This is a genomic window from Pseudomonas sp. GW821-FHT09E04, assembly GCF_059416185.1.
Genome location: NZ_JBWKOR010000004.1, coordinates 568,549 through 626,219 on the forward strand (window position 1 = coordinate 568,549; position 57,671 = coordinate 626,219).

Below are 57,671 nucleotides of genomic sequence, written 5' to 3' on the forward strand. Positions count from 1 at the left end.
GGGCAAATGCGTCCAGCGCATCGCGGACCATGTTGCGCACCTGGTCGCCGATGTGACGCACTTCGACGTAACCGCGCGGCGCTTCACCTTCTTCGCACAGCTGGATCGCACGACGGGCGATCTTGGTCGCTTCGTCGCCGATGCGTTCCAGGTCGATCACCGACTTGGAGATGCTGATGATCAGACGCAGGTCGGACGCCGCCGGTTGACGACGGGCCAGAATGCGCAGGCATTCTTCGTCGATGTTGCGTTCCATCTGGTTGATCTGGTCGTCGATCTCGCGCACTTGCTGGGCCAGACCCGAGTCGGCCTCGATCAGCGCGGTGACCGCGTCGTTGACCTGCTTCTCGACCAGCCCGCCCATGGCCAGGAGGTGGCTGCGCACTTCTTCCAGTTCGGCGTTGAACTGCGCGGAAATGTGGTGGGTAAGGCCTTCTTTACTAATCATGTTGGCGTCCTTGGAGCGTCCGGTAAGGTGCGGCGGGCCGCAGCGTCAATTCAGTGAGCGACAACCAGTGTCTGCTAGCCGTAACGACCGGTGATGTAGTCTTCGGTCTGCTTCTTGGCCGGATTGGTGAACAGGGTATCGGTGTCGCCGAATTCCACCAGTTTGCCCATGTACATGAACGCCGTGTAGTCGGACACCCGCGCCGCCTGCTGCATGTTGTGGGTCACGATGACGATGGTGAACTTGGACTTGAGCTCGTAGATCAGCTCTTCGACTTTCAGGGTCGAGATCGGGTCGAGGGCCGAGCACGGTTCGTCGAGCAGCAGCACTTCCGGCTCCACGGCGATGGTACGGGCGATCACCAGACGTTGCTGCTGACCACCGGACAGGCCGAGTGCCGAGTCATGCAGACGGTCTTTCACTTCGTCCCACAGGGCCGCGCCTTTCAACGCCCACTCGACAGCTTCGTCGAGGATGCGTTTCTTGTTGATGCCCTGGATGCGCAGGCCGTAGACCACGTTCTCGTAGATGGTCTTCGGGAACGGGTTAGGCTTCTGGAACACCATGCCGACCCGGCGACGCAGCTCGGCCACGTCCTCGCCCTTGCGGTAGATGTTGTTGCCGTAGAGGTTGATCGCGCCTTCGACACGGCAGCCATCCACCAGGTCGTTCATGCGGTTGAAGGTACGCAGCAGCGTGGACTTGCCGCAGCCGGACGGGCCGATGAAGGCGGTCACGCGCTGTTTCGGAATGTTCATGCTGACGTCGTACAGCGCTTGTTTCTCGCCGTAGAACAGGCTCAGGCCCGGCACTTCGATGGCCACGGTTTCCTGTTCGAGGTTCAGGCTCTGCTTGTCGCGGCCCAGGGCAGACATGTTGATGCCGTGGGTATGTGTTTCGTGCTGCATGGGAGGCTCCCTGTGCTAACAAATTCGGTTCGGTTGGCTGCCGGGATTCAGGCCGGCAGCCCTTCAATTCTTGTAACGGCGATCAGCTGTCCAACGCCTTGTACTTCTCGCGCAGGTGGTTACGAATCCACACCGCCGACAGGTTGAGCACGGCAATCACCAGCACCAGCAGCAACGCGGTGGCGTACACCAGCGGTCGTGCGGCTTCGACGTTCGGGCTCTGGAAGCCGACGTCATAAATATGGAAGCCCAGGTGCATGATCTTCTGGTCCAGGTGCAGGTACGGGTAGTTGCCATCCACCGGCAGCGACGGCGCCAGCTTCACCACACCCACCAGCATCAGCGGCGCCACTTCACCGGCGGCGCGGGCCACGGCGAGGATCATGCCGGTCATCATGGCCGGGCTGGCCATCGGGATCACGATCTTCCACAGGGTTTCAGCCTTGGTCGCGCCCAGGGCCAGCGAGCCCTCACGCACGGTGCGAGGAATCCGCGCCAGTCCTTCTTCGGTGGCCACGATCACCACCGGCACCGCCAGCAGCGCCAGGGTCAACGAAGCCCACAGCAGACCCGGCGTACCGAAGGTCGGTGCCGGCAGTGCTTCAGGGAAGAACAAGCGGTCGACCGAACCACCCAGCACGTAGACAAAGAAGCCCAGACCGAACACGCCGTAAACGATCGCCGGAACACCCGCGAGGTTGTTCACCGCGATCCGGATGATCCGGGTCAGGGCGTTCTGCTTGGCGTATTCACGCAGGTACACCGCCGCCAGCACGCCGAACGGGGTCACGATCATCGCCATGATCAGGGTCATCATCACGGTGCCGAAGATGGCCGGGAAGATCCCGCCTTCGGTGTTCGCTTCACGCGGATCGTCGGACAGGAATTCCCAGATCTTGCTGAAGTAGAAACCGACCTTGGTGAAGGTGCTCATGGCGTTCGGCTGGTAGGCGTGAACCACCTTGCCCAGACCGATTTCGATTTCCTTGCCGTTGGCATCACGAGCGGTCAAAGCGTCACGGTTGAACTGCGCGTGCAGGTCGGCCAGACGGGCTTCAACGTCTTGATAGCGGGCGTTCAGCTCGGCACGTTCGGCGTCCATGTCCGCTTGCGCGGTGGCGTCGAGTTTGCCTTCCAGCTCCAGTTTGCGACCGTGCAGACGGATGCGCTCGAGACCGGCGTTGATCGCGCCGATGTCGGTTTTTTCCAGCGACTTCAGCTGCGCGGCCAGGCCGTTCACACGGTTGATCCGCGCTTGCAGTTCAGGCCAGGCCGCTTCGCCTTCGGCGATGACCTTGCCGTCCTGTTTGACGTTGACCAGGTAGCCGTAGAAGTTGCCCCACTCGCGACGCTCGATCGCCATCAGCTCTGGCGGCGTAGTCTGGTTGGTCAGCCACTCGCCGACGATCCAGGTGAAGTCGTTGCCGTTCAAGTCACGGTTGCCGACCTTGATCAGCTCGCGAGTCATGAATTCCGGGCCGGCGTCCGGCACCGGCAGACCGGCGCTCTTCAGACGTGCACGCGGCACTTCTTCCTTCTGCACCACTTCGCCGATGACCAGGTGATTGCCCTGGCCCGGGACGTCGTAGCTGGCGTGGATCAGATCCGCCGGCCAGAAGTGACCCAGACCGCGCACGGCAATCACCGCCAGCAGGCCAATGGTCATGATGACCGCGATGGACACCGCGCCACCGCTGATCCAGACGCCCGGGGCGCCGCTCTTGAACCATCCATTCAGGGAGTTCTGTTTCACAGACTTCTACCTTTCTTAAAGCGACGAGTATTTCTTGCGCAGACGCTGACGAATCAGTTCCGCGAGGGTGTTCATGACGAAGGTGAACAACAGCAGCACCAGCGCCGAGAGGAACAGCACGCGGTAGTGGCTGCCGCCGACTTCCGACTCTGGCATTTCCACCGCGACGTTGGCGGCCAGGGTGCGCAGGCCTTCGAACAGGTTCATTTCCATGACCGGGGTGTTGCCAGTGGCCATCAGCACGATCATGGTTTCACCGACCGCACGGCCCATACCGATCATCAGCGCCGAGAAAATGCCCGGGCTGGCGGTCAGGATCACCACGCGAGTCATGGTCTGCCACGGCGTGGCACCGAGGGCCAGCGAGCCCAGGGTCAGGCCGCGCGGCACGCTGAACACGGCGTCTTCGGCGATCGAGTAGATGTTCGGGATCACCGCAAAACCCATGGCCAGACCGACCACCAGTGCGTTGCGCTGGTCGTAGGTGATGCCAAGGTCGTGGGAGATCCACATGCGCATGTCACCGCCGAAGAACCAGTTCTCCATGAACGGGCTCATGTACAGCGACAGCCAGCCCACGAACAGGATTACCGGGATCAGCAGCGCACTTTCCCAGCCATCCGGGACTTTCAGGCGGATCGACTCAGGCAGGCGGCTGAAAGTGAAACCGGCGACCAGGATGCCGATCGGCAGCAGCATCAGCAGGCTGAAAATGCCCGGCAGATGCCCTTCCACATACGGCGCGAGGAACAGGCCGGCGAAGAAGCCGAGGATCACCGTCGGCATCGCTTCCATCAGCTCGATCACCGGTTTGACCTTGCGGCGCATGCCCGGGGCCATGAAGTACGCGGTGTAGATCGCAGCGGCAACGGCCAGCGGCGCGGCCAGCAGCATCGCGTAGAACGCGGCTTTCAGGGTGCCGAAGGTCAGCGGCGACAGGCTCAGTTTCGGTTCGAAATCGGTGTTGGCAGCGGTCGATTGCCAGACGTATTTAGGCTCGTCGTAGTTCTCGTACCAGACCTTGCTCCACAGCGCGCTCCACGAGACTTCCGGATGCGGGTTGTCGAGCAGCAGCGGTTGCAGCTTGCCGCCGGCCTCGACGATCACACGGTTGGCACGCGGCGACAGACCGAACAGGCCCTCGCCTTCGACCACCTGATCGACCAGCAAGGTGCGGTGCGCGGTGCTGTGGAACACGCCGAGCTTGCCGCTGGCATCCAGGGCCAGGAAGCCCTTGCGACGTTCTTCAGCGGTGATTTCAACGATTGGCGTCTTGCCCATCTGGAAGGTACGGATCTGCTTCAGGCGCAGTTCGCCATCGGTGTCGCGGGCCATGAACCACTGGGCCAGGCCACCGGTGGAGTCACCGACGATCAGCGAGATACCGCCCACCAGCTGGGTGGAAGCGGTAACTTGCGCGTCGGCGTTTTCCAGCAGTTTGTAGCGACCGTTGAGGCTCTTGTCGCGCAGGCTGAACACGTCGGCCTGGGCACGGCCGTTGATCACGTAGAGCCATTGCTGACGCGGATCGACGAAGATGTTCTTCACCGGCTCAGTCATCTGCGGCAGATCGATACGTTTCTGCTCGTTGGTGACTTCGCCGGTCATCATGTTTTCTTCGCTGGTCAGCGACAGCACATTGAGTTGCGAACCGGTGGAGCCGACCAGCATCAGCGTCGAGTCGGTGGCGTTGAGGCTGACGTGCTCCAGCGCACCGCCGCTCTCGTTCAGCGCAATCGGCGTCTCGCCGTACGGGAACTCGACCGCCGGGGTGATGGTTTTCTTGCCATCCGGGTAGCTGACTTTATAGGTGTGACGGAACACCAGCGCCTGACCGTTGGACAGGCCCACGGCCACCAGCGGATGACCCGGCTGGTCTTCGCCGATGGAGGTCACACTGGCGCCTGCCGGCAAAGGCAGATCGACGCGCTTCAATTCAGCGCCACTGTCGATGTCGAAGAACAGCGCCTGGCCCTTGTCGGAAACGCGCATGGCCACCTGATTCTGCTCTTCGAGCGAAATCATCAGCGGCTTGCCGGCGTCCTGCATCCAGGCCGGGGTGATTGCATCTTTCGCGGTCAGGTCAGCGCCCTTGAACAGTGGCGCGACGACGTAAGCGAGGAAGAAGAAGATCAGGGTGATGGCTGCCAGCACCGCCAGACCGCCGACGAGGACGTACCAGCGGGTGAAGCGATCCTTGAGCGCGCGAATGCGGCGCTTGCGTTGCAACTCAGGCGTATTGAAGTCAATGCGCTTGGGAGGGTTCGTAGTCATTTTGGAATTGGCCAGATCATTCATGCGCACACCCTAGCGATCCTGTATGACAGAAAGATGACAATGCAGTGACGCACCAAATCCGCCGCCAGCAGGGCACTGGCAGTGGATAAAAGAATTCGGGGAGTGTGGGAGCCGGGCCGCTTGCGGGCCGGGCCCCACACGTGAGTCAGGCGGGGTTCACCCCTGACTCAGTTTGTTACTTTTTTGCGACTTCAGCGCCGCCTTCCTGCAGGCCCAGGTCAGCCAGTGCTTTTGCAGCAACCTTGGCCGGCAGTGGGATGTAGCCGTCTTTCACTACCACTTCCTGGCCCTGTTTCGACAGAACCAGTTTCACGAACTCGGCTTCCAGCGGGGCCAGAGGCTTGTTCGGGGCTTTGTTGACGTATACGTACAGGAAACGGGACAGCGGGTACTTGCCGTTCAGGGCGTTTTCTTCGGTGTCTTCGATGAAATCGGTGCTGCCTTTCTTCGACAGAGCAACGGTTTTCACGCTGGCGGTCTTGTAGCCGATGCCCGAGTAACCGATGCCGTTCAGCGAGGAGCTGATCGACTGCACGACCGAAGCCGAGCCTGGTTGTTCGTTGACGTTAGGCTTGTAGTCGCCTTTGCACAGGGCTTCTTCCTTGAAGTAGCCGTAGGTGCCGGATACCGAGTTACGACCGAACAGTTGAACCGGCTTGTTGGCCAGGTCACCGGTCACGCCCAGGTCACCCCAGGTTTTCACTTCGGCTTTGGCGCCGCACAGACGGGTGGACGAGAAGATCGCGTCAACCTGTTCCATGGTCAGGTGCTGGATCGGGTTGTCCTTGTGCACGAATACAGCCAGGGCGTCCACGGCAACCGGGATAGCGGTTGGCTTGTAGCCGTACTTCTGTTCGAAGGCCGCCAGTTCGGTGTCCTTCATCTTGCGGCTCATCGGGCCCAGGTTGGAGGTGCCTTCGGTCAGCGCAGGTGGCGCGGTGGCGGAGCCAGCGGCCTGAATCTGGATGTTTACGTTCGGGTATTCTTTTTTGTAGTTCTCGGCCCACAAGGTCATGAGGTTGGCCAGGGTATCGGAGCCGACGCTGGACAGGTTGCCCGACACACCAGTGGTCTTGGTGTAGCTCGGGATCGACGGGTCAACAGCGGCGAACGCGTTGGCGGTCGCAACGCCAGCAGCGACAAAAGTCATTGCCGCCATCAAACGCTTCAGTTTCATGCCTTACTCCTAGCAGATAGGGGGTGTTAAGTCGGGGCCAAGTATCAGCAGGCCGTGTGAACACTCTATGGCTGAAATATGACAATTGGATGAAAGGCCAGCATCCCCTGTCGGAAGGCTGGCCTTTCAGTTGTAACCGAACGTGTGAGGCTGATTCAGCGGCGTGAATTACCGGCCCTTGCTCCACAGCCAGGCGCCGACCAGGATCCCCATCCCGCACAGCACCGCCACGTAATAGGCAGGCCCCATCGCACTTTCTTTAAGCAGCAGGCTGACCACCATCGGGGTCAGGCCGCCGAAGATGGCGTAAGCGACGTTATAAGAGAAGGACAGACCGCTGAAGCGCACCACCGGCGGGAACGCCTTGACCATCACGTACGGCACCGCGCCGATGGTGCCGACCAGGAAACCGGTCAGCGCATACAGCGGAAACAGCCAGTTCGGGTGATCGGCGAGGCTGTGATAGAAGGTCCAGGAGCTGATCAACAACCCCAGGCAACCGAACACGAACACGCGACCGGCACCAAAGCGATCGGCCAATGCACCGGAAATGATGCAGCCCAGGCTCAGGAATACGATCGCCAGGCTGTTGGATTGCAGCGCGGTGGTCGGCGAGAAGTGATAGACCGTCTGCAGCACGGTCGGGGTCATCAGGATCACCACGACGATGCCGGCGGACAGCAGCCAGGTCAGCAGCATCGAAATGGCGATCGCACCGCGATGGTCACGCAGCACCGCGCGCAGCGGCACTTCTTCGGCCAGGGCCTTGCGCTGTTGCAGCTCGGCGAACACCGGGGTCTCGTGCAGCCAACGGCGCAGGTAGACCGAGAACAGGCCGAACACGCCACCGAGCAGGAACGGGATCCGCCAGGCGTAATCCGAGACTTCCACTGGCGTATAGATGCTGTTGATCGCGGTGGCGACCAGCGAGCCCAGCAGGATGCCGGCGGTCAGGCCGCTGGTCAGGGTCCCGCAGGCGTAACCAATGTGCTTCCCGGGTACGTGTTCGGAAACGAAGACCCACGCCCCCGGCACTTCGCCGCCAATCGCCGCGCCCTGGATGACGCGCATCAACAGCAGCAGGATCGGCGCCCACATGCCGATCTGTGCATAAGTCGGTAGCAGGCCCATGATCAGGGTCGGCACTGCCATCATGAAAATGCTCAGGGTGAACATCTTCTTGCGCCCCAGCAGGTCGCCGAAGTGCGCCATGACGATCCCGCCCAACGGCCGCGCGAGGTAACCGGCAGCGAAAATGCCGAAGGTCTGCATCAGGCGCAGCCACTCGGGCATGTCGGCCGGGAAGAACAACTTGCCGACCACGGTGGCAAAGAACACGAAAATGATGAAATCGTAAAACTCCAGCGCGCCCCCCAGGGCCGATAGCGACAGAGTCTTGTAGTCATTGCGGGTCAACGGTCGTGCGGGTTGGTCGGGCTGCGCGAGGCTCGAAGGCGCTGTGGTCATGGCAAGGTCTTCTCTTATAGTCGGATCTGCCGCCACAACAACGCTGGCTGTGGCTCGGGCAGGTTCGGCACCATAGCAAATTGTTCGAAAAAGCACATAGAGGCGCGTTTTTGACGGTCGAAATGAGAACCGGACGGTCGTCGCGGAGTCTACCGACCGATATACTCGCAATCTTGCTCCCGCTTGTAGGGGGTTGCTGTGCGAAAACGTCGTTGGTCGCCTTGGCGCGTGGATCCAGCCGGTTTCGCAGAGTTTCCCCTTTAGACGCCTTATGGAAAACGTGACGAACGTAGTATGTTCGGTGCTGAATCGTTTTTCCTGAAGACGGCTACCACCAGCAATACCCAACGAAGAGTCACGGGTCAGAGGCACCCCCGGCATGATAGAGCTCGAACAAGAAGATCCGATCCCGCAAGGCGACCTGGCCCTGCAAATCACCGCGCTTCCTCGCGAAACCAACGGCTTTGGCGATATTTTCGGCGGCTGGCTGGTGGCGCAGATGGACCTGGCCGGCACTGCAATGGCCAGCCGCGTCGCCGGTGGCCGTGTCGCGACCGTTGCCATCGATCGCATGGCGTTTCTGGTGCCGGTGGCTGTCGGCGCGCAATTGTCCTTTTATACCCAGACCCTGGAAATCGGCCGCAGCTCGATCCAGATGATGGTCGAGGTGTGGAGCGACGATCCGCTGTCCAGCGAGTGGCGTAAAGTGACCGAAGCGGTGTTCGTGTTCGTTGCCATCGATGGCAGCGGTCGCACTCGCTCCGTTCCGCCACGCGCACGTTAAACCTCGCGGCCGTTTGAAGGTCGATAGTCGTCCCAAGTTGCTGATTCGAGAGTTGTCCCATGAACACGCCCAACGTTGAAGCCGTGAAACTGGATGAACTGAACTGCTGGCGCATCCGCCACGGTCAGGCCGAAGTGCTGGTCGCCCAGCAAGGCGCGCACATCCTCAGTTATCAGGTGGACGGCCAGCCGCCGTTGATCTGGCTGAACGACAAGGCCGTGTTCAAGACCGGCAAGAGCATCCGCGCCGGCGTGCCGGTGTGCTGGCCGTGGTTCGGCGTCTTTGCCCGCAACCCGCAGAGCGTGCAGGCGATGCGCGTCAGCGAAGAACCGGCCGCCGCCCACGGGTTTGTCCGGGCGATGGATTGGGAACTGGGCGGTATCGAAACCGAGGGCGAAAGCCTGAAAGTGGAGTTCAAGCTGCCCTACCCGGAAGGTGGTTTCCCGGGTTGGCCGCATCAGGTCGATCTGACCCTGACCCTGCGCCTCGACGATCAACTGCACATCAGCCTGACCAGCCACAACCGTGGCGCCGACACCGTCAGCATCAGCCAGGCGCTGCACAGTTACTTCGCCGTCAGCGATGTGCGCAACGTGCGCGTCGAAGGCGTGGACGGCCTGGATTACATCGAGACCCTGGATGACTGGAAGACGCACAACCAGCACGGTGACTTGCGCTTTGCCGGGGAAACCGACCGCATCTACCTCAATGCTCCGCCGCAACTGAGCATCGTCGATCCAGCCTGGGAACGACGCATCGTGCTGACCGCTACCGGTTCACGCACGGCGGTGATCTGGAACCCGTGGATCGACCGCGCCGCCGCGTTCAGCGACATGGACAACGATGGCTGGCAGCGCATGCTGTGCATCGAGACGGCGAACGTGATGGACGATGTGGTGACCCTGGCACCGGAGGCCAGCCACACCATGGGTGTCAGCGTCGGCAGCCAGCCACTCTGAAAACAAAAATCGCAGCCCAAGGGCTGCGATTTTTTTTGCCGCTCGGAATTACAGATCCTTTTCCTGCACCACCCGCACCTTGTCCGCCTCCAGCGCATACGCCGCATCGGCCAGGTCATTGCTGACCTTTTCGATCTTCAGCGTGCCGGTCACCCACAGCGGTGTATAGATGTCGTCCAGCTTCAAACCCTTTGGATAACGCACCAGCACCAGTTGGTTCGGCGGCGGTGGCGGCACGTGGATGCACGCGCCCGGGTACGGCACCAGGAAAAACAACGTGCTGCGGCCCTTGGCGTCGGACTCCAGCGGCACCGGATAACCGCCGATGCGGATGTGTTTGTCGTTCATCGACGCCACGGTCTTGGTCGAGTACATCACCGCCGGCAAACCTTTGGCCTGCTTCATCCCGCCCTTCTCGGTGAAGGTGCCGGTGGCTTCCGGGGAGTTGTGGTCGATTTCAGGCATGGCCTCGAGGGCTTTCTGATCCGACTTGGGCATCAGTTCCAGCCAGTCGGTTTCCGGCAGATCGCCGGCGTGGGCCAGACCGCTGCCCAGCAAAAGGAGAGTCAACAGAAGACGGCGCATGAAGATGCTCGCAGGAAGGAGGAAACAGTCAATCGCCGAGCATTCTAGCCCTCTCCACCGGTTTGGCAGAGAGGGCTTTGTCGCTTTGGATCAGTTCTTTTTGATCAGGCCGTAGATCACCAGCAGGATGATCGCGCCCACCAGCGCACCGATAAAGCCTGCGCCCTGGCCCGCGTGATAAATGCCCAGGGCCTGACCGCCGTAAGTGGCTGCCAGCGAACCGCCGATGCCCAGCAGGATGGTCATGATCCAGCCCATGCTGTCATCGCCCGGTTTCAGGAACCGTGCCAGCAGGCCAACGATCAGGCCGATAAAAATGGTTCCGATAATTCCCATGGCATTTCCCTCTGATTGATTGGCTATAGCCTAGCCAGACTTTGGCATCCTGCCATCAGAGAACGGCGGCCCCTAATGGTTCCGCCGCTGCCACATGAAACTGTTGTTACTCGGCGATCAGCGCTTCGACCTTGAGGATCTGCTGCTCGAGCGTCGCCTTGTCCTTGCAGCGCAGGTTGGCGTGACCGACCTTGCGCCCGGCCTTGAAAGCCTTGCCGTAGTGATGCAGGTGGCAATCGTCGATGGCGATGACTTTTTCAACCGGCGGAACGACACCGATGAAGTTGAGCATCGCGCTCTCGCCGACCTTGGCGGTCGAACCCAGCGGCAGACCGGCTACGGCCCGCAGGTGGTTTTCGAACTGGCTGCACTCGGCGCCTTCGGTGGTCCAGTGCCCGGAGTTGTGCACGCGCGGGGCGATTTCGTTGGCCTTGAGGCCACCGTCGACTTCAAAGAACTCGAACGCCATCACGCCAACGTAGTCCAGCTGCTTGAGGACACGGCTGGAGTAGTCTTCGGCCAGGGCCTGCAACGGGTGATCGGTACTGGCGATCGACAGCTTGAGAATGCCGCTGTCGTGGGTGTTGTGCACCAATGGATAGAACTTCGTCTCGCCATCACGGGCGCGCACGGCGATCAGCGACACTTCGCCGGTGAACGGCACGAAGCCTTCCAGCAGGCAGGCCACGCTGCCCAGCTCGGCGAATGTGCCGACCACGTCTTCAGGCTTGCGCAGGACTTTCTGGCCCTTGCCGTCGTAACCCAGGGTGCGGGTTTTCAGCACGGCAGGCAGGCCGATCGAAGCGACGGCGGCGTCCAGATCGGCTTGCGACTGGATGTCGGCGAACGCCGGGGTCGGGATCCCCAGGTCCTTGAACATGCTCTTCTCGAACCAGCGGTCGCGAGCGATGCGCAGGGCTTCGGCGCTCGGGTAAACCGGCACGAATTGCGAAAGGAACGCCACGGTTTCAGCCGGGACGCTTTCGAACTCGAAGGTCACCAGATCGACTTCATCGGCCAGCTGACGCAGGTGATCCTGATCGCCGTAATCGGCCCGCAGGTGTTCGCCCAGTGCAGCGGCGCAAGCGTCCGGCGCAGGGTCGAGGAAAGCGAAGTTCATGCCCAGCGGGGTGCCCGCCAGGGCCAACATGCGACCCAACTGGCCGCCACCGATTACACCGATCTTCATCTCAACAACCTCAGGCAATACGTGGGTCTGGATTGTCCAGGACGCTGTCTGTCTGCTCGGCACGGAAGGTCTTCAGTACCGCGTGGAATTGTGGATGCTTGGCGCCCAGGATGCTCGCAGACAGCAAAGCTGCGTTGATCGCGCCCGCCTTGCCGATGGCCAGGGTGGCAACCGGGATGCCGGCCGGCATCTGCACGATCGACAGCAGCGAATCGACGCCCGAGAGCATCGCCGACTGCACCGGTACGCCCAGCACCGGCAGGTGGGTCTTGGCCGCACACATGCCTGGCAGGTGGGCTGCGCCACCGGCACCGGCGATGATCACCTCGATGCCGCGGCCTTCAGCCTCTTCGGCGTACTGGAACAGCAGATCCGGGGTGCGGTGGGCAGAAACCACCTTGACCTCGTACGGGATGCCGAGCTTTTCCAGCATATCGGCGGTGTGGCTAAGGGTGGACCAATCGGACTTGGAGCCCATGATCACGCCAACCAGTGCACTCATCGTCGCGCCTCTTCTCTCTGGGCGCCCGCAGGCGCGTCAAAAACAACAAGCCACGCAGAATGCGTGGCTTGTTGTAGGAAAAATGGCCGGACGAACCGGCCGAAGGCCGCGCAGTATACCGCAAAGAAAGCAATAAACAGCCCCCGATGCGACCATCTGTCAAATGAGCCAAAGCCCCGGTTTTATTGACTCAAAGGTCAGCACCAGCGCATTCAGGAAGATTGTGCCGCACCGCCTTCAAGCTTGCGCCACAGCAACCGTACATTGGCCTTGCGCACCAGCGCGCAGCGGTACAGGCGAATTTCCAGCGGCACGTGCCATTGCGGGCCGCCGCAAACCACCAGTTCGCCACGGGCGAGCTCGTTGCGCACGCTCAGTTGCGGCACCCAGGCAATGCCGAGGCCTTCGAGGGCCATGCTTTTCAGGCTGTCGGCCATGGCGGTTTCATAAATAGTGGTGAAGCGCAGCGCACGCTGGCGCAACAAGCCGTTCACCGAGCGCCCGAGAAACGCCCCGGCGCTGTAGGCCAGCAACGGCACACTGGCCTCGCCTTCAAGATCGAACAGCGGTTTGCCATTGGCATCCGCCGCGCACACCGGAAGCATTTCGGTCTGCCCCAGGTGCAGCGACGGGAAAATTTCCGGGTCCATCTGCATCGCTGCGTCCGGGTCGTAGAACGCCAGCATCAGATCGCAGCCACCTTCACGCAACGCGTGCACCGCGTCGCCAACGTTGGTCGCCACCAGCCGCGTGGCGATGTTCAGGCCTTCGTTGCGCAGTTGCGCGATCCAGCGCGGGAAGAAACCGAGCGCCAGCGAGTGCGCCGCCGCCACTTGAATCACTTCGCCCTGCCCGCCTTCCAGATGATGGAGGTGGCGCAGCACTTCGCCGAGCTGTTCGACCACCGTGCGCGCGGTCACCAGAAACAGTTGCCCCGCCGCCGTCAGTTCGACCGGCGTGCGCGAACGGTTGACCAGCGTCAGCCCGAGCGCCGCTTCCAGGCTGCGGATCCGCCGACTGAAGGCCGGCTGGGTCACGAAGCGCCGTTCGGCCGCCTGCGAGAAGCTGCGGGTGGCGGCCAGAGCACTGAAGTCCTCGAGCCATTTGCTTTCCAGATTCATCACGTCCTCCCGGACACGCACCAAAACAGGTCACACGTCTGCCGCGCACGCGGCGTCACACGGGCATTATGCCGAATGTGCATAGGGCAGTGTTTAACAGCATTGGCCCAAAATTTCCCACAAGCCTAGCATTCGCAGCGTTCCGGCACAGACCGGGTCCATATCGAGATGATTTCTATCATGTCCTCCGCTGCATCATTCCGCACAGAAAACGACCTGCTTGGCGCCCTCGAAGTCCCTGCTCAAGCGTATTACGGCATCCAGACCCTGCGAGCGGTGAACAACTTCCGTCTCTCGGGCGTTCCGATTTCGCACTACCCGAAGCTGGTTGTCGGTCTGGCAATGGTCAAACAGGCCGCCGCTGACGCCAACCGTGAGCTGGGTCACCTGAGCGAAGCCAAGCACGCTGCCATCAGCGAAGCCTGTGCACGTCTGATCCGCGGTGATTTCCACGAAGAGTTCGTGGTCGACATGATTCAAGGTGGCGCCGGTACCTCCACCAACATGAACGCCAACGAAGTGATCGCCAACATTGCTCTGGAAGCGATGGGTCACCAGAAAGGCGAGTACCAGTACCTGCACCCGAACGACGACGTGAACATGGCGCAGTCGACCAACGACGCCTACCCGACCGCGATCCGCCTGGGTCTGCTGCTGGGTCACGACGCGCTGCTGGCCAGCCTCGACAGCCTGATTCAGGCATTCGCGGCCAAGGGTCAAGAATTCAACCACGTCCTGAAGATGGGTCGTACCCAGCTGCAAGACGCCGTGCCGATGACCCTGGGTCAAGAGTTCCGCGCTTTCGCCACCACCATGGGCGAAGACCTGGCCCGTCTGAAGACGCTGGCCCCGGAACTGCTGACTGAAGTGAACCTGGGCGGCACTGCGATCGGCACCGGCATCAACGCCGACCCGCGCTATCAGGCCCTGGCCGTACAGCGTCTGGCACTGATCAGCGGTCAACCGCTGGTTCCAGCCGCCGACCTGATCGAAGCCACCTCCGACATGGGCGCCTTCGTGCTGTTCTCCGGCATGCTCAAGCGCACCGCGGTCAAGCTGTCGAAGATCTGCAACGACCTGCGCCTGCTGTCCAGCGGCCCACGTACCGGCATCAACGAAATCAACCTGCCAGCGCGTCAGCCAGGCAGCTCGATCATGCCAGGCAAGGTCAACCCGGTTATTCCGGAAGCCGTAAACCAGGTGGCATTCCAGGTCATCGGTAACGATCTGGCGCTGACCATGGCAGCCGAAGGCGGCCAACTGCAATTGAACGTGATGGAGCCGCTGATCGCCTTCAAGATCCTCGACTCGATCCGCCTGCTGCAACGCGCCATGGACATGCTGCGCGAGCACTGCATCGTCGGCATCACCGCCAACGAAGCGCGCTGCCGTGAACTGGTCGAACACTCGATCGGTCTGGTCACCGCACTGAACCCGTACATCGGCTACAAAAACGCCACCCGCATCGCCCGTATCGCCCTTGAAAGCGGCCGCGGCGTGCTGGAACTGGTGCGCGAAGAAGGTCTGCTCGACGAAGCCATGCTCGCCGACATCCTGCGCCCGGAAAACATGATTGCTCCGCGTCTGGTGCCTCTGAAGGGCTGATCCGACGCGTTACTTGTAGCACCGCTCACCAGGTCGAGGGACTAGACACCTCTCACCTTTTGAGGGCTTGGAGATCATTCTCCAAGCCCTTTTTTTTAACTATTTGAAAGGACAAACGTCTTCTGTGGGAGCCATCCCGCAAAAGCCCGACGCCGGTAACGTCGGGTGTTTCAAAGCCTCGTTTCGTCGCTTGCACCACAACCGTGCAGACGGGCGCCGCACTGATCGGTATAGTGCCGCCCCTCTTCGCGTGAGCGGTCGTCGGTAACGAGGCCATAACCCATGCGAAACCCGAACTAATAACAAACCCGCGAAATGGAACCGGGACGAAACCCTCGCCTCGCCTGTCGTGCCGAACGCACACCGGTGTAACGCGATGTTTCCGACCATCCAGTATTTGCTTACACAAAAAACAGCGAGGAAAAATCCATGCTCGAAGTCATCAACGACTTCCTCTCAGGGAAAGTACTGATCGTGCTCATTGTCGGGCTCGGTAGCTACTTCACGATTCGCTCGCGTTTCGTTCAATTGCGTCACTTCTTCCACATGTTCGCGGTGTTCCGCGACAGCCTCAAAGGCAGCGCCGGGCAACTCAGCTCGTTCCAGGCCCTGATGCTCAGCCTCGCCGGCCGCGTCGGTGCAGGCAACATCGCCGGTGTCGGCATCGCCGTGACCCTCGGTGGTCCGGGTGCGGTGTTCTGGATGTGGGTGACCGCACTGGTCGGAATGTCCAGCAGCTTCTTCGAATGTACCCTGGCCCAGGTCTACAAGCGCGCCGATGGCGACGGTCTGTACCGTGGTGGCCCGGCCTACTACATCCAGCACGGCCTGAAGCTCAAAGGCATGGCGGTGGTGTTCTCGATCCTGTTGCTGGTCACCTACGGCTTCGCCTTCATTGGCCTGCAGTCCTACACCGTGACCCACTCGCTGCAAAACGCCTTTGCCTTTGACCCACAACACACCGGTATCGTCCTGGCAGTGCTGCTGGCCATCACCTTCATCGGCGGCATCAAGCGCATCGCTTCGGTGTCCGACCTGCTGGTACCGATCAAGACCCTGGCCTATATCGGCGTGACCCTGTACGTGATCGGCACCCAGATCGAACACGTGCCAGCCATGCTGGAAACCATCTTCAAGAGCGCCTTCGGTCTCGACCCGGCCTTCGGCGGCCTGCTCGGCAGCGCGATTGTCATGGGCGTGAAACGTGGCGTATTCGCCAACGAAGCGGGCCTGGGCAGTGCGCCGAACGTCGCCGCCGTGGCCGCCGTGAAGCACCCGGGCGCCCAGGGCGTGGTTCAGGCGTTCAGCGTGTTCCTCGACACCTTCGTGATCTGCACCTGCACCGCGCTGCTGATCCTGCTGTCGGGCTTCTACACCCCGGGCTTCGAAGGTGACGGCATCGTCCTGACCCAGAACTCGCTGGCCGCCGTGGTCGGTGACTGGGGTCGCATGTTCGTCAGCGTCGCGCTGTCGCTGTTCGTCTTCACTTGCATCCTCTACAACTACTACCTGGGCGAGAACAGCCTGCAGTTCCTCACCCGCAACCGCGCTGCGCTGATGACTTTCCGCGGCCTGGTGCTGGCGCTGGTGGTCTGGGGTTCGATGCAGGATCTGTCGACCGTGTTCGCCTTCGCCGACATCACCATGACCTGCCTGGCCTTCGTCAACCTGATAGCCCTGGCCATGCTGTTCAAGGTCGGCATGCGCGTGATGCGTGACTACGACGAGCAGCGCCGCGCCGGCGTCAGCCAGCCAGTGTTCGACTCCAGCAAATTTACCGATCTGGACCTGGACCTGAAGGCCTGGCCGACCAGCCCGTCGGTTGCTGCCAAGGCTGATGCTCAGCCGCAAGGCATCCCCGCAGCGCAACGCTGATCGGGTAAAAACCGGGCGCAGGTCTTGCGCCCGGCGTGACACAAGCGGCGGTCGGCGTCATGCTCGACCGCATGCTGTCTTCGTTCAGGAGAACTCCCCATGAATTCCTCGACCTACCCTGCCGCCCAGCACGTCATGGTGCTGTACACCGGTGGCACCATCGGCATGCAGGCCAGCGCGAACGGCCTGGCCCCGGCTTCCGGTTTCGAAGCGCGGATGCGCGATTACCTGCACAGTCAGCCTGAGCTGGTGGTGCCGCAGTGGCGCTTTCGCGAGATGTCGCCGCTGATCGACAGCGCCAACATGACCCCGACCTACTGGCAGCAACTGCGTGAAGCCGTCGTCGACGCCGTCGATGTGCAAGGCTGCGACAGCGTGCTGATCCTGCACGGCACCGACACCCTGGCCTACAGCGCCGCCGCCATGAGCTTCCAGTTGCTCGGCCTGCATGCCCGCGTGTGCTTCACCGGTTCGATGCTGCCGGCCGGCGTCACCGACAGCGACGCCTGGGAAAACCTCAGCGGCGCGCTGGTCGCCCTCGGCCACGGCCTGGCGCCGGGTGTGCATCTGTATTTCCACGGCGAGCTGCTGGCGCCGACCCGTTGCGCGAAAGTGCGCAGCTTTGGCCGTCATCCGTTCAAACGTCTGGAACGTCAGGGCGGCGGCGTGAAAGCCACCTCGCTGCCAGCCGCGCTGAACTACAACCAGCCCAAGCAACTGGCCAGGGTTGCCGTGTTGCCGCTGTTCCCGGGCATCGGCTCCGGGATCATCGACGGCCTGCTCGACAGCGGCATTCAGGGTCTGGTGCTGGAGTGCTACGGCAGCGGCACCGGGCCGAGCGACAATCCAGAGTTCCTCGCCAGCCTCGGCCGTGCGCGGGATAAAGGTGTCGTCGTGGTTGCGGTCACGCAGTGCCATGAAGGTGGTGTGGAACTGGATATCTACGAAGCGGGCAGCCGCTTGCGTGGCGTTGGCGTGTTGTCCGGTGGCGGCATGACCCGTGAGGCAGCGTTCGGCAAGTTGAATGCTTTGCTGGGGGCAGGCCTTGAAACGGCCGAAGTGCGGCGTCTGGTCGAACTCGACCTGTGCGGCGAACTCATCTGATCGCAACAAGCTGTGGGAGCCCCTCTGCTCCCACAGCCCGGCATGCAACTTGCTGCCGTTTCCAGCATCCCAAGGCTGGAAGATCTTATGCTCCACTCCCACCTCACCACACTCAATGCGGTCTCGTTGATCCTCAACACGTTCAAGACCGAAGGCTTGTCCAGTGAAGCGCTGCTCGCCGGCAGCGGCATCAGCGCGGCGGACCTGAGCCGGGCCGACACCCGCATCACCACCAATCAGGAGATGCAGGTCTGCGCCAACGCGGTTGCGCTCAAGCACGACATCGGCCTGGAACTGGGCCGGCGCATGCACGTTTCCTGCTACGGCATCCTCGGTTACGCGCTGCTGACCTGTGCCACCTTCGGTGACGCTTTGCGCCTGGCGATCCGTTATCCGGCGCTGCTGGGAACACTTTTCGAGTTGAGCCTGGAGGACGACGGCGAACGCATCTGGTTCGTCGCTGCCGATTACCGCGAAAGCCCAGGGATGGCGGTGTTCAACGCGGAGTTCTGTCTGGTGTCGCTGAAAGTCATCTGCGATGACCTGCTCGGCCATCCACTGCCACTACTCGCCACCCGTTTCGAACACGCCGCGCCGGATTACCGCGACAGCTACGCCGAACACTTCAACGCGCCCCTGCACTTTGGTGCCAAGGACAACGCCTTTGCCTTCGACCGGCGCTGGCTCGATCAGCCGCTGCCGCTGGCCGACATCATCACCCACCAGGCCATGGCCGAACGTTGCCGCAAACAGAACACCGAGTTCACCGGCAGGCAGGCGTGGCTCGGGCGGATCCGCCAGTTGCTGACCGCACAACTCAACGCCGCACCGGGGCTGGAAGGTCTGGCGCAACAGATGAACTGCTCGCCGCGCACCTTGCGCCGGCATCTGAAAGACATGGGTTGCAGCTATCAGGAACTGCTCGACGAACTGCGCTTCGAACGGGCCAAGCAGATGCTTTGCGAAGATCAACTACCGATCTACCGCATCGCCGAGACCCTGGGCTTCAGCGAGACCGCGAGCTTCCGCCATGCGTTCGTGCGCTGGAGCGGTGTGGCGCCGAGTCAGTTCCGCGCTTGAGATAAATCAGGCATCGCACAACTGACTGCACTACATTACGCGGCCCGCCCCCATTGCCGGTGTTTTTGCTTGATGCTTCTTTTCCGTCGCTATTCACGCCTTGCCTTGCTCGCTGCACTGTTCAACCTGCCATTGGCCGCGCAGGCCATCGAACTGAACTGGTGGGGGCTCCCGCCGCACTCGGTGGTTGACGCACCCGAATATGGCAAAACCATCATTCCGATCCCCGCCGCGGCTGAAACGCCCGGAGTTGCGAAACCTCTGACAGGCTTGCTCAGCAGCTTTCGCGGTCTGTTCTACCTGAACGTTTACAGCGATGAGAACTACCGCGAACGTGTGCACAAACTGGGACCGATCCCATTGCTCACCGCCGAAGAGTTTCACAGTTGCATCACCGAGTTTCAGTACATGAATCTGAGCTCGTCGGCCATGCGCACCGACATCGCGCCGGGTATCGTGGTCGATACCCTGAGTTTCGACTGTGTCAAAACCAGTGGCTGGGAAACCAAGCGCTACCTGCTGATCGACTGGCGCACGCCCGGTGAACCATTGATGGCGTTGGGACGGGTGCGCAACGATCACCTGCTGTCGTTCCAACCGCTGCAGGAAACCTCTGCAACCGTGCTCGACACCTGGCTCAAAGGCATCGAAGGTGCCCGGGACGCCATGCGTTACAGCGTACCCGACGCCCCTCTGAGTATCGAAGTCGATCCACAGCCCTACCAGGCTGGCGACGGCGCCCTGCAACTGTGGGAGCTGCACCAGCAACTGAGCAAGGCCAGCGACAAAGGCCCTGGACTGAAGAAGGTCGATGAGCTGTTTTTGAACCAGGACTTTCGCCGAATCGGTGCCGATCAGAAAGACTTCCCCGGCCAGCTCAACGACATTGCTTACTGGAAAAGTGAACTGGCGCCAGACGAAGCTTCCCGGCAATGGCTGCTGGAAGTAGCACGTCGCGCACCACAACGCATTCCGGTCTATCTCAACCTCGCGGATCAGGCCTGGAAAGGCTATGAAAAAGCACCCGCCTACACGACCCAATACGCATTGGCGCAGGAGTACTACCGGATTTACTGCGGTCTGCGCCTGCAGCGAAATCTGAGCGTTCCGGAGCGCGTGGTTCAGAGGCTGGGACTAGCCCGGGCCGAACCTCAGGCCTGCCAGGCACAATGGCCATTGATCGAGGCCGTGGACCAGCAGGACGAGCCGCGTGTACGGCAGTTGCTCGACAGTGGCCTCCAGGCCAAAACCCTGGGCGAGGACGGCCGAAGTGCCTTGTTGCACGCACTGGATGCGCCAAACTTCGCCATCGCCCGCCTGCTGCTCGACCGTGGGGCTGAAACCAGCGGCATCAACGGCAGCGAACCGCTGGTGATGCAAGCATTCAACAAAGACCTCAAAGCCGACAAGGATCCGCAACAGGGCCAGCGAACCGAGTTTCTGCTCAATGCCGGCGCCGCCATCGACGAGCCCGATGCGCGGGGTGAAACCCTGCTGATGCAACGTACATCGCGTAAAGATGACGAGCTGTTCAACTGGCTGCTCAAGCATCCGCAGAACCTCGATCGCCGACAAAGCAAAGAACAGAGAACCGCGTTGTACGAAGCGATCTACCGCAACAACTATTCGGCAGCAAAACGTCTGGTTGAAGCCGGTGCGCAACTGAATCTTGTCTACCCTGCCGGACGGTGCCATGAACGAGACCGCCTGGATTCGGTTCTGTACCTCCTCGCCAGCCAGGCCCCCAGAGGCGACATGGATCGAGAGATCGACCACCAGCAGGTCCTTGAGCTGTTCACGCTGATGCTGGAAAAAGGGGCCGACCCAACGCTGGGTGAGCCCTGTACGGACGATGCCTACAGCGCATTGCGCAAGATGCTGGAACAACGACAGCGTCCGGATTGGCTTGAGGTACTTGATCGCCATCAAGCCGCCATTGGCAAAACCGCGACTCGCCTCTGAATCCGAACGGCGCCTCTTCCTGGGGCGCCTTATCCGTCCAAGGGGCGAATTTCGGTCAGTTCTTTTGGCCATATCGATCCCCTTTTGGCCGCTCCTGACGTTCTCCGATTCGCCCCGCGCCGCAACACTGGGGTCAACCGAATCAGCCCTGCGGAGAACAACAAATGCTGACGATCTACTCTGACGATCACCACCTGCACCATGGCCGCTGCGAATTGATCGACGGCCAGCTCAAGCCTTGCTTCGAGATGCCGTCGCGCGCCGACCACGTGCTGCAACGGGTGAAAAACCAAAACCTCGGCCCGGTCGAAGCACCGAAGGATTTCGGCCTCGGGCCGATCGAGCGCATCCACAGCCGCGACTACCTCGACTTCTTCAAAGGCGCCTGGGCGCGCTGGACCGAATTCAACACCGACGGCGACTTGCTGCCCTACACCTGGCCGGCGCGCACCTTGCGTCAGGTCAAGCCGACCAGCCTGCACGGCCAGCTCGGTTATTACAGCTTCGACGGCGGCGCGCCGATCACCGCCGGCACCTGGCAAGCCGCGTACAGCGCAGCGCAAGTGGCGCTGACCGCACAAGCGGAAATCCAGCGCGGTGCGCGCGGAGCCTTCGCCCTGTGCCGTCCGCCGGGACACCACGCCGCCGGCGATTTGATGGGCGGCTACTGCTACCTCAACAACGCCGCCATCGCGGCGCAAGCATTCCTCGATCAGGGCCACAAGAAAGTCGCGATCCTCGACGTCGACTACCACCACGGCAACGGCACCCAATCGATTTTCTACGAGCGCAGCGATGTGCTGTTCACCTCGATCCACGGCCACCCGGAAGCGGAATTCCCGTTCTTCCTCGGTTATGAAGATGAACGCGGCGAAGGGGCCGGCGAAGGCTTCAACTTCAACTATCCGCTGCCGGCGGGTTCCGGCTGGGATGTCTGGAGTGCGGCGCTGGATCAGGCCTGCCAGGAGATCGACAACTACGGCGCCGACATCATCGTCGTGTCGCTGGGCGTCGACACCTTCAAGGACGACCCGATCTCGCAGTTCAAACTCGACAGCCCGGACTACCTGGCCATGGGCAAGCGCATCGCCGCTCTCGGCAAACCGACCCTGTTCGTCATGGAGGGTGGCTACGCGGTGGAAGAAATCGGCATCAACGCGGTGAACGTGCTCGAAGGTTTCGAACAATGAACAGACTCAAGCACTTCATCGCGCCCGCGCTGTGCGCAGCGCTGCTGAGCGGCGCCGCACACGCCGAAGAACGCACCTTGCGCGTCTACAACTGGTTCGACTACATCACCCCCAAGGCACTGGAAGATTTCAAGGCGCAGAACAGTCAGACCAAACTGGTCTACGACATCTTCGACACCAACGAAGCACTGGAGGCCAAGTTGCTGACCGGCAACTCCGGCTATGACGTGGTGGTGCCGTCCAACGTGTTCCTGGCCAAGCAGATCGAAGCCGGGGTGTTCCAGCCGCTGGATCGCAGCCAGTTGCCGAACTGGAACCACCTCGATCCGAAACTGATGAAGCTGATCGAGGCCAACGACCCGGGCAACAAGTTCGCCGTGCCTTACATGTACGGCACCATCCTGATCGGCTTCAACCCGGCCAAGGTCAAGGCTGCACTGGGTGACAACGCGCCGGTGGACAGCTGGGACCTGATCTTCAAGGAAGAGAACATCAGCAAGCTCAAGCAGTGCGGCGTCGCCCTGCTCGACTCGCCATCGGAGATCCTGCCGCTGGCCCTGCAACACCTCGGTCTGGACCCCAACAGCAAGAACCCGGCGGACTATGCCAAGGCCGAAGCCTTGCTGATGAAGATTCGTCCGTACGTGACCTACTTCCATTCGTCCAAATACATGGCCGATATCGCCAACGGTGACATCTGCGTCGCGGTCGGTTATTCGGGCAGCTTCTCGCAAGCCGCCAACCGCGCCAAAGAGGCGAAGAACGGCGTGGTGGTCGACATGCGCCTGCCGAAGGAAGGGGCGCCGATCTGGTTCGACATGCTCGCCATCCCGAAAGGCGCGAAAAACTCGCAGGACGCCTACACCTTCATCAACTACCTGCTGCAACCGCAGGTGATCGCGCCGGTCAGCGACTTTGTCGGTTACCCGAACCCGAACAAGGACGCCACCGAACATGTCGATCCGGCAATCCGCAACAACCCCAACCTGTACCCGACGGATGCGGCGATGAATACGCTCTACACCCTGCAACCGTTGCCGCGTGATGCGGAACGGGCACGCACCCGGGCGTGGACCAAGATCAAGTCCGGCACCTGACGCGTAACAACTCACCAGACCCGCACCCGCGGGTCTTTTTTTGTCTGCGAGATCTATGTACCGCAGCGTGCCGCGGCCGGGATTTTAGTGTCCGGTTTTTCCTCCGTGGACATGACCATGACTGAATCTGCCGCAGCCACTACGCCCAGTGTTTCCCCACCCTTGTTGAACCAGAGCCGGCTGGTCGAACTGATCGGCCAGGGCTACTCGATGCATCAAGTGGCCTCGGCGCTGTTGCGCGAAGCGCTGAACAAAAGCCATCCCGACCAACACATCGATCCGGATCGCACCATGCTCGCAACCCCCGTGAGCGAAATCGACGCTACACAGAAGACCGGGGTCTTTGCCTTCGAGTCCCTGACCCATGCTTTTATCCAGCACTGTCTGCACAAGACTACGGCCGACTACATCGAAGGCGAGCACTTCCTGACCCGCACACCCGACGCCACTCCGCCCATCCTTCTGCCGGTGAGCATGGACGACGTCACCTCGCTGGTGAACGACCTTGCACCGTTTCTGTTCCTCGAATACCAGCAGCGCCAACTCGATTACTGGAATGAGTCCGCCGGCACCCAGCCGCGCTGGCAAGAGCTGTCCGACCTGTTGTGTTCGGCCGCGAATGTGCAGACGGCCAGTGGCTGGGATGCCGACGAGTGCGCACTGGCGCGATTTGTCGCTCAGCATCCGGAGCGGGCAGAACGCTCGACAGTGAACAGCGATTTCAGCGGGCTGAAAGCCTGCCTGATGGACATCGACCTGGTTGACGACAAGGACAGTACGCACCTGCTCATCGCAGGCGCACTGGTGCTGACTACCACCGTCAAACAGCGGCAACGGATCCTGATGTACACCGTTGCCGATGGCTATGAGTCCTTCGAGTCGCTGGTCGCGCTGGGCGAAACATTGCCACAGCGACTCGATCCCGAGCTGTCCGAGCGCTCCCTGAAATGGCGCCTGATCGAACCCGAAGGGCATATCTTCGACGCCGTTGCACAGGCGCTGATCAGCAATCAGCTTGGCGCGATCGAGGCACTGGACCCCGCCAACCAGTCGATCAGTGCCCATGCCTCCCCCGCAAGACAGAGCCGCGGCCGTTTCAATCCGCTCGAACGAGCCCGGCTCGACCAGTTGGAAGAGGCCGTTCCCGATTGGCTGCAAGCCGGCTCCCTCCATGATCTGCAGGACTACAGTCGCTACATTGCCGAGCTCGGCACCTTGCGTGACGACGTCGAGAAGGGTGTTTTCAGGGATGACGACATTCCCCTGATCAAGCCCTACGCCGAACGCCGGATGCGCGAAGCAATCATCGCCGACAAAAGTGCCGTGGATGCCACCGACCTACCTTTGGACCACCTGCGAATCACGGTGACCAACAGCTTCGAAACCGGTGGTTTCACCCTGCCCAACCCGTTTGATCCGGTAACCGAGACCCTGGGTGAGTTCGCCCTGCAAAACGCCCCGCCCTATCTGGCCACGGTCGCCTTCGATGATGGCCACGCCGTACCGGCCTGGCTGACTGTGGATTTTCTGACCACCATCGCCGAAAAAGTCGACATCGGCGGTCATTACCCGCAACTGATCAAACGCGCACTGATCGATGACCCGATCCGGGCGGGCGAGCAAAAGACCCGCTACATGCGCCAGCTGCCGACACTCCTGCCGATGCTTGCACTGGAATGCAAGCTCCAGCACCAGGGCGACGTCGATCAGCAAGGTTATGACTACGTCTGCCAATTGATGGATGCCATCACCCGCAAACTTCCAACAGCCGAACACTCGGTGACGATCCGTCCGTTGGCATTCGTCCCTCGCCGCCGCTTGAGCAGGCGTTCGGACGTTGTCGCCAACATGTTCATCATCTGTCCGCGAGACCATACCCAGGGTCCTTGCCTGTTGTACCGGCCGCTGCTGGATACCCCGTTGATGCAGTTCGCCTCTCTGCAAAACCTGATGTACGCGCTGTATCAGGATGGCGAACTGCGCAATTCGGTATTGGCCTGGCTGGGCAGTGCAGCACTGAGTTTCGAGTACTCACAGTACGCCTTCCCGGTCGGCCTGCCCTCGCCGTGGATCGTCACTCAACTGGCCACCGAACCGTTCATGCACCTTGACCTGACCGGCCCGATCGAACTGGCGGACACCCCCCTCGGCGGCGACATCCTTGCCTCGCTGTACACCGCCAACAGCCAGGCACTGGTCGATCTTGCAAACCGCCAGTCGCAGTCCAACAGCGAACGACGCTGGGCACTTCTGGCGGACAGCGGCTGGGCGATGTTCAGCGTTGCTGCGAACTTCATGAGCGGCGCGGCGGGTACCGCCGTCTGGGTCTGGCAGACCATCACGCAGATCCAGCAGGCGATCGATGCCCATGAACGCGACGACACCCTCGTGGCCTGGCAATCCACCGCCGATGTTCTGCTGACGCTCGGCATCATCCTGACCCAACGCGTCGTGGCGCGACGCAACCGCTCGTGGCTGCCACACCAGAAGGAATCCCGCGAAACGGCCCGACTGTCGCCGGAGAAAGAGGAGTCCGCACCAGAAGTCACACCGTCAGTCACGCTCGACCCGGTTGCCATCACTGGCGAGGTGCCTGCCGGGCATCTCACTCAACTCGAACAGGGGACACTGCTGCGACCCGACTCCAGCGCACGCTTCATCGCGATGCTCGACCGCTTCAAGATCTCCGCACCTGACTTGAGCGGGAAACGAGCCTCACCGGTCACTCACCTGTACACCCTCGACGGCAAGACCTGCGCCCGGGTCGGCACGCGCTGGTTCCAGGTGATCGCCCGGGCAGACGAGCCGGTGCACATCGTCGATCCGGCCGATCCACTGCGTATCGGCATGGCGCTGACATACGATGAAACTGCCGAGCAATGGCACTGGGACCCGAAACTGCGCCTGCGCGGCGGCATGCCGAAAAGCCGGATCGAGGCGTTCCGCCGCTCCAAAAAGCAGTCAATGGAGGCTGCCTGGTCTGAGCTGGAGCGATTTGAAGCCCGCGAAACCGAGGCGAAAACACAACTGCTGCGAGCGCTGGTGGCCCTTCCACGGGACACCAGCGAAGCCGGCTTCGAGCACTCCGCATCCGTCTATCTGGGCAGGGCCACGAAGCTGGGCAATGAGTACACCCAGGCGCTGGACCAACTCGAAAACTGGCGTCTGGCGGGTGGCGGTGGCTCGGTACACCAGGCCAGACTGATGAGCCTGACCCTGGGTCAGCACCGCTGTTTCGGCTCGTGGCTGCGGGTGAAAATGCGGATGTACGCCAAGACCACACAGATCTTTGTCGACAGCGCGAACCAACACACACTGGTACCACGCAAGCAACAGATCGAAATCGCCACCGTCGCCACCGCGTTGAGCGACGAAATGATTGGCACCCTACAGACCCTGGATCGCTCGCTCCAGATATTGAACAGCCATTCAGCCAAGGCCAGAGAGGTGGCCACGAGGCTGGAATTGCTGCTGCCAGACTTCAACACACTCGATCTCAAGGCCAATGAAATCGGCATGTCCTACGAGCGCTGTGTGGAGGAGACGCCGGGAGCCGCCATGGACGCCGCCCGCGCCGCGATCGGGATCATCACGGCCACGGCTGCCGATGCCAGTCATGAGCTGATCCTGCTGAGTAAAACCGCGGTGATCGCGGATGGACAGCCGGCGCGGATCGAACGTTTATCGCAGTGGAACGACCTCTTCGCCAGCCTCACCGAACGCGTGGAGCAATTGCCTGCGGCCCATCCCGGCCAGTTCGTCCAGACCAGGCTCGACAGGGTTCGCGAGCTGATCGGCGAGTTTCATGCAGTGGCTCGCGAACGCCTGACCACAGAATTGCCCGAACCGGAAGAACGACCCGCACCCGTCAAGTCCCGGCCGCAGCCTTCAACGTCGCAGCCCAAGGTGAAGGTCACCAAAAGCCGTCCTCGCCCCGAAACAAGTGAACAGACCTCCATGGCCCAGAGCGGCGAGTCGGAGGCCGAGACAACGTTCGTCAAACTCACCGCTCAAAGGCCCGAACCGAAGGCGCCCGCCGATGACGAGGACCTCATTTCAGCGGCAATGGCGCTCGAAGCGAACATCGACAGCTTCAACAGCAAAACCCGCGAGGATGCCAGGCGTTCGGGGCGCATTCCCGCTGACATCCGCGACATGTTCGAACAGCAAGTCGACCGCCTCAAACAGATGGCCATCGATGTCGACAGCGCGATCACCCGAAGAAAAAATGCCAGGAAGGATCCTTGGCCCATCGCCTCCCTCATCCCAAGCCTGCGCGAAGGCGCAACCCGCACCCACGCCGACGGCATTGCGACCTACGCAACCATGCTCAAACAACGCAAACCTCGGGAAACCTATTTCCACTGGCTGCACGACAACGGGCAGGTCAACGTGATCAAGGACCCACGCGGACGCATTCGCACCCGGCATCGCGGGGACTACTTTCAGGAGTACCGGATTCTCGACAAGGCCAACGCAAACAAACCGCTATGGGTCGCGCACTTTCATTACGACCAGCTCGGGGATGCGGATGAGCTGTACACCATTGCCCATCTGAAATTCGCCAGACACTGGACACCTTCGACGCCGTCGACAATGCGCTACGGCGTATCGTCGATCCGCAGGTGCGCGACCTGTTCCTCAAACCACAGGCGGACGCTCGACCGAAAGATGATTAACTGCGCCAGACTTCGCGCAAGCGGGCCAGAGCCGACTCGATCGCCGGCTCCGGCACCGCCGCAAAACCGAGCACCAGACCGGCGCGCTGATCGATCGGCGTCGTCGAGTCCGGCAGCCAGTATTTGCTCAAGCCGTGGATTTCCACCTCGACGCTGGCGGCCTGTTCGATCAGTTGCTGTTCGCGGGCCACGCTGTCGACCGCCACCGTCAAATGCAGTCCGGCGGACACGGCCGGCAGTTCGCCGACACCCGCCAAACCCTGGGGCCAACCATTGATGAGCGCATTGCGCCGGCTGAGTGCAGCCCGGCGCATCCGCCGGATGTGCCGCTGAAAGTGCCCGGCCGCCATGAACTCGGCCATCACCGCCTGGGTGCTCACCTCGGAATGCCGGACATCCACTGCGCGACGTTGCGCAAACGCCTCCACCAATCCCGGCGGCAACACCAGATAACCCAGGCGCAGCGCCGGGAACGCGACTTTGCCGAAGGTGCCGACGTACAAGACGCGACCCTGGCGATCGAGCGCAGCCAACGGAGCCAATGGCGCGCCGGTGTAGCGATATTCGCCGTCGTAATCGTCCTCGACGATCCAGCCCCCGGTGCGCTCGGCCCAGGCCAGCAATTCCAGGCGTCGCGCCAGGCTCATCACCACCCCTGTCGGGTATTGATGAGACGGCGTGACATAAGCCACCCGGCAATCTTCGGCGGCAGACAGCGCTGCGCAATCGATGCCCTCCTCATCCACCGCAATGCCGTGCAATCGACCGCCGGCCAGCGCGAAGGCATGCCCCGCTGCGCGGTAGCCGGGATTCTCGATGCCCACCCCGGCGTCCGGCTCCACCAGCAACTGTGCACAAAGGCTGATTCCCTGCTGTGCGCCACTGGTGATCACAATTTGTTCAGCGGAGCACTGCATGCCCCGCGAACTGCGCAAATAGGCAGCGATCAGTCCGCGCAGCCGCGCATCGCCCGCCGGGTCGCCGTAACACAGTTGCTGCAAATCGGGTTTACGCCAGAACGCCGCATTCAGCTTGGCCCAGACGTCGAACGGGAACAGATCGAACGCCGGAACACCCACCCTGAAAGCCCGTGGCGGACCACTCGGCGGCGTAGGCAAATGGTTCTGTTCAAGCCGCTGCATCGCACCGCTGTGGATAACTTTGCTGGATAAATCCCCAGTGAAATCGACCGATTTTGTGGATAAGGCTGTGGGTAAGCCTGTTGAAAACCCTGTGGATACTTTTGTGGATAATTTTTTCGTCGGTGTCGTCGATTGGGGCAACTGCGCCACATAAGTACCGTCCCCGACCCGCCCTTCGATAAAGCCTTCGGCATACAACTGATCGTAAGCACGCACCACGCTGTTGCGGGAAATCGTCAATGCCGCCGCCAGATCGCGACTGGCCGGCAGGCGTGTGCCGCTGGCCAGGCGTCCGTCGAGCACCCGCAGGCGCAAGGCCTGATAGAGCTGACGGCTCAGGCCTTTGCGGCGATCGAGTTCGATGCCGGCAGGGTTGAACGGCAGCGACAGCGTGGTCGAATCGGGCATGGCAATGGACCTATGAAATTGGTCATCAATGGCTCTTACAACAGACCAATAGCCTGCCTACGATGCAGGCATTCGCCAAGGAAAATTTCTCCATGTACACGCCCCGCGCCTTTGCCATCGACGACTTGTCCCAACTGCACGAACTGATCCTCGCCACCCGCCTCGCCATTCTGGTGACTCACGGCGAACAGGGCTTGCAGGCCAGCCATGTGCCAGTGCTGCTGCATCGTGAACAAGGCCCGAACGGCACGCTGTACGGGCATCTGGCCAAGGCCAATCCACAGTGGAAAGACCTGCGCGACGGCGCCGAGGCCATGCTGATTTTTCCCGGTGCCGATGCCTATGTCAGCCCGGGCTTTTATCCGAGCAAGGCCGAGCACGGCAAAGTCGTGCCGACCTGGAACTACGTCGCCGTGCACGCCTATGGTCACGCCGAAACCTTCAGCGATGGCGGTCGTCTGCTGGACATTGTCAGCACCCTCACCAATCGCCATGAGGCCGGCCGCGCCCAGCCCTGGTCGGTCGACGATGCACCGGCCGATTACATCGACGGCATGCTCAAGGCCATCGTCGGGTTTGCCATTCCGATCGACCGTCTCGAAGGCAAGCGCAAGCTCAGCCAGAACCGCAGCCCCGAAGACATCGCCGGCGTGCGCGAAGGCCTGGCCGCCAGCCCCGACATCAACGATCAAACCCTCGCTCACTTGATGCGTTAAGGAAATCACCATGAGTCAGATCGACATTCGCCCGGTCAGCGCCGCCGATCACGCGGCCTGGCTGCCGCTGTGGCAGGCCTACCTGCGCTTCTACAACACTGAATTGCCGGACGCCGTCAGCCAAAGCACCTGGCAGCGTTTTCTCGACCCGAACGAACCGACCCACGCCGCCCTCGCCTGGGCCGACGGCAAAGCGGTGGGCATGGTGCATTTCATCTACCATCGTTCGAACTGGAGCATCGAAAACTCCTGCTACCTGCAAGACCTGCTGGTGGAGCCGCAAACCCGTGGCACCGGCGTCGGTCGTCTGCTGATCGAACACGTCTACGCCACCGCCAAGGCCGACGGTTGCTGCAAGGTGCACTGGCTGACCCACGAAACCAACGCCACCGCGATCCAGCTCTACGAACGCATCGCCGAGCGTCCGGGTTTCATCCAGTTTCGCAAAGCCATTTAAGGAGCCACGCGCATGACGATTTCTCTCGCCGACTGGAAAGGCGTGCCGCCGCCCTCCACCACCCTGATCGAAGGCCGCTTCATCCGCCTGGAAAAACTCGACCCGGCGCGCCATGGCGACGACCTGTTCAACGCCCTGCAAGGCCCGGGCGCCGACCCGAAACTCTGGGACTATTTGCCCTACGGCCCGTTTCCGGAGCGCAGCGCTTTCAATGACTGGCTGAACAACCATGCTGCCCACAGCGACCCGTACTTCTTCAGCGTCATCGACCGCGCCAGCGGCCAGGTGCAAGGCATCCTCAGCCTGATGTCGATCGTCCCGGCCCAGGGCCGCATCGAAATCGGCCACGTCACCTTCGGCGCGCCGATGCAGCGCTCGCCGAAAAGCACCGAGGCGGTCTACCTGCTGGCCAAGGAATCCTTCGCCCTCGGCTACCGTCGCCTCGAATGGAAATGCAACAACGGCAACGCCCGCTCCAAATACGCGGCCGAGCGGTTGGGTTTCAGCTTCGAAGGCGTGTTCCGCCAGCACATGGTTGTGAAAGGCCAGAACCGCGATACCGCGTGGTACTCGATCCTGGACTCGGAATGGCCGGCGATTGCGACCGGGTTCGAGCGCTGGTTGAGTGATGAGAATCAGATGGCGGGTGGGCAGGTGAAAGGGTTGGTTGAGTGCCGCGGCTGAGTATGTAAACGCAAAGAAGGAAGCCCCCGACGGCGAGTGCGGCAGTTGAAGGGGTTTCCTGTCTGTTATTGCTTCATCTGCAACGAATTGCAGATGAAGCATCCAACCCGCAGACATATCTGCAAAAGAATGCACATAACCCAGACATCATTCTGTAAACCCCCTCCGCTATACAGAACGCCCTCGCTAATAACTAAAAGGACGTTCTCCCCATGCCGCTCCCGCCTCAGCGCCTGTCGCTTGCCACCGCCCTGTTGATCGCCACCGGCGCCGCCCACGGCAAGACCGTGCAAATCGACACCGCCACCACCGCGTCGCAGACATTGGGCGGCAACGACACCCTGACGATTTCGGCGCCGGGCAGCATTACCAACAGCGGCAAGGCCGTGAGTCTCAAGGATGGCACCAGCGGTGTCGGCGTGATCATCGATAACGCCGGCAAGATCATTTCCAGCGGTGGCCGGGCGATTGATAGCAGCGGCGATTTGACCCAGGCGCGCAACTACGCGATCTACAACCGCAGCGGCGGACAGATTCTCGGTTCCAATGACGCGATTCGCATCGACAGCAACTTCGTCAGCGGCAGCCTGTTGATCGACAACAGCGGCACCATTCGCTCGACCACCGGCCAGGGCCTGGATCTGGATGCGTTGCGCAGCAACGGGGTGAAAACCACCATCATCAACCGCGCAGGCGGGCTGATTCGCGGCGACGCCAGCGACGGCATGAAGACCGGCGCCAACGCGACCATCAGCAACTATGGCGAGATCTCGACCGGTGACTCGCACAACGCCGACCAGAAGTTCGACGGCATCGATATCGACACCGCGACCGGTGTCAGCGTGACCAACTACGGCGTGATTTCCGGCGGCCGACATGGCATCACCACCGACCTCGGGGCGACGCTGGTCAACTACGGGCAGATCACCGGGCGCAATGGTTCCGGTTTCGGTTCCGACGGCGACGGCACGGTGATCAACCACGGCACCATCACTGGTGCGTATTCCGGGTTGCAGCCCAACGGCGACGGTGACGGCGTGGACATCGACAAGATCGCCCACATCGAAAACTACGGCACCATTCAAGGCGTTGGCGCCGGCGGTGTGGACAAGGGCGGTTTCGCCAACGGCAGTGAAGGCATCGCGCTGGGCGGCGGTTACATTCTCAACGCCAAGAGTGCCCTGATCAGCGGTGCCAACAGCGCCATTCTGGTGGACGACGGCAGCGGCGGTTCGGGACTGGCGGCCACCACGCTGGAAAACTACGGCACCATTCAAGGGCTCGACGGTTTCGGCGTGAAGTTCGTCGGTGAGTTCGCCGACAACGTGATCAACGGCGGCACGATCACCGGCAGCAACGGCTTGGCGCTGGACCTGGGCGGTGGCAACGACAGCCTGACCTTGCGCAACGGCAGTCGTTTTGTCGGCGTGGTCGATGGCGGCACCGGTTACGACCGGGTAGTGATGGACGACGCGGCGGGCGGCAGCTTCGGTGCCAGCCGCAATTTCGAATGGCTGGAGGTCAAACAAGGCGCCTGGACCCTCACCGGCAGCGGCGATTTCAGCGACGGCGGTGCCGTGCGCAACGGCGCCACCCTGATCAACCAGGGCGACATCGCCGGCAACCTGACCGTTGACGCCGGCGGTGTGTATGCCGGCGGTGGTTCTGTGGGCAACCTCAACCTGAATGGCACGTTGCGCACTGACACCCGCTTTGGCACTGCAACCGTCGTGCACGACTTGAACATGGGCAGCGCATCCACCCTCGCCTACGGCGTCAACGCCGATGGCAGCAGCGCGCCGGTCCAGGTCGGCGGCACGGCCAACCTCAATGGCGCGACGCTGGCAGTCAATCCCGGCAGCGGCACGTATCCGTGGCAGAGCCATTACACGGTGCTGCAGGCTGCGCGGGTCAACGGTACGTTTGGCGCGGTCACCAGCGACTACGCGTTCCTCACGCCAACCCTCGCCTACACGCCGACTCAGGTCGACCTGACCTACACCCGCAACGACGTGGCGTTCAATGAATTCGCCGCCACCGGTAACGGCAGCAACGCGGCCAACAGCCTGGCCTCGATGGGCAAGAACAATGCGCTGTACAACGCCTTGCTCAACACCACTCAAAGCAGTGCAGGCGCAGCCATCGAGCAACTGGCCGGCGCCAGCAACGCCAACCTGACCAGCGCCACCCTCGGCGCCAGCAGCCAGGTCGGCAGCAGCATGCTCTCGGCGATGCAACAGATGGGCGGCAGTCCCGGCTTGATGGTCGGCCTCGATCAGCGCGACACACCGATCCTCGCCGCCAACGGCGTACCGGCCGCAGCCCGAAACCTGAATGATCCCAATGCTCAGGGCCGGCTCTGGCTGCAAGCCATCGGCGGCTACGGCAAGCTCGATGGCGAACATGGCAATGGCAGTCTAGAACAACGTACCAAGGGCAGCGTACTCGGTGCCGACTGGGCGCTGAATCCGCAATGGCGACTGGGCGTGCTCGGTGGTTATTCGAAGACCGATCTGGACGCCACCGGCGTCGATGGCAATGTCGAAAGCTGGCACGCCGGGGTCTATGCCCAGCATCAAAACGGCCCGATAGCCTTGCGTCTGGGCGCGGCCTACAGCGGTCATCAGGGCGAGAGCAAACGCACGGTCGCGTTCAACGGTTTCAGCGACCGCCCCAAAGGCGATTACGACGCCAACAGCCAGCAAGCCTTCGCCGAACTCGGCTACGCCATGGGCAGCGGGCGGCTCAGCGCCGAACCGTTCGCCAGCCTCGGCTACCAGCGCTATCACCGCGACCGCTATCAGGAAAAGGGTGGCGCGGCGGCGTTACAAGTCGACAGTCAGACCCAGGACAACTTCAGCAGCACCGTCGGCCTGCGCCTGGCGCACCTGAACTCGCTCGAAAACGGTATGAGCCTGACCCCGCGCATGGCGGCAGGCTGGAAACACACGTATGGCGATGTCAGCAGCTCGACCCGTCAGGCGTTCGTCGTCGGTGGCACCGCGTTCAGCGTCGATGGCAGCTCGCTGGATCGTGACAGCCTGGTCCTCGAAGCGGGACTGGATCTGGGCGTTTCGGCGCGGCATACGCTGGGGTTTGGTTACAGCGGCGAGATTGGTAGCAACAGTCGCAATCACGGGCTGATCGGGCAGTGGCAGATGAGTTTCTGAGGTTTCGCCAATCGATACTTCAGCGGGGGTTGTAGGCAAAGGCATCTGGTCGATCGGGTAAACAAGGGCAGGCTCATCACTCGCCACCGACCGGGCTACAAAAGCAGACGTCATCCCCTGCGCCCGGCTCGGAATCGCCCGGCATCGGTGTACCGGCCTCGACTTTTACAGTTTGGCCTCATCCTTCATGAGGCCAAACTGAATGCCCATTCAATGCAAATACAAGCTCCAACATCTTGTCCTGGCGGTTGCGCTGGCTATCGGTTGCGTAGAATTTTCACTGGCGGAGCAATCAGAACCCGACGCGCACGTCGATATCGAGGTGAAGGTCAAAAAGCCGCGCAAGAAGAAGGAAATACCTGCTCCACTCAGTCTCGCCGAAGAAATACCGCGTGAAGAAAGGATCGTTCCGACACCCGAAACAAACCCCGTCAGCACTGAGGTTCCGGCAGTACCCGCTCGTACATCCGATGACATTCAACCCAAGAAAGTCGCCACAACAGAGAGCGGCAGCGCGCTCGAAAAAAGCATCGAAAAACCAGCGCCCTCATCGGAACCGGTTCTGGCCGAAACGCCCGCAACTCAACAAACCCAAGTGGTTGACCAGCCACCGTCATCGGATTCCCCTCCACCTCCAGGCAATGCAGCCATCGCAGCCCTGCAAGCTACCGACGAGGCCACAGCCGCCCTCGCCTACGATCAACTCGCTGGCGGCAGCAACGCCAACCTCGCCAAGGCAACCCTGAGCAGCGTCACGCCGGTCAGCGCCAGCCTGCTGTCGGCCATGCACCCACTCGACAACATCCACGATACCCAAGGAAACGCACCTCGCCATGCAGCCGGAAGTGCCGACAGCGGCAGGGTCTGGCTGCAAGCCCTCGGACACGGCGGGAAGCTGGATCGCGATGAGGAACCCATGCAGCACGCCACCAAGGGACTGCTACTCGGTGCGGACTGGCGCCTCGATGAAGCATGGCGCCTGGGATTGATGGGCGGCACCTCCGACACGCGCATCGACAGCAAAGAGCTGGACGGCGATCTCGACAGTTGGCACCTGGGCGCTTATGCCTTGCGCCAGACCGGTCCGTCGTCACTTCGGCTCGGTGCAATCTGGAGCAGCCATGAAGGCAGCACCCGTCGCGAAGTCGCGTTCGGTCGCTTCCATGACCGGCTCAAGGGCAGCTACCACGCCAGCACCCAGCAAGCGTTCATCGAGTCGGGATACAACCTGGGCCGGGCCAACGTCAGCATCGAGCCGTTTGCCGGCCTCGGCTACCAACGCTACCAGCGTGACGGCTACACCGAGAAAGGTGGGGCTGCGGCGCTCAAGGTTCACGCCCAATCCCAAGGCAACTTCAACACCACTGTCGGCCTGCGCATGGCGAAAGTCAGCACGCTGGATAACGGCATGCGCCTCACGCCACGATTCAGCACGGGGTGGAAACACGTTTACGGCGAAACCTACACCAGCACCCGCCAACGGCTGGCCACCGGCGGCCATGACTACACCGTTTACGGCGCCGAGCTGGATCGCAACAGTCTGCAGCTCGACACCGGGCTGGACCTGGCGATCACTAACAGCCACACATTGGGTGTCGGTCTGACCGGAGAAATCGGCACCGACAGTCACAACCATGGCGTATCGGGCCAGTGGCGAATGGCGTTCTGAGCCCCGGTCGGGCGCTGCCGCTCACTGCGGCAGTGCCTGAAAGGCAAAAAAAAGGGGAGCACATGCCCCCCCGAGGTTTAAAGCGTTGTATCGAGGCTGTTATCTCAGCCTTCGATCTCGATCAGGATTTCACCCGGGTTCACCCGGTCGCCCTTGGCAACATGAATGGCAGTGACCTTGCCGGCAATCGCGGCCTGGACTTCGGTTTCCATCTTCATCGCTTCGGTGATCAGCACAGCCTGGCCCGCCTTGACGGTGTCGCCTTCCTTGACCAGCACATCGACGATGTTGCCCGGCATGGTGGTGCTGACGTGGCCTGGTGCCGAGGCCTGCTTGCGCTTGCTGCTGCCGCCACCGACGAATTCGTTGAGCGGCTCGAACACCACTTCTTCCGGCATGCCGTCGATGGACAGGTAGAAGTGACGCTTGCCTTCGGCCTTGACGCCGACACCGGTGATGTCCACGCGGTAGGTTTCGCCGTGGACGTCGATGACGAACTCGGTTGGCACGCCTTCGCCGCCGGCCGAAGCCACCTTGCCTGCTTCCGGGATCGGCAGCAGCACTTCCGGGGTGAGGGTGCCGGCGGCACGCTCTTCGAGGAATTTGCGGCCGATGTCCGGGAACATGGCGAAGGTCAGCACGTCTTCTTCGGACTTGGCCAGTGCGCCGATATCGGCACGCAGCTTGGTCATTTCCGGCTTGAGCAGATCGGCCGGACGTACATCGATCACTTCTTCGCTGCCGATGGCCTGACGACGCAGCTTCTCGTTCACGGTGCCCGGCGCCTTGCCGTAGCCGCCTTGCAGGTAGAGCTTCACCTCGTTGGTGATGGTCTTGTAACGCTCACCGGCCAGCACGTTGAAGAACGCCTGGGTGCCGACGATCTGCGAAGTCGGGGTCACCAGCGGCGGGAAGCCGAGGTCTTCGCGCACGCGCGGGATCTCTGCCAGCACTTCGTTCATGCGGTTCAGCGCGCCCTGCTCTTTCAACTGGTTGGCCAGGTTGGAAATCATCCCGCCCGGTACCTGGTTGACTTGAACACGGGTGTCGACGGCGGTGAATTCGCTTTCGAACTGGTGGTACTTCTTGCGCACGGCGTAGAAGTACAGGCCGATTTCCTGCAGCAGTTCCAGGTTCAGACCGGTGTCGAACTCACTGCCCTTGAGGGCTGCGACCATCGATTCGGTACCCGGGTGGCTGGTGCCCCAGGCGAAGCTGGAGATCGCGGTGTCGATGTGGTCGGCACCGTTTTCGATGGCCTTCAACTGGCACATCGCGGCCAGACCGGCGGTGTCGTGGGAGTGGATGAACACCGGCAGCGATTGCTCGGCCTTGAGGGCTTTGACCAGTTCACCGGTGGCGTACGGGGTCAGCAAACCGGCCATGTCCTTGATCGCCACCGAGTCGCAACCCATGGCTTCCATTTGCTTGGCCTGGGCGACGAACGCGTCGATGGTGTGCACCGGGCTGGTGGTGTAGGCGATGGTGCCCTGGGCGTGTTTGCCGGCAGCCTTCACCGCTTCGATGGCCACGCGCAGGTTACGCACGTCGTTCATCGCGTCGAAGATGCGGAACACGTCGATACCGTTGACTGCGGCCTTGGCGACGAACGCCTTGACCACGTCATCGCTGTAATGGCGATAGCCCAGCAGGTTCTGGCCGCGCAGGAGCATTTGCAGACGGGTGTTGGGCAGCGCGGCGCGCAGTTGGCGCAGGCGCTCCCACGGGTCTTCTTTCAGGAATCGTACGCAGGCGTCGAAGGTCGCGCCGCCCCAGACTTCCAGCGACCAGTAGCCGACCTTGTCCAGCTTGTCGCAGATCGGCAGCATGTCTTCGGTGCGCATGCGGGTGGCGAGCAGCGATTGATGGGCGTCGCGCAGGATGGTGTCGGTTACGAAAATCTTTTTAGTCATTGTTCTATTCCTCACAGGCCTGCGTGGGCGGCGATGGCGGCGGCGATGGCCAGGGCCAGCTCTTCGGGTTTGCGCTTGATCGAGTAGTTGGTCAGTTCAGGATGACTTTCAACGAAGCTGGTATTGAACTGGCCGCTACGGAATTCCGGGTTGCGCAGGATTTCCTGGTAGTACGCGGCGGTGGTCTTCACGCCTTGCAGACGCATGTCGTCGAGGGCGCGCAGACCACGGTCCATCGCCTCTTCCCAGGTCAGTGCCCACACAACCAGTTTCAGGCACATCGAGTCGTAGAACGGCGGAATGGTGTAGCCGGTGTAGATCGCCGTGTCGGTGCGAACGCCCGGGCCGCCGGGGGCGTAGTAGCGAGTGATCTTGCCGAAGCTCGGCAGGAAGTTGTTCTTCGGATCTTCAGCGTTGATCCGGAATTGCAGGGCAAAACCGCGATGCTGGATGTCTTCCTGTTTCACCGACAGCGGCAGGCCGGAGGCGATGCGGATCTGTTCGCGAACGATGTCGATCCCGGTGATTTCTTCGGTGATGGTGTGTTCCACCTGCACCCGGGTGTTCATCTCCATGAAGTACACCTCGCCCTCGGCGAGCAGGAACTCCACGGTGCCGGCGTTCTCGTAACCCACGGCCTTGGCCGCGCGCACCGACAGGTCGCCGATGTAGGCGCGCTGTTCCGGGGTCAGTTGCGGGCTCGGGGCGATTTCGATCAGCTTCTGGTTGCGGCGCTGAATCGAGCAGTCGCGCTCGAACAGGTGCACCACGTTGCCGAAGCTGTCACCGAGGATCTGCGCTTCGATGTGTTTCGGATTGACGATGCATTTTTCCAGGAACACTTCTGCCGAACCGAAGGCCTTGGTGGCTTCGGAAATGACCCGGGGGAAATTCTGTTCGAGTTCTTCGCGGCTGTTGCAGCGACGGATACCGCGACCGCCACCACCGGAGGTGGCCTTGAGCATCACCGGGTAACCAATGCGATCACCTTCGGTCAGCGCCTCTTCAATGCCCGAGACGTTGCCTTCGGTGCCCGGCGTCACCGGTACGCCAGCCTTGATCATGCTGCGGCGTGCTTCGGTCTTGTCGCCCATGCGGCGGATGACTTCCGCCGACGGGCCGATGAATTTGATACCGCGTTCGGCGCAGATGTCTGCCAGCTCGGCGTTCTCCGAAAGGAAACCGTAGCCGGGGTGCAACGCATCGCAGCCGGTTTCCACGGCCAGGTTCACCAGCTTGCGCGGGTTCAGGTAACCGGCCAGCGGCTCGGCACCAATGCTGTGGGCCTCGTCCGCACGCTTCACATGCAAGGCATGCCGGTCGGCGTCGGAAAAAATCGCAACCGAGCGAATGCCCATCTCGGCGCAGGCACGCACGATTCGTACGGCAATCTCACCACGGTTGGCGATCAGGATCTTTGTTATCACTTGGAGGTTCCCTTGAGCCGGTGGTACCCACGACCTGCTAGACCCAGGTCGACGCGTGACCAAATGTTTCAATCTGGTCGCGCCTTCACACTAGCGCTCACAAGGGATTAACAAAAATGAATAAAAATTGGGTCAGGCATAAGTAAAGACTTATAGTCATTGCACCAGCCAGCGGCCAGAGCCTGTAGAAAATGCGTAAGTCCTTGATGCGTATGACATTGCGTCAATTGCAGATCTTCAACGAAGTGTGTGATTTGCGCTCCTACAGCCGCGCAGCCGAGGAAATGTCTCTCACACAACCGGCCGTCAGCCTACAGATTCGTCAGCTCGAAGAGCTGATCGGGCAGCCGCTGTTCGATTACGTCGGCAAAAAACTCTACATGACCGAGGCGGCAGAAGCACTCCAGCGCGCCAGCCGCGACATCTTCGGCCGCCTGGAAAACCTCGACATGCAGCTGTCGGACATGCAGGGCTCGCTACAGGGCCAGTTGAAACTGGCGGTGGAATCCAGCGCCAAATACTTCGTGCCGCACTTGTTTGCAGCCTTCAAGCGCCAGCATCCGGAAGTGAACCTGCAACTGACGGTGGTCAACCGCGGCCAGGTGATTCGCCGGCTCTCCGACAACCGCGACGACCTGGTGATCATGTCGATGGTGCCGCAGGACATGGGCCTGGAATTCCTCCCCTTCCTCAATAACCCGATCGTGGCGGCCGCGCGACCGGACCATCCGCTGGCACACATGGGGCCGCTGCGTTTGCAGGATCTGGAGCCCTACACTCTGCTGATTCGCGAACCCGGCTCGGGAACGCGACTGGCTTGCGAGGAGTACTTCAAGGAGAAGCGCGTGCACTTCACCCAGACCCAGGAAGTGGCGTCGGCGGAAGCTCAGCGTGAGTGCGTATTGGCGGGTCTGGGCCTGGCACTGTTGACGCGCCACGCCCTGAACCTGGAGCTGGCGACCGGCGGCCTGGTGGAGCTGCCGGTCGAAGAGTTGCCGCTGTTGCGCAGCTGGTGCCTGGTGCAAGCCAAAGCCAAACGGTTGTCACCGGTGGCCCACGCCTTCCTGGCGTTTATCCGCAGCGAACGGGTGCAGATCAGCGCGCTGGTTGAGCGCTTCGACGGGAAGCTGAAGGCGCTGCCTGCCAGTGATTGATGTCCTCGGGAAAATCGCCGATTTCGGCCTGAAGCTGACGGAGTTCGAAGCGATCTTCGATAGCGCGGCGAAATTCCATGCGGCGCTGGTCTTCCTGCTGACGACGGGTTTTCGCGGCGCTGTTGCGTTCTTCGTAAGGCTGAGCCATTTCGAGTCTCCCAAGGCGATTACGGGAGTTTCACGATAGGCGCGAGGGATGACGGTTTGGCTGCGTCGGGGTTACAGGCAGATGAAGATTACCTTCACCCCATGACCATCAGTCATCCAGCGCTTTCACCGATTTTGGCGACAGCCGCAAGCTGCGCAGACTGCGTTTGACGCTCTTGAGGTGGTTGACCAGGCTCGGCCCGCGCGCCATGGCCACGCCCATCGCCAACACGTCGATCACCACCAGGTGGGCGATACGCGAGGTCAGCGGCGTATAGATTTCGGTGTCTTCATGAACATCGATTGCCAGGTTGACGGTCGACAGCTCGGCCAGCGGCGTCTGGCTCGGGCACAAGGTGATCAGCGATGCACCGCTCTCGCGCACGAGGTTGGCGGTGATCAGCAGGTCCTTGGAACGGCCGGACTGGGAAATGCAGATCGCCACGTCGGTCGGCTTCAGCGTCACCGCCGACATCGCCTGCATGTGAGGGTCGGAATACGCCGCCGCAGTCAGCAGCAGACGGAAGAACTTGTGCTGCGCATCCGCCGCCACCGCGCCTGACGCACCAAAACCATAGAATTCGACCCGCTGCGCCTGGGACATCAGCGTCACCGCTCGCTGCAATTCCAGCGGATCGAGCTTCTCGCGAACCTCCATCAGCGTGTGCAACGTGGTGTCGAAAATCTTCAGGCTGTAGTCGGCGACGGAGTCGTCTTCATGGATCGCGAACTGACCGAAACTGGCACCGGCCGCAAGGCTTTGCGCGAGTTTGAGTTTCAGGTCCTGAAAACCGGAGCAACCGATGGCGCGACAGAAGCGCACGATGGTCGGCTCGCTGATGCCGACGCTGTGGGCCAGGTCGGCCATGGAACTGTGCATCACTGCCGCAGGGTCAAGCAGCACGTGGTCGGCGACCTTGAGCTCCGACTTGCGTAACAGGTGACGTGACTGGGCGATGTGTTGCAGCAGATTCAAGGGGCTGGACTCTTGTTATGGAAAGATGTGCTTTGGCCAGATGCCAAGGATGTAGCAAGCTTGTAGTTATACTACATGAATCCGCATTTTGCCTGCTCAATGCGTAACTGGATCGCCCCGGATCAGGCGACATGCGCTGCATGTAGCCCTTTACCGGGGATTTTCCTGCTGGCGCAACAACCCGGCCAGACCGGCAGCCTCCACCGGACGGCTGATCAGATACCCCTGCACCTCGTCGCAGCCTTCGGCCTTCAAGAACTCAAGCTGCTCCGGCCGCTCGACGCCTTCGGCCACCACTTTCAAAGACAAACCATGGGCCATGGCGATAATCGCGCGGGTGATCGCCGCGTCCTCGCTGCCCTCGCCCAACCCACGGATAAAGGCCTGATCGATCTTCACGTAATCCACCGGAATCCGCTTCAGATAGCTCAGCGATGAATAGCCGGTGCCGAAATCGTCGATCGCCAGCTTCACGCCCAGATCCCGCAGCTGCTGGAACGTGGCGATGATGTGTTCGACGCTGTCGAGCAACTGGCTTTCGGTCAGTTCCAGTTCGAGGTAGTGCGGCGCCAGGCCGGTTTCCTCCAGCACTTGTCGCACCAGGCTGACCAGTTTCCCCTGACGCAGCTGATGCACCGACAGGTTCACTGAAACCCGGATCGGTGCCAGCCCCTGACGCTGCCATTCGCAAGCCTGCCAACAGGCCTGGCGCAGTACGAACTCGCCAATCGGACCAATCAACCCAGTCTCTTCAGCCAGACCGATAAAGTCCCCCGGCGGCACCCGGCCCATGGTCGGGTGATCCCAGCGCACCAGCGCTTCGGCCGCATTGAGACGGCCAGTCGCCAGACACAGTTTCGGCTGGTAGAACACGTTCAGTTGCTGGTCTTCGATGGCTTTGCGCAGCTGGTTTTCCAGCTGCAAACGCTCCAGCGTGCTGGCTTGCAGGCTGTCGGTGTAGAACTGGAAGTTGTTGCCGCCCAGATGCTTGGCATGTTGCATGGCCATATTCGACTGGCTGACCAGCGCGGAAATCTCCCGGGCGTTGTCCGGCAACATACTGATGCCCATCGAGGCGCTGATCACCAGTTCATGCCCCTCTACCGTCAGTGGCAGGCGCAGTTTGGCCGACAGCCGCGTGGCGACCCGCGCCAGGCTCGACAGGTTGCCATAGGCATCGAACAGCACCGCGAACTCGTCGCCGGACAACCGGGCAATCGTGTCGGCTTCCGGCAAGGCACTGACCAGACGCCGCGACATCCTTTGCAGCAACTGGTCGGCAATCTCGTGGCCAAGGCTGTCGTTGAGCAGCTTGAATCGATCCAGATTAATGTGCAGCAGCGCCAGACTCCGCCGCCCGCCCTGCCGCACGCGCTGATGGGCTTCGTGCAGGCGTTCGCGGAACAGCGAGCGGTTGGCCAGGCCGGTGAGTTCGTCGTAGTGGGTCAGGTAGCGCATGCGCTCTTCGGATTCGCGGCGCGCCGACAGATCGGCGAAGAAGCCAACGATATGACTCACATTTCCCCGACTATCGCGCACCGCATTCAGTTGCAGCCACTGCGGGTACAACTCGCCGTTCTTGCGGGTCTCCACCAGTTCGCCCTGCCAGCTGCCGTGCTGCTCCAGCGCATGACGGATGGCGACATAGTGTCGGCGGGCATCACGACTGCATGGCAGTTCAACGACGTTGCGCCCGAGCATGTCGTCGATGTCGTAACCGGTGACCCGGCTGAAGGCCTGATTGATGGCGATCAGCGAATAATTCGGGTCGAGGATCACAATGCCTTCGCTGGCGGCCTCGAATACCGTGGCCGCCAATTGCTGTTGGGCTTCCAGGCTTTTGCTGACACTGATGTCGCGTCGGGTGCCGACCATGCGGATCACCCGTCCGCTGTCGTCGCGCTCCACCGCACGCCCCCGGTCTTCGATCCAGACCCAGTGGCCGTCGCCATGGCGCACGCGGTACTCGATCTGATAATCCTCGGTGCGCCCCTTCAAATGCTCAATCAGCGCTCGCTTGAGGGCCGGCACATCTTCCGGGTGCAAGCGTGGCCGCAGATGCCTCAGCAGCCCGGTGACGTATTCCGGGTCAATGCCGAACAGCTCCTGAATCTGCGTGTGGTGAACTTCGTCGGTCTGCAGATTCCAGTCCCACAGCCCCAACTCACTGGCCTTCAACGCCAGCGCCAGGCGTGCTTCGCTTTTGCTCAGGGCCTGATTGGCGGCGTCCAGCTCACGGCTGCGTTGGGCCACACGATCTTCCAGTTCGACCTGGGCTTCGCGCAATTTGCCCTCGGCGCAGCGGCGGTGTTCGATTTCTTTCGCCAACTCCTGATTGAGCTGTTCACTGCGCGATTGCGCCTGTTGCAGATGCTCGATCAGGTGCTGATTCTGGAAGCGACGCAGCAAGCCACGGTCGATCAGCCGATTGACCTGCCACGCCACCACGCTCAGGGAGCCGAGCAAAATCAGCCCGAGCCAGCCCCAGCCACGCGCCTGTTCGTCACCGCCCCAGAACAGATAGCCGATGGCCGGCAGCAGGCACGGCAAGGTAAAGGAAAGAAAGGCCGGGATGCTCACGGCGTAGGCCACGCTGGCCGACAAGGTCGCGGCGCCGATCAGGCCGAACACCCAGGCTTGCTGCATGAAGTTGTCGGCCGGGACCAGGGCGATGCCGGCGCCGGCCAGGGTCAGGCCGGTCATGGTCGAACCGAGCAGGAACATCCGCCCCCAGATCGGCTGGGCCTGGCGATCGGGAATCGCCGAATCGAAGGCCGCGACCTGAATCACCCGCAGTGCCACCAGCGACAGCAGCCACACCATCCAGACGCTGACCACAAAGTAACGCTGCGGGCTCCAGAGCAGACCGGCGCAGACCAGACCATTGATCAACATGAACAGGGTGGGCAACAGCGAACCCTGATAAAGAAGGCGCGTGCGCTCGACCGCCATCTGGGTGGCGTAATGCTTGCGGATCACCCGGGGTTCCACAGAGGGGCCCGACAGGTCGAAGCTGAGGGTCATAGGCAACGTTCTTGTTCTTATAAGTGTGAGCATGCGCCCGGAAACGTGGACGGAGCATACACAAGCCCAACCACTTGCCAAACTGCTCCAGATCATAATTTCGCCGAAACTTTTCGGCCTCCCGACACCCGCGAAAGCCCCGAAGCGAGGCGGGCCAACGCCTGTAGCCGGTGACCGACCAGTCGTCATTGGCAGCACTTTCATCGGCTAATGCAAAGCTCGGTTTGCCCGGGCCTGCGGCGCACCCTAGAATGCCCCGATGCGCGATGATCTCTCCCTTCTGCTGAACTCCCTCAACGATGCCCAACGCCAGGCCGTAGCGGCTCCCGTTGGTCGTCAATTGGTCCTGGCCGGTGCCGGCTCCGGCAAAACCCGAGTGCTGGTGCACCGTATCGCCTGGTTGATCCAGGTCGAAAACGCCTCGCCCCACTCGATCCTGTCGGTGACCTTCACCAACAAGGCCGCTGCCGAGATGCGTCACCGCATCGAGCAATTGCTGGGAATCAACCCGGCCGGCATGTGGGTCGGTACCTTCCACGGCCTGGCGCACCGCCTGCTGCGGGCGCACTGGCAGGAAGCCGGGCTGAGCCAGACCTTCCAGATCCTCGACAGCGATGACCAGCAACGACTGGTCAAACGGGTGATCCGTGAGCTGGGGCTGGACGAACAGCGCTGGCCGGCCCGTCAGGCCCAGTGGTTCATCAACGGGCAGAAAGACGAAGGTCTGCGTCCGCAACACATTCAGGCCAGCGGCGATCTGTACCTGGCCACCATGCGCGGCATCTATGAAGCCTACGAGGCTGCCTGCCTGCGCGCCGGCGTCATCGATTTCTCCGAACTACTGCTGCGCGCCCTCGACCTGTGGCGCGACCATCCGGGCCTGCTGGCGCATTACCAGAAGCGTTTCCGGCACATTCTGGTGGACGAGTTCCAGGATACCAACGCCGTGCAGTACGCCTGGTTGCGTCTGCTCGGCAAGGGCGGCGACAGCCTGATGGTGGTTGGCGACGACGACCAGTCGATCTACGGCTGGCGCGGCGCGAAAATCGAGAACATTCACCAGTATTCCTCCGACTTCCCGGACTCGGTGACCATCCGTCTGGAGCAGAACTACCGCTCCACCGCCGGCATCCTGAAAGCCGCCAACGCCTTGATCGCCAACAACACCGGGCGCCTGGGCAAAGAGCTGTGGACCGACGGCGGCGACGGCGAAGCGATCAACCTGTACGCCGCGTTCAACGAACACGATGAAGCACGCTACGTTGTCGAAACCATCGAAAGCGCGCTGAAAACCGGCCTGGCCCGCAGCGATATCGCGATTCTCTACCGCTCCAACGCCCAATCCCGCGTTCTGGAAGAAGCCTTGCTGCGCGAACGCATCCCGTACCGCATCTATGGCGGCCAGCGCTTCTTCGAGCGGGCGGAAATCAAGAACGCCATGGCCTACCTGCGTTTGCTGGAAGGTCGCGGCAACGATGCGGCGCTGGAACGGGTCATCAACGTCCCGGCCCGCGGCATCGGCGAAAAAACCGTCGAAGCGATTCGCGACCATGCCCGCCACAGCGATGTGTCGATGTGGGAAGCCATGCGCCAACTGGTGGCCAATAAAGGCCTGACCGGTCGTGCCGCCGGCGCCCTCGGCGCGTTTATCGAGCTGATCGAGAACCTCGCCGCCAAATGCGCCGAGATGCCGTTGCACCTGATGACTCAGACTGTCATCGAGCAATCCGGCCTGATCGCTTACCACGAAGCGGAAAAAGGCGAGAAAGGCCAGGCCCGGGTGGAAAACCTTGAGGAACTGGTCAGCGCCGCGCGCAACTTCGAGAACACCGAAGAAGACGAAGACCTGACGCCATTGGCGGCGTTCCTCGGCCACGCTTCGCTGGAGGCCGGCGACACCCAGGCCGACGAGCACGAAGACAGCATTCAGTTGATGACCCTGCACAGCGCCAAGGGCCTGGAATTCCCTTATGTGTTCCTGGTGGGCATGGAAGAAGGTCTGTTCCCGCACAAGATGAGCCTGGAAGAACCGGGACGTCTTGAAGAAGAACGGCGCCTGGCCTACGTCGGCATCACCCGGGCGATGCAGAACCTGGTGATGACCTACGCTGAAACCCGACGCCTGTACGGCAGCGAAACCTACAACAAGGTGTCGCGATTCGTACGGGAAGTACCGAAAGGCCTGATTCAGGAAGTGCGCTTGTCGAACAGCGTCAGCCGACCGTTCGGCGGCAACCAGTCGATGAGCGGCAGCAACTTGTTCAGCGGCGCCGAGATCCCGGAAACCGGTCTCAGCCTCGGCCAGGCCGTACGGCACTCGATCTTTGGCGACGGCGTGATCCTCAACTTCGAAGGCGCCGGCGCCCAGGCGCGGGTTCAGGTGAACTTCAGCGAAGGCAGCAAGTGGCTGATGCTGGGTTACGCGAAGCTGGAAGCGATCTAAAGTTGCTCATCGTTCCCACGTCGAGGCGTCTGCGTGGGAACGATCACACGGCAACGGTTCAATCCTGAAAGGTACGAAACATGGGCTCTGGCTTCTTTTCCTCCTGGACATTCTGGGCCCTGCTCTCGGCCACCTTCGCCGCACTGACGGCGATCTTCGCCAAGGTCGGCATCGAAAACGTCAACTCCGACTTCGCCACCCTCCTGCGCACCATCGTGGTACTCGTCAGTCTGGCCTTGATTTTGTACGCCACGGGCCAATATCAGTCCTTGGGATCGATCTCTGCCAAGAGCTATCTGTTCCTGCTGCTGTCGGGCCTGGGTACCGGGGCTTCGTGGCTGTGCTACTTCCGGGCATTGAAAGTCGGACCGGCCTCGCTGGTCGCCCCGGTGGACAAGCTCAGCGTGGTGCTCGTGGCGGTGCTCGGTGTGATCCTGCTGGGCGAGAAACTCGACCTGCGCCAATGGGGCGGCATCGGCCTGATCACGGCTGGCGTGGTGATGTTGGCGTTTCGACGCTGATCAATTTCCCACTGAACATACCTACTTTTCCTACAGACAAAAGTACATGGCCTTATTGCCTCGACCGAGCTGAACGTAACCTGTCAGGCAAAAGCCCGAAACACTCTCTCGCTAGCCAGTGACATTTCAGCTGTGCAACATGGCGCGCGTGTCTCCACAAACGGGAATTCCCTTTATGAAACGTTTTCTTAGCATCGCCATGGCGTTGTGCATCGGCCTGACGATGAGCCTCGACGCCAACGCCAAGCGCTTTGGTGGTGGCAAAAGCGCCGGCGCTGCGCCGACGCACCAGACCAGCCAGATGGCTCCTTCTTCTCCAAGCGTCGGCGGCGCGGCAGCGACCGCGGGCGCTGCCGGTGCCGCTGGCGCCGCCGCCAAGGCCGGTGGCGCTTCCAAATGGCTCGGCCCTCTGGCCGGCATCGCCGCCGGTGGCCTGCTCGCTTCCATGTTCATGGGCGGCGGCTTCCAGGGCATGCAGATCTTCGACATCCTGATCATGGCCGTGATCGCGTTCGTGATCTTCCGCTTCATCGCCGCTCGTCGCCGCAAGCAGCAGGAGCAGTTCGCTCCGGCCGGCGCGCCGATGCAGCGTGAAGTGTTCGAGCAGAAGCCGGCTGCCATGGGTTCGATCTTCGGTGGTTCGGCCGCTCCGGCTGCCGCCCGTCCGGTGATCAACGCACCGGCCTGGTTCAACGAGCAGCGCTTCCTCGAAGCCGCCCGCAGCCACTTCCAGGCGTTGCAGCAGCACTGGGACGCCAACGAAATGGACAAGATCGCCGAGTTCGTGACCCCGCAAATGCTCGACTTCCTCAAGCGTGAGCGTGCGGATCTGGGTGATGGCTTCCAGTCCACCTACATCGACAACCTTCAGGTTCAACTGGATGGCGTGGATGATCGTGCGGACAAGACCATCGCGACCCTGACCTTCACCGGTGTGTCGAAAACCTCGCGTTTCGACCAGGGCGAAGTGTTCAGCGAAAGCTGGAACATGGAACGTCCGCAGGGCGACAACCAGCCTTGGCTGGTCGCCGGTATCCGCCAGAACGGCTGATCACCTCCGACGTTTTACCCGCAGCAATAAAAACCCCGGCCTTGGCCGGGGTTTTCTATTTCGCGGTTGCATCTATAGCGAGCTACTGTATAAACCGGCCCATATAAACCGCGCCATTCAAGCAAGAGGATCCCGGACGTGGAAGAAATCATCGAACAACTGCGCGAAGCCAACGAACCCGTACCGGTTCCCCTGGAGTTGCCTGACGAAGACCAACTGGTGGAAGTCGAAGAAGAACTCTTCATCAACATTCCGTTTGTCTTCAAAGAGTTTCTGCTGACCGTCAGCGATGTGGTTTACGGCAGCCTGGAACCTGTGACCGTCACCGACCCGCAGTCCCACACCTACCTGCCGGATGTGGCGGCCAACGCCTGGGACGCCGGTGTGCCGCGCGACCTGATCCCGATCTGCCAGGACGGCGACAACTACTACTGCGTCGAAGAAGACGGCACCGTGGTGTTGTGGTCCGGCGAAGAAGAGCTGATCACCGAAGAGTCCTGGGAATCGGTCTGGCACTGGGCACGGGACGTCTGGCTGGAAAGCTGATCCCCCCAGCCGCCCCGCCGGATCAATGCCCCGACGATTCCTTGTGGTTGTCGAGGGTTTCCAGCAAGGCCACCTGCATCCGCGTGTGCACCCGGATGAACCAGCGCCAGAGTAGCGCCGCCACGGCGGCCGCAACCACGGCGACCAGCACCAGCAGCTTGTTGGTCGGCAAGATACTGGCCGACAAGGCTGCCAGCAGCAGGAAAATCACCAGCAGCGAGAGGATCGGGATCACTTCGGCGATCACCCGGCGCACTCGCTGTGTGTGACGCCCCGCCATCTCCGGCTTCACGCCCATCTCGGCCAGCAGCATCGACAGCGCCTTGAGCTTGCGATAGGCCGCGATCAGGAACGGCAGCGACAGCAGCAACGCCCCGCCCCAGATCAACGCCTTCTGCCAGCTCGGATCGCTGATCCAGTCCTGCAGCCACGTCGAGAGGCGCCCGGCAAAGAACGCGCCGGCAAAGAAGATCGCAATCACCAGCGCCAGATTGACCCCGACCTGCAACAGAATCCGCCGGATCATCGACGCCAGCATCGCGCCCTCGCCCTGCGGCTGAATGCTGCGCAGCCATTCGCCATACATCCCGAACACCCGCCCGAGACGCTGCGGCATGGCAGCAGACAGCTTGATCGACAGCGGATCGGCCGCGCGGATCAGGTACGGCGTCAGCAACGTAGTGATGACCGAGACCGCCACGGCGACCGGATAAAGAAAGTTGCTGGTCACCTGCAGCGTCATGCCCAGCGCGGCGATGATGAAGGAGAATTCGCCAATCTGCGAAAGGCCCATCCCGACCCGCAGTGAGGTGCGTCCGTCATTGCCGGCGATAAACGCACCGAGGCCGCAGGACAACATCTTGCCCAGCACTACGGCGACGGTGATCACCGCAATCGGCCACGCGTATTGCAGAAGGATCATCGGGTCGAGCATCAGGCCGATGGCGACAAAGAAGATCGCGCTGAACAGGTCGCGAACCGGTTCGATCAGGCGCTCGATCTTCAGCAATTGCCGCGACTCGGCCATGATCGCGCCGATCAGGAATGCGCCGAGCACCATGCTGTATTCAAGCTTGACCACCAGCAGGCAGAAGCCGAAGCACAGGCCGAGCACAGTGATCAGAAGCATCTCGTTGCTTTCGAACTTCGCCACATAGGCCAGCAATCGCGGGACCAGCAGAATACCGATGACCAGCGCGACGATCATGAACAGCGAGAGTTTGCCGACCGTGGAAAACACTTCACCGGAGCTGACCGTGCCGCTGACCGCGATGCTTGAAAGCAGCGCAATGATGCCGATGCCGAGAATGTCCTCGACGATCAGCACACCGAAGATCAACTGGGCGAAGCGCTCGTTCTTCATCTTCAGGTCGTTGAGCGCCTTGACGATGATGGTGGTCGAGGAAATCGCCAGGATCGCGCCGAGGAACAGCGAATCCATGGTGTTCCAGTCGAACCAGCGGCCGATTTCGTAGCCGATCCAGATCATCAGGATGATTTCCAGGAACGCCGCGATAAACGCCGTGGCGCCGACCTTGAACAGCTTGCGCAGGCTGAACTCGAGGCCAAGGCAGAACATCAGGAAAATCACTCCCAGCTCGGCGAGGGTCTTGATGGTTTCTTCGTCGTGGATCAGGCCGAACGGCGGCGTGTGCGGGCCGATGATGAAGCCGGCGACGATGTAGCCGAGCACTACCGGCTGTTTGAAACGGTGGAACAGCACGGTCACCACGCCTGCGACCAGCATGATCACTGCCAGATCCTGAATAAAGCTGATGGCATGCATGGCGTGGGCTCCTTGAATGACGATGCTCGCGGCAGGCGTCTGAAAACGTCTGGGCGAGCTGAGTAAAAATCCGCTTTAGGTGTAGGAATCGCCCTTGGGGTGGGCTTTTGCAGGGTAACACCGCGACTTCCGGCTGAAAGGCGGTGCAATATATGGAAACAGATCGATCCGGGCGTGACGGCGGCCAGTTGCCCGGCGTCCCGATAACGGTGGTTTTGAAAAGCGACCAGGCACCCGCAGAGGTGCTTCTTCCAGCAACCCTGCCTTGACCCGTGAGAACGTTATGGAACCCGGAAACGCCCAGCTGTCGATGACGGTACTGATGACCCCCGACATGGCCAACTTCTCTGGCAATGTCCACGGCGGCACCCTGCTCAAATACCTCGACGAAGTGGCCTACGCCTGCGCGAGCCGCTACGCCGGCCGCTACGTGGTGACCCTGTCGGTGGATCAGGTGATTTTCCGCGAGCCGATCCATGTCGGCGAACTGGTGACCTTCCTGGCGTCGGTCAACTACACCGGCAACACCTCGATGGAAGTCGGCATCAAAGTGGTGACCGAGAACATTCGCGAGCGCTCGGTGCGCCACACCAACAGCTGCTTCTTCACCATGGTTGCGGTGGACGATCAGCGCAAACCGGCCGCCGTACCGCCGCTGCAACCGCAGAACAGCGAAGACAAACGTCGCTACATGCAAGCCCAGCAGCGCCGGCAGATTCGCCAGGAGCTGGAAAAGCGCTATCAGGAAATCAAGGGCGACGCCTGAGTGACAGAGCGCTCGCGGGCCATGCCTGCGAGCGCTGCAATGATCAGAGGCTGATCGCTGTCGCCTCGAACTTCACCCGCGGATGAGCGATCCGGTCCTGCGCCCGCACCAGTTGCAGTTCATAGCTGGCGCAGGCCTGGGTTTCCAGCAGCACTTCATGCACCGCCGCTGCGGTGAATTCAAACGCCGCCACCAGACTGTCGCCGAGCAGCACCCGCGCCAGGAACAGGCCGGACGTCAGATCGCCCACACCGACCGGCTGACGTGGGAACGCCAGAAGCGGACGACGCAGGTGCCAACTGCCCTCGGCCGTCACCAGCAGCATCTCGAAGCCATCCGCCGGTTTCCCCGGGTAATCCAGATGCTTGACCAGCACCGCTTTCGGCCCGCGCGCCAGCAGCGCGCGCGCCATCGCCAGGCAATCGAACAGCGACTGCGGCTTGCGCCCGGAGAAGCTATCCAGCTCCAGCTGGTTCGGGCACATGAAGTCAGCCACCGCTGCGGCTTCGTCGAGCAGGAAGTCGCTGACTTCGGCCGGTACGCTGCAACCTTTCTCCGGATGACCCATCACCGGGTCGCACAGGTACAGGGCTTTCGGATTGACCGCTTTGATCCGCTCGATGCCACTGAGAATCGCCCGGCCCTGCGCCGCACTGCCGAGATAACCGGACAGCACCGCGTCGCAATTGCCCAATTCACCGATGGCGGCGATACCTTCAACCAGTTCCGGGATCCGCTGCGGTGCCAGCACTTCCCCGGCCCACTGGCCGTATTGGGTGTGGTTGGAAAACTGCACGGTGTTGAGCAGCCAGACATTGACCCCGACCCGCTGCATCGGAAAAACCGCAGCGCTGTTGCCGGCGTGGCCGAACACCACATGGGACTGGATGGCGAGCAGATGAGGTGTACGTTTCATTCGGGTTTTTCCGTAAAACGATTGAAATTCAAGCCGCGCAGTATGCGACGAAACGCAGCCTGTACGACAGACCGGCGACGCAGTTAAGCTGATGCCAACTTTTGGAGTTTCTTGTTGATGCTGACCCTGGAAAACATTTTCGTGCTGATGCTGTTCGCCGTTGCCGGCGCGTGGCTGTGGCACAACCACGGCCTGCGTGAGCGGGCGCTGGAACGGGTCAAGCAGCATTGCGTGAATGTCGGCGTCGAACTGCTCGACGGCAACGTGGCGCTGAAGAAGATCGGTTTCATCAAGGATGCCAGTGGCCGTCGACGTCTGGCCCGGGTCTACAACTTCGAATTCACCGTAACCGGCGAAACCCGTCACAACGGCACCATCACCCAGTTCGGCCCCCACAGCGCTCAGATCGAACTGGCGCCCTACCCGGCACCGTTCGACGACACCCCACCGGTGGTGGAAGTGGCCAAGCCGACCGCGCAAGTGATCGAGCTGAGCCAGTGGCGCCAGGAACACACCAAGTGGAAGCCTTGAGTCAGGCCGCTTGAATCCGACAGCCGGCCAATCCTGCCTGCAACTCGTCGATCGCCTGCGGCTGGTCGAAAATCAGCTCGATCCGTGAATCCTTGCGCCACTCGCTGGGCTGCCAGTCCAGTTGGGTGTTATCCAGCGCATTGGCTGACCGCCAGCCGTCCTGGCTGTGGATAACCAGCTTCGCCCGGCGCCAGTGCAGGGATTCCAGCCACTGAGTGATGCGAATCACGTCAAACGTCTGGCTTGGGTGCCAGCGCCAGCCGATGCTCCAACCGCCCTCCTGCGCCTGACTCAGGCAAATCGGCAAAACCGGATCGCTCCAGACGGCCGGCATCTGCCCCAGCCCCTTGGGCACGATCAACTTATCCACACCGGCTTGCGCTTGAGCCGCCACTCCTGGCAATTCGCTCAGGGGTAACGTCGCCTGCTGCGTCCAGATCAGCCTGACGGACGGCAACTGGCGGGCGATCAGCTCACGCTCGGATTCATCGAGGTTTTCTGCCTTGTTCAACACCAGCAGGCCGGCATTCGGGATCGCCTCCTGTTGAGCCGGCGGCAGTGTCTTGCCCGCCGCCAGTGCCTGGGCGTCCAGCACCAGAACGCAGGGCTGAACGGCGAGAACGCCTTGCCATGGCGTCTCACTCAGTTGTTGCAGCAACTGCGCCGGATGCCCCAGACCGGAGGGCTCGATGAACAGGCGATCCGGCTGAGACTTGCGCAATAAACGGCCCAGCCCGATCTGAAACGGCGCACCGTTCACGCAACACAAACAGCCCCCGGCCACTTCGCCCAGTGCGATACCATCGGCGTCCCGGGTCAACAGCGCAGCGTCGAGGCCGATCTGGCCGAACTCGTTGATCAGTACCGCCCAGCGCTCACCGGCCGGTCGCTGCGCCATGAGCTGGCGGATCAGGCTGGTCTTGCCGGCGCCCAAGGGGCCTGCGATGACGTGGGTGGGAATGTTCTGCAACATGATCAAGGTTTTCTGGAGGTCGGGAATGCGGTGGATGGGATGGTCGTTGCTGTTGGCGTTGGTGTCGGGCGAAGCGCTGGCCCAAGCCTGTGTGGTGCACAGCCAGGCGGAACGCCTCGACGTGAAGGTCTGCCAGCAGAACCGCAACATCCCGGAGAAACTGTTCAATGACGGCTTCTGCAAACCCACTCTGGCGGGGCAGACAGTCGACGTGCAGTACGTCGATCAGTGCCCAACCGGGGCTTTTGGCGTGTGCAGCAACGCGCAAGTCGCCAATATGCCTTATCGCCAGGATATCCACTATTACGGCGTGCCCACCGATGCGGCCTATTTGAAGCCGTACTGCGAAAGCCAGAGCCAGGGCAACTGGCTCAAGCCTTGAGGCATCAGCCCAGCCAGTCGAGGGTCAGCATCAGACGCCGTTCACCCGAAGCCGGTTGCGGAGAACGATGGATCAGGCCGAAACCTTCGTTGCCGTGCCACTTTTCTCCTTTGAGCAGCGCCACTTCGCCGCTGACCAGTTGCTGAATCCGCGATTTTTCCTGCGGTTCGGCGAGTGGTTTTCCCAGTTGCCGGCGATCCATTTCCCCTTCCTTCAGCCACTCGCTGCCAATACCGGCGTAGGTGGTAATCAGCCGGACAGGCACATGATCAACGTGAAAACGCGGGCACATCGCCTTGTCCAGCACACGCAAGCGCAGGCCGATCCGCCGTGCCCCGAGCAGGCAGGCGAAGGCGCCGACCAGCCATTTCAGGTCGGCGATAAAACCTTCGTAGCCTTCCAGATCACGGAATCCACTGGCCAGTCCCGTCAGGTCCGGTTCGGTGTCTTCGTCGTGTAATTCGAGGCTCAGCGCTTCGGCGTAGGGCTCATCCAATGAAAGCAACAATCTCGCGAAATCGGCGACATGCAGCGGAAGCTGCCGCTGCCAGACGGCAAGGTTGATTTCATCTTCCAGGATGCTCGCCAGCGCTTGTGGGGTCGGGCCGAGGACTTGCTGACGCGTTCTGTTTTGCAACGGTTTGAGGGCAAGCATCACGCGGCCTCGTCATGCCAGGGGCCGAACGGATCGGCCAGTAATCGCCATCCTTCAACACCAAGCGCCATCTCGGCATCGGTGAGCAGGCAGTCATCCAGGGCTGACTTGAGTTGTGCGAAATCGATGTTCTGGCCGATAAACACCAGCTCCTGACGACAGTCTCCTACGCTGGCGGTCCAGTTCTCCATGATCGCAGCGGTGCTTTCCTGATCCTGTGGCCACTGATTCTTCGGCACGAAACGCCACCAGCGCCCGGCGAAACCGTGGCGCATCAAACCGCCCGCCTGGGACCAGCTGCCGGCATCCGTGGGTTTGCTCGCGAGCCAGAAGAAACCTTTGGAGCGCAGCAGCTTGCCGTTCAGCCAAGGCCGATCGATGAAGTCGAAAAAACGCTGAGGATGAAAGGGTCGACGCGCGCGGTAAGCCGTGGACGCGATGCCGTACTCCTCGGTTTCCGGCACATGTTCGCCACGCAATTCCTGTAGCCAGCCCGGGGCGGTTGCGGCCCTGTCGAAGTCGAAGCGGTGGGTGTTGAGGATCTTCTCAAGCGGCACTTCGCCCATCACCATCGGGATGATTTCGGCGTTAGCGTTGAGCCGCTTGAGGATCGCCATCAGCTCTTCCCGTTCGCTGCTGCTGATCAGATCGATCTTGCTGATCAACAGAACGTCGGCGAACTCGATCTGTTCGATCAACAGATCGGTGATCGAACGCTCATCTTCTTCTCCAAGAATTTCGCCACGGGAGGCCAGGCTTTCGGCGGCCTGGAAATCAGGCAGGAAATTCAGGCCGTCGACTACAGTGACCATGGTGTCGAGGCGAGCGATGTCCGCGAGGCTTTGGCCCTGCTCGTCGCGGAAGGTGAAGGTCTCGGCAATCGGCAGTGGCTCGGAAATGCCGGTGGATTCGATCAGCAGATAATCGAATCGACCTTCCCGGGCCAGTTTGGCGACCTCCTCCAGAAGGTCTTCGCGTAACGTACAGCAGATACAGCCGTTGCTCATTTCCACGAGTTTTTCTTCTGCGCGGTTCAGGTCGACATCACGCTGAACTTCGCTGCCATCAATGTTGATTTCGCTCATATCATTGACGATCACCGCCACACGAAGATCGTCTCTGTTACGTAGTACGTAATTCAAAAGTGTACTTTTTCCGGCGCCGAGAAAGCCAGATAAAACGGTCACGGGAAGCGGGGAAGACATGGGGTAAACCTCATCAAACGGTAGCTAAACGCAGGAAACGCTCTCGGCGGCAGGCGTTCTTGGGCTTCGACGAGACCGTCAGAGAAGCAGACGCTTGAAAACAGGAGCCACGGAAAGCCCGATTGAATTTATGTTATAGTATAACAATATTAAAGATCCACTTTCTTCTTGCCGGAAATGACAAAGGGCTGGAAGCTGGAAACACTTCGCCCTTGAGCCGCCTCATGAAAACTGCGCTGAAATGCTCACTCCTCGGTCTCGCCTTGCTGGCCTTCGACGTATGGGCACAAGTCCCAGGGCTCGCTACCTGCACGCGCAGCGCTAACCTGCTGGCGTGTGTCGATGCCAATGGCAATGCCTATAGCGTCAACACCGCCGGCAAGACGATTTATTTGCGGGGTTTCGAGAAGATTGGCCAACGTTACTGGGCGCAAACCAACAGCATTTACGGGCAACTGACGTTCTTCACCGGGATCGCTTCCGACGGCGAAGCCTGGGTCGGCTACAACCGCCGGGTAGGCTGGACGACGATCAACCGCTTCTCCAGCTCCGGCGGAAGCACCGGGAAGTTCACCTGCAGCCGACTCACGGGCTGTTAGACACGCGCTTGTTGCCGCTCCTGCTGCCAGGCGATGTAGCTGTCAGCCGGTGGGTTTTTCTGGAAATAGCGCTGCAACCCTTCAAACAATCCATCAGCCACCGCTTGCTGATGGCGTGCCGTGACCAGCCGCTGACTGTCCCGCGCGTTGGAAATGAACCCGGTTTCCACCAGAATCGACGGCACATCGGGTGACTTCAGCACCGCAAATCCTGCTTGTTCCACACGCTTTTGATGCAGCGTGGTGATGCCCGCCAGACTCCCCAGCACCGTGCTGCCTAACTGCAAACTG

At 61.4% G+C, this 57,671-nt stretch carries 46 protein-coding genes and 1 pseudogene (2 of these 47 only partly in view); 24 read left to right on the top strand and 23 right to left on the bottom strand.

Going from position 1 to position 57,671, the window contains the following annotated elements:
- From phoU to AC07N4_RS17740, 6 genes are all read right to left on the bottom strand, one after another.
- On the bottom strand, positions 1-448 hold the 5' portion of the coding sequence (gene phoU / locus AC07N4_RS17715; protein ID WP_007954334.1) for a phosphate signaling complex protein PhoU. It extends 314 nt beyond the left edge of the window; 448 of the gene's 762 nt are visible here — the first part of the coding sequence; its start codon is at positions 446-448; its stop codon lies beyond the left edge, outside the window.
- 74 nt (positions 449-522) lie between these two features.
- The gene (gene pstB / locus AC07N4_RS17720) at positions 523-1,356 is read right to left on the bottom strand and encodes a phosphate ABC transporter ATP-binding protein PstB (protein WP_065258233.1); all 834 of its coding nucleotides are present in this window, start codon (positions 1,354-1,356) and stop codon (positions 523-525) included.
- An 82-nt stretch (positions 1,357-1,438) separates the two neighbouring features.
- Positions 1,439-3,109, bottom strand: coding sequence for a phosphate ABC transporter permease PstA (gene pstA, locus AC07N4_RS17725; RefSeq protein WP_096817169.1), 1,671 nt, complete (start codon positions 3,107-3,109; stop codon positions 1,439-1,441).
- Between the two features lie 15 nt (positions 3,110-3,124).
- Positions 3,125-5,158 (bottom strand): ABC transporter permease subunit, encoded by a 2,034-nt coding sequence (locus tag AC07N4_RS17730; RefSeq protein WP_173861303.1) that lies wholly within the window; start codon positions 5,156-5,158, stop codon positions 3,125-3,127.
- A 424-nt stretch (positions 5,159-5,582) separates the two neighbouring features.
- Positions 5,583-6,584 carry a phosphate ABC transporter substrate-binding protein PstS gene (locus AC07N4_RS17735; protein WP_085731336.1) on the bottom strand — a complete coding sequence of 334 codons (1,002 nt, stop codon included), beginning with the start codon at positions 6,582-6,584 and terminating at the stop codon, positions 5,583-5,585.
- A 168-nt stretch (positions 6,585-6,752) separates the two neighbouring features.
- Positions 6,753-8,051: an MFS transporter gene (locus tag AC07N4_RS17740; RefSeq protein WP_096817164.1), complete on the bottom strand. Its 1,299-nt coding sequence runs from the start codon at positions 8,049-8,051 to the stop codon at positions 6,753-6,755.
- A 379-nt stretch (positions 8,052-8,430) separates the two neighbouring features.
- Here AC07N4_RS17740 and AC07N4_RS17745 point away from each other — a divergent pair, with 379 nt between their 5' ends.
- Together AC07N4_RS17745 and AC07N4_RS17750 are read left to right on the top strand one after the other, a co-directional pair.
- Positions 8,431-8,835, top strand: coding sequence for an acyl-CoA thioesterase (locus AC07N4_RS17745; protein ID WP_003229628.1), 405 nt, complete (start codon positions 8,431-8,433; stop codon positions 8,833-8,835).
- A gap of 59 nt (positions 8,836-8,894) precedes the next feature.
- Positions 8,895-9,794, top strand: coding sequence for a D-hexose-6-phosphate mutarotase (locus tag AC07N4_RS17750; RefSeq protein ID WP_493065596.1), 900 nt, complete (start codon positions 8,895-8,897; stop codon positions 9,792-9,794).
- Positions 9,795-9,842: 48 nt separating this feature from the next.
- On the opposite strand, the gene AC07N4_RS17755 is transcribed toward AC07N4_RS17750, so the two are convergent.
- The 5 genes from AC07N4_RS17755 to AC07N4_RS17775 all read right to left on the bottom strand — a co-directional run bounded on the left by AC07N4_RS17755 (position 9,843) and on the right by AC07N4_RS17775 (position 13,527).
- Positions 9,843-10,379: a DUF3299 domain-containing protein gene (locus AC07N4_RS17755; protein WP_096817160.1), complete on the bottom strand. Its 537-nt coding sequence runs from the start codon at positions 10,377-10,379 to the stop codon at positions 9,843-9,845.
- Positions 10,380-10,469: 90 nt separating this feature from the next.
- Complete coding sequence (locus tag AC07N4_RS17760; RefSeq protein WP_096817158.1) at positions 10,470-10,715, bottom strand: GlsB/YeaQ/YmgE family stress response membrane protein; 246 nt, start codon at positions 10,713-10,715, stop codon at positions 10,470-10,472.
- 106 nt (positions 10,716-10,821) lie between these two features.
- Entirely contained in the window at positions 10,822-11,904 is a 1,083-nt protein-coding gene (locus AC07N4_RS17765; protein WP_096817156.1) for a 5-(carboxyamino)imidazole ribonucleotide synthase, read from the bottom strand.
- A 10-nt stretch (positions 11,905-11,914) separates the two neighbouring features.
- On the bottom strand, positions 11,915-12,406 hold the full coding sequence (gene purE / locus AC07N4_RS17770) for a 5-(carboxyamino)imidazole ribonucleotide mutase (protein WP_007954291.1): 492 nt from the start codon (positions 12,404-12,406) through the stop codon (positions 11,915-11,917).
- A 212-nt stretch (positions 12,407-12,618) separates the two neighbouring features.
- Positions 12,619-13,527 (bottom strand): LysR substrate-binding domain-containing protein, encoded by a 909-nt coding sequence (locus AC07N4_RS17775; protein ID WP_096817154.1) that lies wholly within the window; start codon positions 13,525-13,527, stop codon positions 12,619-12,621.
- Positions 13,528-13,707: 180 nt separating this feature from the next.
- On the opposite strand from AC07N4_RS17775, the gene aspA reads away from it, so the two are divergent.
- From aspA to AC07N4_RS17815, 8 genes and pseudogenes are all read left to right on the top strand, one after another.
- On the top strand, positions 13,708-15,132 hold the full coding sequence (gene aspA, locus AC07N4_RS17780) for an aspartate ammonia-lyase (RefSeq protein ID WP_096817152.1): 1,425 nt from the start codon (positions 13,708-13,710) through the stop codon (positions 15,130-15,132).
- A 429-nt stretch (positions 15,133-15,561) separates the two neighbouring features.
- Positions 15,562-17,007 (top strand): alanine/glycine:cation symporter family protein, encoded by a 1,446-nt coding sequence (locus AC07N4_RS17785; RefSeq protein ID WP_102620659.1) that lies wholly within the window; start codon positions 15,562-15,564, stop codon positions 17,005-17,007.
- A gap of 99 nt (positions 17,008-17,106) precedes the next feature.
- Positions 17,107-18,111 carry an asparaginase gene (locus AC07N4_RS17790; RefSeq protein WP_493065595.1) on the top strand — a complete coding sequence of 335 codons (1,005 nt, stop codon included), beginning with the start codon at positions 17,107-17,109 and terminating at the stop codon, positions 18,109-18,111.
- An 87-nt stretch (positions 18,112-18,198) separates the two neighbouring features.
- Positions 18,199-19,191, top strand: a complete 993-nt coding sequence (locus tag AC07N4_RS17795) for an AraC family transcriptional regulator (RefSeq protein ID WP_102620657.1) — start codon at positions 18,199-18,201, stop codon at positions 19,189-19,191.
- A gap of 72 nt (positions 19,192-19,263) precedes the next feature.
- Positions 19,264-21,153, top strand: coding sequence for an ankyrin repeat domain-containing protein (locus AC07N4_RS17800; RefSeq protein ID WP_493065594.1), 1,890 nt, complete (start codon positions 19,264-19,266; stop codon positions 21,151-21,153).
- A 164-nt stretch (positions 21,154-21,317) separates the two neighbouring features.
- Positions 21,318-22,343: a histone deacetylase family protein gene (locus tag AC07N4_RS17805; RefSeq protein ID WP_007954279.1), complete on the top strand. Its 1,026-nt coding sequence runs from the start codon at positions 21,318-21,320 to the stop codon at positions 22,341-22,343.
- A complete protein-coding gene (locus AC07N4_RS17810; protein ID WP_493065593.1) occupies positions 22,340-23,440 on the top strand; it encodes a polyamine ABC transporter substrate-binding protein in 1,101 nt (366 codons plus the stop codon). Before AC07N4_RS17805 ends, AC07N4_RS17810 begins: the two co-directional genes overlap by 4 nt.
- Before the next feature lie 1,290 nt (positions 23,441-24,730).
- Positions 24,731-25,345, top strand: a pseudogene (locus AC07N4_RS17815) (dermonecrotic toxin domain-containing protein); the annotation flags it as partial.
- A 2,770-nt stretch (positions 25,346-28,115) separates the two neighbouring features.
- Here AC07N4_RS17815 and pdxR read toward each other — a convergent pair.
- Positions 28,116-29,669: a MocR-like pyridoxine biosynthesis transcription factor PdxR gene (pdxR, locus tag AC07N4_RS17820; RefSeq protein ID WP_493065592.1), complete on the bottom strand. Its 1,554-nt coding sequence runs from the start codon at positions 29,667-29,669 to the stop codon at positions 28,116-28,118.
- Between the two features lie 92 nt (positions 29,670-29,761).
- Between pdxR and AC07N4_RS17825 the strand changes: the two genes are divergently transcribed.
- The 5 genes from AC07N4_RS17825 (at position 29,762) to AC07N4_RS17845 (ending at position 36,365) form a co-directional block, all read left to right on the top strand.
- The gene (locus tag AC07N4_RS17825; protein WP_096817136.1) at positions 29,762-30,385 is read left to right on the top strand and encodes an FMN-binding negative transcriptional regulator; all 624 of its coding nucleotides are present in this window, start codon (positions 29,762-29,764) and stop codon (positions 30,383-30,385) included.
- Positions 30,386-30,395: 10 nt separating this feature from the next.
- A complete protein-coding gene (locus AC07N4_RS17830) occupies positions 30,396-30,842 on the top strand; it encodes a GNAT family N-acetyltransferase (RefSeq protein WP_011336633.1) in 447 nt (148 codons plus the stop codon).
- Between the two features lie 12 nt (positions 30,843-30,854).
- Positions 30,855-31,526: a GNAT family N-acetyltransferase gene (locus AC07N4_RS17835; protein ID WP_493065591.1), complete on the top strand. Its 672-nt coding sequence runs from the start codon at positions 30,855-30,857 to the stop codon at positions 31,524-31,526.
- 212 nt (positions 31,527-31,738) lie between these two features.
- Complete coding sequence (locus AC07N4_RS17840) at positions 31,739-34,696, top strand: autotransporter outer membrane beta-barrel domain-containing protein (protein ID WP_493065590.1); 2,958 nt, start codon at positions 31,739-31,741, stop codon at positions 34,694-34,696.
- A 595-nt stretch (positions 34,697-35,291) separates the two neighbouring features.
- Positions 35,292-36,365, top strand: a complete 1,074-nt coding sequence (locus tag AC07N4_RS17845) for an autotransporter outer membrane beta-barrel domain-containing protein (protein WP_493065589.1) — start codon at positions 35,292-35,294, stop codon at positions 36,363-36,365.
- Positions 36,366-36,469: 104 nt separating this feature from the next.
- On the opposite strand, the gene oadA is transcribed toward AC07N4_RS17845, so the two are convergent.
- Positions 36,470-38,278 (bottom strand): sodium-extruding oxaloacetate decarboxylase subunit alpha, encoded by a 1,809-nt coding sequence (gene oadA / locus AC07N4_RS17850; protein ID WP_096817122.1) that lies wholly within the window; start codon positions 38,276-38,278, stop codon positions 36,470-36,472.
- Positions 38,279-38,289: 11 nt separating this feature from the next.
- The gene (locus AC07N4_RS17855) at positions 38,290-39,705 is read right to left on the bottom strand and encodes an acetyl-CoA carboxylase biotin carboxylase subunit (protein ID WP_096817120.1); all 1,416 of its coding nucleotides are present in this window, start codon (positions 39,703-39,705) and stop codon (positions 38,290-38,292) included.
- Positions 39,706-39,896: 191 nt separating this feature from the next.
- Between AC07N4_RS17855 and AC07N4_RS17860 the strand changes: the two genes are divergently transcribed.
- Positions 39,897-40,859 (top strand): LysR family transcriptional regulator, encoded by a 963-nt coding sequence (locus AC07N4_RS17860; protein WP_096817118.1) that lies wholly within the window; start codon positions 39,897-39,899, stop codon positions 40,857-40,859.
- Here the strand turns inward: AC07N4_RS17860 and AC07N4_RS17865 are convergent.
- The 3 genes from AC07N4_RS17865 to AC07N4_RS17875 form a co-directional block, all read right to left on the bottom strand.
- Entirely contained in the window at positions 40,801-41,007 is a 207-nt protein-coding gene (locus AC07N4_RS17865; protein WP_096817116.1) for a PA3496 family putative envelope integrity protein, read from the bottom strand. The two genes, AC07N4_RS17860 and AC07N4_RS17865, sit on opposite strands and share 59 nt — an antisense overlap.
- Positions 41,008-41,115: 108 nt before the next feature.
- Entirely contained in the window at positions 41,116-41,982 is an 867-nt protein-coding gene (gene hexR / locus AC07N4_RS17870) for a transcriptional regulator HexR (RefSeq protein ID WP_007954250.1), read from the bottom strand.
- Positions 41,983-42,132: 150 nt separating this feature from the next.
- A complete protein-coding gene (locus tag AC07N4_RS17875) occupies positions 42,133-45,006 on the bottom strand; it encodes a putative bifunctional diguanylate cyclase/phosphodiesterase (protein ID WP_493065588.1) in 2,874 nt (957 codons plus the stop codon).
- A 259-nt stretch (positions 45,007-45,265) separates the two neighbouring features.
- Here AC07N4_RS17875 and uvrD point away from each other — a divergent pair, with 259 nt between their 5' ends.
- The 4 genes from uvrD to AC07N4_RS17895 all read left to right on the top strand — a co-directional run bounded on the left by uvrD (position 45,266) and on the right by AC07N4_RS17895 (position 49,567).
- Positions 45,266-47,449 (top strand): DNA helicase II, encoded by a 2,184-nt coding sequence (gene uvrD / locus AC07N4_RS17880; RefSeq protein ID WP_102620645.1) that lies wholly within the window; start codon positions 45,266-45,268, stop codon positions 47,447-47,449.
- An 80-nt stretch (positions 47,450-47,529) separates the two neighbouring features.
- On the top strand, positions 47,530-47,970 hold the full coding sequence (locus tag AC07N4_RS17885) for an EamA family transporter (protein WP_016984014.1): 441 nt from the start codon (positions 47,530-47,532) through the stop codon (positions 47,968-47,970).
- Between the two features lie 175 nt (positions 47,971-48,145).
- Positions 48,146-49,021, top strand: a complete 876-nt coding sequence (locus tag AC07N4_RS17890) for a Tim44 domain-containing protein (protein ID WP_102620644.1) — start codon at positions 48,146-48,148, stop codon at positions 49,019-49,021.
- Positions 49,022-49,159: 138 nt separating this feature from the next.
- Positions 49,160-49,567: an SMI1/KNR4 family protein gene (locus AC07N4_RS17895; RefSeq protein WP_007995855.1), complete on the top strand. Its 408-nt coding sequence runs from the start codon at positions 49,160-49,162 to the stop codon at positions 49,565-49,567.
- 22 nt (positions 49,568-49,589) lie between these two features.
- Here AC07N4_RS17895 and AC07N4_RS17900 read toward each other — a convergent pair whose 3' ends face one another.
- Positions 49,590-51,353 carry a cation:proton antiporter gene (locus AC07N4_RS17900; protein WP_085708788.1) on the bottom strand — a complete coding sequence of 588 codons (1,764 nt, stop codon included), beginning with the start codon at positions 51,351-51,353 and terminating at the stop codon, positions 49,590-49,592.
- 283 nt (positions 51,354-51,636) lie between these two features.
- On the opposite strand from AC07N4_RS17900, the gene AC07N4_RS17905 reads away from it, so the two are divergent.
- Entirely contained in the window at positions 51,637-52,119 is a 483-nt protein-coding gene (locus AC07N4_RS17905; protein ID WP_003229693.1) for an acyl-CoA thioesterase, read from the top strand.
- Positions 52,120-52,162: 43 nt separating this feature from the next.
- On the opposite strand, the gene pdxY is transcribed toward AC07N4_RS17905, so the two are convergent.
- Positions 52,163-53,035, bottom strand: a complete 873-nt coding sequence (pdxY, locus tag AC07N4_RS17910; RefSeq protein ID WP_493065587.1) for a pyridoxal kinase PdxY — start codon at positions 53,033-53,035, stop codon at positions 52,163-52,165.
- A 117-nt stretch (positions 53,036-53,152) separates the two neighbouring features.
- On the opposite strand from pdxY, the gene AC07N4_RS17915 reads away from it, so the two are divergent.
- Entirely contained in the window at positions 53,153-53,566 is a 414-nt protein-coding gene (locus tag AC07N4_RS17915; RefSeq protein ID WP_096817106.1) for a DUF3301 domain-containing protein, read from the top strand.
- A 1-nt stretch (position 53,567) separates the two neighbouring features.
- On the opposite strand, the gene AC07N4_RS17920 is transcribed toward AC07N4_RS17915, so the two are convergent.
- On the bottom strand, positions 53,568-54,539 hold the full coding sequence (locus AC07N4_RS17920) for a CobW family GTP-binding protein (RefSeq protein ID WP_493065586.1): 972 nt from the start codon (positions 54,537-54,539) through the stop codon (positions 53,568-53,570).
- 25 nt (positions 54,540-54,564) lie between these two features.
- On the opposite strand from AC07N4_RS17920, the gene AC07N4_RS17925 reads away from it, so the two are divergent.
- Complete coding sequence (locus tag AC07N4_RS17925) at positions 54,565-54,921, top strand: NADH:ubiquinone oxidoreductase (RefSeq protein WP_102620641.1); 357 nt, start codon at positions 54,565-54,567, stop codon at positions 54,919-54,921.
- Positions 54,922-54,925: 4 nt separating this feature from the next.
- Here the strand turns inward: AC07N4_RS17925 and AC07N4_RS17930 are convergent, their stop codons facing one another.
- Positions 54,926-55,576: a DUF1826 domain-containing protein gene (locus tag AC07N4_RS17930; RefSeq protein WP_273541204.1), complete on the bottom strand. Its 651-nt coding sequence runs from the start codon at positions 55,574-55,576 to the stop codon at positions 54,926-54,928.
- A complete protein-coding gene (gene zigA, locus AC07N4_RS17935) occupies positions 55,576-56,781 on the bottom strand; it encodes a zinc metallochaperone GTPase ZigA (RefSeq protein ID WP_096817098.1) in 1,206 nt (401 codons plus the stop codon). Before zigA ends, AC07N4_RS17930 begins: the two co-directional genes overlap by 1 nt.
- Positions 56,782-57,005: 224 nt before the next feature.
- On the opposite strand from zigA, the gene AC07N4_RS17940 reads away from it, so the two are divergent.
- Positions 57,006-57,380, top strand: coding sequence for a glutamine synthetase (locus AC07N4_RS17940; RefSeq protein ID WP_096817097.1), 375 nt, complete (start codon positions 57,006-57,008; stop codon positions 57,378-57,380).
- Here the strand turns inward: AC07N4_RS17940 and AC07N4_RS17945 are convergent.
- Positions 57,377-57,671, bottom strand: the 3' portion of a protein-coding gene (locus AC07N4_RS17945; protein WP_493065585.1) for an N-acetylmuramoyl-L-alanine amidase. Its footprint extends 905 nt past the window's final position; the window shows 295 of its 1,200 coding nt (coding positions 906-1,200); the start codon falls outside the window, past its right edge — the gene reads right to left on this strand; it ends in the stop codon at positions 57,377-57,379. The two genes, AC07N4_RS17940 and AC07N4_RS17945, sit on opposite strands and share 4 nt — an antisense overlap.

Bases quoted from the DNA above. Each gene is read 5' to 3' on its own strand.
- pstB (WP_065258233.1), bottom strand. From the start codon at position 1,356: ATGCAGCACGAAACACATACCCACGGCATCAACATGTCTGCCCTGGGC.
- AC07N4_RS17730 (WP_173861303.1), bottom strand. From the start codon at position 5,158: ATGCAGGACGCCGGCAAGCCGCTGATGATTTCGCTCGAAGAGCAGAAT.
- AC07N4_RS17735 (WP_085731336.1), bottom strand. From the start codon at position 6,584: ATGAAACTGAAGCGTTTGATGGCGGCAATGACTTTTGTCGCTGCTGGC.
- AC07N4_RS17740 (WP_096817164.1), bottom strand. From the start codon at position 8,051: ATGACCACAGCGCCTTCGAGCCTCGCGCAGCCCGACCAACCCGCACGA.
- AC07N4_RS17745 (WP_003229628.1), top strand. From the start codon at position 8,431: ATGATAGAGCTCGAACAAGAAGATCCGATCCCGCAAGGCGACCTGGCC.
- AC07N4_RS17750 (WP_493065596.1), top strand. From the start codon at position 8,895: ATGAACACGCCCAACGTTGAAGCCGTGAAACTGGATGAACTGAACTGC.
- AC07N4_RS17755 (WP_096817160.1), bottom strand. From the start codon at position 10,379: ATGCGCCGTCTTCTGTTGACTCTCCTTTTGCTGGGCAGCGGTCTGGCC.
- AC07N4_RS17760 (WP_096817158.1), bottom strand. From the start codon at position 10,715: ATGGGAATTATCGGAACCATTTTTATCGGCCTGATCGTTGGCCTGCTG.
- AC07N4_RS17765 (WP_096817156.1), bottom strand. From the start codon at position 11,904: ATGAAGATCGGTGTAATCGGTGGCGGCCAGTTGGGTCGCATGTTGGCC.
- purE (WP_007954291.1), bottom strand. From the start codon at position 12,406: ATGAGTGCACTGGTTGGCGTGATCATGGGCTCCAAGTCCGATTGGTCC.
- AC07N4_RS17775 (WP_096817154.1), bottom strand. From the start codon at position 13,527: ATGAATCTGGAAAGCAAATGGCTCGAGGACTTCAGTGCTCTGGCCGCC.
- aspA (WP_096817152.1), top strand. From the start codon at position 13,708: ATGTCCTCCGCTGCATCATTCCGCACAGAAAACGACCTGCTTGGCGCC.
- AC07N4_RS17785 (WP_102620659.1), top strand. From the start codon at position 15,562: ATGCTCGAAGTCATCAACGACTTCCTCTCAGGGAAAGTACTGATCGTG.
- AC07N4_RS17790 (WP_493065595.1), top strand. From the start codon at position 17,107: ATGAATTCCTCGACCTACCCTGCCGCCCAGCACGTCATGGTGCTGTAC.
- AC07N4_RS17795 (WP_102620657.1), top strand. From the start codon at position 18,199: ATGCTCCACTCCCACCTCACCACACTCAATGCGGTCTCGTTGATCCTC.
- AC07N4_RS17800 (WP_493065594.1), top strand. From the start codon at position 19,264: ATGCTTCTTTTCCGTCGCTATTCACGCCTTGCCTTGCTCGCTGCACTG.
- AC07N4_RS17805 (WP_007954279.1), top strand. From the start codon at position 21,318: ATGCTGACGATCTACTCTGACGATCACCACCTGCACCATGGCCGCTGC.
- AC07N4_RS17810 (WP_493065593.1), top strand. From the start codon at position 22,340: ATGAACAGACTCAAGCACTTCATCGCGCCCGCGCTGTGCGCAGCGCTG.
- pdxR (WP_493065592.1), bottom strand. From the start codon at position 29,669: ATGCCCGATTCGACCACGCTGTCGCTGCCGTTCAACCCTGCCGGCATC.
- AC07N4_RS17825 (WP_096817136.1), top strand. From the start codon at position 29,762: ATGTACACGCCCCGCGCCTTTGCCATCGACGACTTGTCCCAACTGCAC.
- AC07N4_RS17830 (WP_011336633.1), top strand. From the start codon at position 30,396: ATGAGTCAGATCGACATTCGCCCGGTCAGCGCCGCCGATCACGCGGCC.
- AC07N4_RS17835 (WP_493065591.1), top strand. From the start codon at position 30,855: ATGACGATTTCTCTCGCCGACTGGAAAGGCGTGCCGCCGCCCTCCACC.
- AC07N4_RS17840 (WP_493065590.1), top strand. From the start codon at position 31,739: ATGCCGCTCCCGCCTCAGCGCCTGTCGCTTGCCACCGCCCTGTTGATC.
- oadA (WP_096817122.1), bottom strand. From the start codon at position 38,278: ATGACTAAAAAGATTTTCGTAACCGACACCATCCTGCGCGACGCCCAT.
- AC07N4_RS17860 (WP_096817118.1), top strand. From the start codon at position 39,897: ATGCGTAAGTCCTTGATGCGTATGACATTGCGTCAATTGCAGATCTTC.
- AC07N4_RS17865 (WP_096817116.1), bottom strand. From the start codon at position 41,007: ATGGCTCAGCCTTACGAAGAACGCAACAGCGCCGCGAAAACCCGTCGT.
- AC07N4_RS17875 (WP_493065588.1), bottom strand. From the start codon at position 45,006: ATGACCCTCAGCTTCGACCTGTCGGGCCCCTCTGTGGAACCCCGGGTG.
- uvrD (WP_102620645.1), top strand. From the start codon at position 45,266: ATGCGCGATGATCTCTCCCTTCTGCTGAACTCCCTCAACGATGCCCAA.
- AC07N4_RS17885 (WP_016984014.1), top strand. From the start codon at position 47,530: ATGGGCTCTGGCTTCTTTTCCTCCTGGACATTCTGGGCCCTGCTCTCG.
- AC07N4_RS17890 (WP_102620644.1), top strand. From the start codon at position 48,146: ATGAAACGTTTTCTTAGCATCGCCATGGCGTTGTGCATCGGCCTGACG.
- AC07N4_RS17900 (WP_085708788.1), bottom strand. From the start codon at position 51,353: ATGCATGCCATCAGCTTTATTCAGGATCTGGCAGTGATCATGCTGGTC.
- AC07N4_RS17905 (WP_003229693.1), top strand. From the start codon at position 51,637: ATGGAACCCGGAAACGCCCAGCTGTCGATGACGGTACTGATGACCCCC.
- pdxY (WP_493065587.1), bottom strand. From the start codon at position 53,035: ATGAAACGTACACCTCATCTGCTCGCCATCCAGTCCCATGTGGTGTTC.
- AC07N4_RS17915 (WP_096817106.1), top strand. From the start codon at position 53,153: ATGCTGACCCTGGAAAACATTTTCGTGCTGATGCTGTTCGCCGTTGCC.
- AC07N4_RS17920 (WP_493065586.1), bottom strand. From the start codon at position 54,539: ATGTTGCAGAACATTCCCACCCACGTCATCGCAGGCCCCTTGGGCGCC.
- AC07N4_RS17925 (WP_102620641.1), top strand. From the start codon at position 54,565: ATGCGGTGGATGGGATGGTCGTTGCTGTTGGCGTTGGTGTCGGGCGAA.
- AC07N4_RS17930 (WP_273541204.1), bottom strand. From the start codon at position 55,576: ATGCTTGCCCTCAAACCGTTGCAAAACAGAACGCGTCAGCAAGTCCTC.
- zigA (WP_096817098.1), bottom strand. From the start codon at position 56,781: ATGTCTTCCCCGCTTCCCGTGACCGTTTTATCTGGCTTTCTCGGCGCC.
- AC07N4_RS17940 (WP_096817097.1), top strand. From the start codon at position 57,006: ATGAAAACTGCGCTGAAATGCTCACTCCTCGGTCTCGCCTTGCTGGCC.